This is a genomic window from Pseudomonas gessardii (assembly GCF_001983165.1).
In the GTDB taxonomy this organism is placed as follows: domain Bacteria; phylum Pseudomonadota; class Gammaproteobacteria; order Pseudomonadales; family Pseudomonadaceae; genus Aquipseudomonas; species Aquipseudomonas gessardii.
The window spans coordinates 1-54,457 of sequence record NZ_MNPU01000041.1; the positions used below are offsets into that span (position 1 = coordinate 1).

The 54,457-nt window shown below is 57.7% G+C and carries 48 protein-coding genes and 1 pseudogene; 37 read left to right on the forward strand and 12 right to left on the reverse strand.

All coding sequences use genetic code 11. The annotated features are described in order from the left end of the window. Window positions 1–149 precede the first annotated feature (149 nt). Together tsaC and dprA are read right to left on the reverse strand one after the other, a co-directional pair. A complete protein-coding gene (gene tsaC, locus BLL38_RS22545) occupies window positions 150–707 on the reverse strand; it encodes an L-threonylcarbamoyladenylate synthase type 1 TsaC (RefSeq protein ID WP_076964381.1) in 558 nt (185 codons plus the stop codon). 54 nt (window positions 708–761) lie between these two features. Then, window positions 762–1,856, reverse strand: a complete 1,095-nt coding sequence (dprA, locus tag BLL38_RS22550) for a DNA-processing protein DprA (RefSeq protein ID WP_076964382.1) — start codon at window positions 1,854–1,856, stop codon at window positions 762–764. A 265-nt stretch (window positions 1,857–2,121) separates the two neighbouring features. On the opposite strand from dprA, the gene def reads away from it, so the two are divergent. Genes def through BLL38_RS22575 form a run of 5 tightly spaced genes read left to right on the forward strand, consistent with a single transcriptional unit; the run spans window position 2,122 to window position 6,673 of the window. Beyond that, entirely contained in the window at window positions 2,122–2,628 is a 507-nt protein-coding gene (gene def / locus BLL38_RS22555; RefSeq protein WP_076964383.1) for a peptide deformylase, read from the forward strand. Between the two features lie 57 nt (window positions 2,629–2,685). Continuing rightward, entirely contained in the window at window positions 2,686–3,636 is a 951-nt protein-coding gene (gene fmt, locus BLL38_RS22560) for a methionyl-tRNA formyltransferase (RefSeq protein WP_076964384.1), read from the forward strand. Beyond that, complete coding sequence (gene rsmB / locus BLL38_RS22565; protein ID WP_076964385.1) at window positions 3,636–4,946, forward strand: 16S rRNA (cytosine(967)-C(5))-methyltransferase RsmB; 1,311 nt, start codon at window positions 3,636–3,638, stop codon at window positions 4,944–4,946. The genes fmt and rsmB overlap by 1 nt, the downstream gene beginning before the upstream one ends. Window positions 4,947–4,969: 23 nt before the next feature. Continuing rightward, on the forward strand, window positions 4,970–6,343 hold the full coding sequence (gene trkA / locus BLL38_RS22570) for a Trk system potassium transporter TrkA (protein ID WP_076964386.1): 1,374 nt from the start codon (window positions 4,970–4,972) through the stop codon (window positions 6,341–6,343). A gap of 18 nt (window positions 6,344–6,361) precedes the next feature. Beyond that, entirely contained in the window at window positions 6,362–6,673 is a 312-nt protein-coding gene (locus tag BLL38_RS22575; protein WP_076964387.1) for a hypothetical protein, read from the forward strand. Window positions 6,674–6,802: 129 nt separating this feature from the next. Here the strand turns inward: BLL38_RS22575 and BLL38_RS22580 are convergent, their stop codons facing one another. Beyond that, entirely contained in the window at window positions 6,803–7,690 is an 888-nt protein-coding gene (locus BLL38_RS22580; RefSeq protein ID WP_076964388.1) for a lysophospholipid acyltransferase, read from the reverse strand. Window positions 7,691–7,730: 40 nt separating this feature from the next. Next, window positions 7,731–8,288 (reverse strand): DNA-3-methyladenine glycosylase I, encoded by a 558-nt coding sequence (locus BLL38_RS22585; RefSeq protein ID WP_076964389.1) that lies wholly within the window; start codon window positions 8,286–8,288, stop codon window positions 7,731–7,733. Between the two features lie 81 nt (window positions 8,289–8,369). Between BLL38_RS22585 and glyQ the strand changes: the two genes are divergently transcribed. The 4 genes from glyQ to BLL38_RS22605 all read left to right on the forward strand — a co-directional run bounded on the left by glyQ (window position 8,370) and on the right by BLL38_RS22605 (window position 12,766). Then, window positions 8,370–9,323 (forward strand): glycine--tRNA ligase subunit alpha, encoded by a 954-nt coding sequence (glyQ, locus tag BLL38_RS22590; RefSeq protein ID WP_003213601.1) that lies wholly within the window; start codon window positions 8,370–8,372, stop codon window positions 9,321–9,323. Beyond that, window positions 9,320–11,374, forward strand: coding sequence for a glycine--tRNA ligase subunit beta (gene glyS, locus BLL38_RS22595; RefSeq protein ID WP_076964390.1), 2,055 nt, complete (start codon window positions 9,320–9,322; stop codon window positions 11,372–11,374). The genes glyQ and glyS overlap by 4 nt, the downstream gene beginning before the upstream one ends. After that, the gene (gene gmhB / locus BLL38_RS22600) at window positions 11,374–11,913 is read left to right on the forward strand and encodes a D-glycero-beta-D-manno-heptose 1,7-bisphosphate 7-phosphatase (RefSeq protein ID WP_169865815.1); all 540 of its coding nucleotides are present in this window, start codon (window positions 11,374–11,376) and stop codon (window positions 11,911–11,913) included. The genes glyS and gmhB overlap by 1 nt, the downstream gene beginning before the upstream one ends. A gap of 82 nt (window positions 11,914–11,995) precedes the next feature. Then, window positions 11,996–12,766 (forward strand): lysophospholipid acyltransferase family protein, encoded by a 771-nt coding sequence (locus BLL38_RS22605; protein WP_076964391.1) that lies wholly within the window; start codon window positions 11,996–11,998, stop codon window positions 12,764–12,766. A 169-nt stretch (window positions 12,767–12,935) separates the two neighbouring features. Here BLL38_RS22605 and BLL38_RS22610 read toward each other — a convergent pair whose 3' ends face one another. From BLL38_RS22610 to BLL38_RS22620, 3 genes are all read right to left on the reverse strand, one after another. Continuing rightward, window positions 12,936–15,239 (reverse strand): CHASE2 domain-containing protein, encoded by a 2,304-nt coding sequence (locus BLL38_RS22610; protein ID WP_076964392.1) that lies wholly within the window; start codon window positions 15,237–15,239, stop codon window positions 12,936–12,938. Between the two features lie 6 nt (window positions 15,240–15,245). Further along, window positions 15,246–16,235: a FecR family protein gene (locus BLL38_RS22615; RefSeq protein ID WP_076964393.1), complete on the reverse strand. Its 990-nt coding sequence runs from the start codon at window positions 16,233–16,235 to the stop codon at window positions 15,246–15,248. A 375-nt stretch (window positions 16,236–16,610) separates the two neighbouring features. Beyond that, window positions 16,611–16,871, reverse strand: coding sequence for a hypothetical protein (locus BLL38_RS22620; RefSeq protein ID WP_076964394.1), 261 nt, complete (start codon window positions 16,869–16,871; stop codon window positions 16,611–16,613). Between the two features lie 199 nt (window positions 16,872–17,070). Between BLL38_RS22620 and BLL38_RS22625 the strand changes: the two genes are divergently transcribed. Next, the gene (locus BLL38_RS22625) at window positions 17,071–17,790 is read left to right on the forward strand and encodes a response regulator transcription factor (protein ID WP_076964395.1); all 720 of its coding nucleotides are present in this window, start codon (window positions 17,071–17,073) and stop codon (window positions 17,788–17,790) included. Between the two features lie 98 nt (window positions 17,791–17,888). On the opposite strand, the gene gyrB is transcribed toward BLL38_RS22625, so the two are convergent. From gyrB to dnaA, 4 genes are read right to left on the reverse strand one after another with little or no spacing between them, the layout of a single operon-like run. Further along, on the reverse strand, window positions 17,889–20,306 hold the full coding sequence (gyrB, locus tag BLL38_RS22630) for a DNA topoisomerase (ATP-hydrolyzing) subunit B (RefSeq protein WP_076964396.1): 2,418 nt from the start codon (window positions 20,304–20,306) through the stop codon (window positions 17,889–17,891). Between the two features lie 4 nt (window positions 20,307–20,310). Further along, window positions 20,311–21,414: a DNA replication/repair protein RecF gene (gene recF / locus BLL38_RS22635; protein ID WP_029290195.1), complete on the reverse strand. Its 1,104-nt coding sequence runs from the start codon at window positions 21,412–21,414 to the stop codon at window positions 20,311–20,313. A gap of 20 nt (window positions 21,415–21,434) precedes the next feature. Then, a complete protein-coding gene (dnaN, locus tag BLL38_RS22640; protein ID WP_029290193.1) occupies window positions 21,435–22,538 on the reverse strand; it encodes a DNA polymerase III subunit beta in 1,104 nt (367 codons plus the stop codon). A 39-nt stretch (window positions 22,539–22,577) separates the two neighbouring features. Further along, a complete protein-coding gene (gene dnaA / locus BLL38_RS22645) occupies window positions 22,578–24,098 on the reverse strand; it encodes a chromosomal replication initiator protein DnaA (protein WP_076964397.1) in 1,521 nt (506 codons plus the stop codon). A gap of 585 nt (window positions 24,099–24,683) precedes the next feature. On the opposite strand from dnaA, the gene rpmH reads away from it, so the two are divergent. The 27 genes and pseudogenes from rpmH to BLL38_RS22775 all read left to right on the forward strand — a co-directional run bounded on the left by rpmH (window position 24,684) and on the right by BLL38_RS22775 (window position 53,430). Continuing rightward, window positions 24,684–24,818 (forward strand): 50S ribosomal protein L34, encoded by a 135-nt coding sequence (gene rpmH / locus BLL38_RS22650; protein WP_003213577.1) that lies wholly within the window; start codon window positions 24,684–24,686, stop codon window positions 24,816–24,818. Window positions 24,819–24,834: 16 nt separating this feature from the next. Further along, window positions 24,835–25,239, forward strand: a complete 405-nt coding sequence (gene rnpA, locus BLL38_RS22655; RefSeq protein ID WP_207303162.1) for a ribonuclease P protein component — start codon at window positions 24,835–24,837, stop codon at window positions 25,237–25,239. Continuing rightward, window positions 25,232–25,477, forward strand: a complete 246-nt coding sequence (gene yidD / locus BLL38_RS22660) for a membrane protein insertion efficiency factor YidD (protein ID WP_010465488.1) — start codon at window positions 25,232–25,234, stop codon at window positions 25,475–25,477. Before rnpA ends, yidD begins: the two co-directional genes overlap by 8 nt. 2 nt (window positions 25,478–25,479) lie before the next feature. After that, complete coding sequence (yidC, locus tag BLL38_RS22665) at window positions 25,480–27,162, forward strand: membrane protein insertase YidC (RefSeq protein WP_076964399.1); 1,683 nt, start codon at window positions 25,480–25,482, stop codon at window positions 27,160–27,162. Between the two features lie 79 nt (window positions 27,163–27,241). After that, a complete protein-coding gene (mnmE, locus tag BLL38_RS22670; RefSeq protein WP_076964400.1) occupies window positions 27,242–28,612 on the forward strand; it encodes a tRNA uridine-5-carboxymethylaminomethyl(34) synthesis GTPase MnmE in 1,371 nt (456 codons plus the stop codon). 551 nt (window positions 28,613–29,163) lie between these two features. Then, window positions 29,164–31,056 carry a tRNA uridine-5-carboxymethylaminomethyl(34) synthesis enzyme MnmG gene (gene mnmG / locus BLL38_RS22675; RefSeq protein ID WP_076964410.1) on the forward strand — a complete coding sequence of 631 codons (1,893 nt, stop codon included), beginning with the start codon at window positions 29,164–29,166 and terminating at the stop codon, window positions 31,054–31,056. Then, complete coding sequence (gene rsmG, locus BLL38_RS22680; protein WP_076964401.1) at window positions 31,053–31,697, forward strand: 16S rRNA (guanine(527)-N(7))-methyltransferase RsmG; 645 nt, start codon at window positions 31,053–31,055, stop codon at window positions 31,695–31,697. The genes mnmG and rsmG overlap by 4 nt, the downstream gene beginning before the upstream one ends. An 18-nt stretch (window positions 31,698–31,715) precedes the next feature. Further along, on the forward strand, window positions 31,716–32,513 hold the full coding sequence (locus tag BLL38_RS22685) for a ParA family protein (protein WP_076964402.1): 798 nt from the start codon (window positions 31,716–31,718) through the stop codon (window positions 32,511–32,513). A 9-nt stretch (window positions 32,514–32,522) separates the two neighbouring features. Continuing rightward, window positions 32,523–33,395 carry a ParB/RepB/Spo0J family partition protein gene (locus tag BLL38_RS22690; RefSeq protein ID WP_076964403.1) on the forward strand — a complete coding sequence of 291 codons (873 nt, stop codon included), beginning with the start codon at window positions 32,523–32,525 and terminating at the stop codon, window positions 33,393–33,395. 148 nt (window positions 33,396–33,543) lie between these two features. Then, window positions 33,544–33,951: a F0F1 ATP synthase subunit I gene (locus BLL38_RS22695; protein WP_010565865.1), complete on the forward strand. Its 408-nt coding sequence runs from the start codon at window positions 33,544–33,546 to the stop codon at window positions 33,949–33,951. Between the two features lie 16 nt (window positions 33,952–33,967). Further along, on the forward strand, window positions 33,968–34,837 hold the full coding sequence (atpB, locus tag BLL38_RS22700) for a F0F1 ATP synthase subunit A (protein ID WP_017736231.1): 870 nt from the start codon (window positions 33,968–33,970) through the stop codon (window positions 34,835–34,837). Between the two features lie 133 nt (window positions 34,838–34,970). Next, on the forward strand, window positions 34,971–35,228 hold the full coding sequence (atpE, locus tag BLL38_RS22705) for a F0F1 ATP synthase subunit C (RefSeq protein WP_002555987.1): 258 nt from the start codon (window positions 34,971–34,973) through the stop codon (window positions 35,226–35,228). 56 nt (window positions 35,229–35,284) lie between these two features. Continuing rightward, window positions 35,285–35,755 carry a F0F1 ATP synthase subunit B gene (locus BLL38_RS22710; RefSeq protein ID WP_008439543.1) on the forward strand — a complete coding sequence of 157 codons (471 nt, stop codon included), beginning with the start codon at window positions 35,285–35,287 and terminating at the stop codon, window positions 35,753–35,755. Between the two features lie 12 nt (window positions 35,756–35,767). Beyond that, the gene (locus tag BLL38_RS22715; RefSeq protein WP_057439298.1) at window positions 35,768–36,304 is read left to right on the forward strand and encodes a F0F1 ATP synthase subunit delta; all 537 of its coding nucleotides are present in this window, start codon (window positions 35,768–35,770) and stop codon (window positions 36,302–36,304) included. 21 nt (window positions 36,305–36,325) lie between these two features. Further along, window positions 36,326–37,870, forward strand: a complete 1,545-nt coding sequence (gene atpA, locus BLL38_RS22720; RefSeq protein WP_029290137.1) for a F0F1 ATP synthase subunit alpha — start codon at window positions 36,326–36,328, stop codon at window positions 37,868–37,870. 50 nt (window positions 37,871–37,920) lie between these two features. Continuing rightward, window positions 37,921–38,781, forward strand: coding sequence for a F0F1 ATP synthase subunit gamma (atpG, locus tag BLL38_RS22725; RefSeq protein WP_029290134.1), 861 nt, complete (start codon window positions 37,921–37,923; stop codon window positions 38,779–38,781). Window positions 38,782–38,808: 27 nt separating this feature from the next. Next, the gene (gene atpD / locus BLL38_RS22730) at window positions 38,809–40,185 is read left to right on the forward strand and encodes a F0F1 ATP synthase subunit beta (RefSeq protein WP_015886645.1); all 1,377 of its coding nucleotides are present in this window, start codon (window positions 38,809–38,811) and stop codon (window positions 40,183–40,185) included. A gap of 44 nt (window positions 40,186–40,229) precedes the next feature. Then, window positions 40,230–40,646, forward strand: coding sequence for a F0F1 ATP synthase subunit epsilon (locus BLL38_RS22735; RefSeq protein ID WP_057439300.1), 417 nt, complete (start codon window positions 40,230–40,232; stop codon window positions 40,644–40,646). A gap of 123 nt (window positions 40,647–40,769) precedes the next feature. Continuing rightward, the gene (gene glmU, locus BLL38_RS22740; protein ID WP_076964404.1) at window positions 40,770–42,137 is read left to right on the forward strand and encodes a bifunctional UDP-N-acetylglucosamine diphosphorylase/glucosamine-1-phosphate N-acetyltransferase GlmU; all 1,368 of its coding nucleotides are present in this window, start codon (window positions 40,770–40,772) and stop codon (window positions 42,135–42,137) included. Window positions 42,138–42,365: 228 nt separating this feature from the next. Then, on the forward strand, window positions 42,366–43,133 hold the full coding sequence (locus tag BLL38_RS22745; protein ID WP_076964405.1) for a DeoR/GlpR family DNA-binding transcription regulator: 768 nt from the start codon (window positions 42,366–42,368) through the stop codon (window positions 43,131–43,133). 10 nt (window positions 43,134–43,143) lie between these two features. After that, on the forward strand, window positions 43,144–44,976 hold the full coding sequence (gene glmS / locus BLL38_RS22750; RefSeq protein ID WP_076964406.1) for a glutamine--fructose-6-phosphate transaminase (isomerizing): 1,833 nt from the start codon (window positions 43,144–43,146) through the stop codon (window positions 44,974–44,976). 279 nt (window positions 44,977–45,255) lie between these two features. After that, window positions 45,256–46,113, forward strand: coding sequence for a TnsA endonuclease N-terminal domain-containing protein (locus BLL38_RS22755; protein ID WP_061433812.1), 858 nt, complete (start codon window positions 45,256–45,258; stop codon window positions 46,111–46,113). Continuing rightward, on the forward strand, window positions 46,110–48,278 hold the full coding sequence (locus BLL38_RS22760; RefSeq protein ID WP_038444699.1) for a Mu transposase C-terminal domain-containing protein: 2,169 nt from the start codon (window positions 46,110–46,112) through the stop codon (window positions 48,276–48,278). Before BLL38_RS22755 ends, BLL38_RS22760 begins: the two co-directional genes overlap by 4 nt. Continuing rightward, window positions 48,275–49,744 carry an ATP-binding protein gene (locus BLL38_RS22765; protein WP_032857199.1) on the forward strand — a complete coding sequence of 490 codons (1,470 nt, stop codon included), beginning with the start codon at window positions 48,275–48,277 and terminating at the stop codon, window positions 49,742–49,744. Before BLL38_RS22760 ends, BLL38_RS22765 begins: the two co-directional genes overlap by 4 nt. Window positions 49,745–49,759: 15 nt before the next feature. Further along, a pseudogene (locus BLL38_RS31490) lies at window positions 49,760–50,233 on the forward strand (TniQ family protein); the annotation flags it as partial. A 54-nt stretch (window positions 50,234–50,287) separates the two neighbouring features. Next, on the forward strand, window positions 50,288–51,439 hold the full coding sequence (locus BLL38_RS22770; RefSeq protein WP_227496890.1) for a TnsD family Tn7-like transposition protein: 1,152 nt from the start codon (window positions 50,288–50,290) through the stop codon (window positions 51,437–51,439). Between the two features lie 317 nt (window positions 51,440–51,756). Next, a complete protein-coding gene (locus tag BLL38_RS22775; protein WP_076964407.1) occupies window positions 51,757–53,430 on the forward strand; it encodes a TniQ family protein in 1,674 nt (557 codons plus the stop codon). 386 nt (window positions 53,431–53,816) lie between these two features. Here the strand turns inward: BLL38_RS22775 and BLL38_RS22780 are convergent, their stop codons facing one another. Then, window positions 53,817–54,341: an arsinothricin resistance N-acetyltransferase ArsN1 family A gene (locus BLL38_RS22780; RefSeq protein ID WP_076964408.1), complete on the reverse strand. Its 525-nt coding sequence runs from the start codon at window positions 54,339–54,341 to the stop codon at window positions 53,817–53,819. Window positions 54,342–54,457: the final 116 nt, after the last annotated feature.

Below are 54,457 nucleotides of genomic sequence, written 5' to 3' on the forward strand. Positions count from 1 at the left end.
GGCCAGAGTGGAAAGGTGGATGGCAGCTTTGCTCCCACTCGTGCTTCTAGCACTGCGGACTTACAGCTTGCCATCCACCCCTCTCACCTCAGAGTTTATTCCCAGATCAAGACACAAGCGGGCTTGCTCGCGATGGCCACGCCTCGGTCTCAGGACGGGCGGCGAACCTCGCCCGTCGCCAGATCCCGAATCAAACTAGGGTTCTTGCGCCCACCCAGGCTACCGCCCAGCACCAAATCCACCTGCCCACGGAAATACTGCTCCACCCGGATCCGCGTGCGCGCCGCCGGCCGGCCTTGGGGGTTGGCCGAGGTGGAGATCAACGGGCCCACCAGCGAACACAAGTCCCGCACCAGCGGATGATCGCTGACCCGCAACGCCACGGTGTCGTGCTGACCGGTAATCCATGCAGGCAGCAGGTCCTGATGGGGCACCAGCCAGGTATTGGGCCCCGGCCAGGTACTGGCCATGCGGTCGATCCAGGTGTCGGGGAAATCCTCGAAAAGAAAGTCGAATTGCCGGATATTGTCAGCGATCAGGATCAACCCCTTGTCCACCGAGCGGCCCTTGATCGCCAGCAAGCGCTCCACCGCGTCCTCGTTCCACGGGTCGCAGCCCAGGCCCCACACTGCCTCGGTCGGATAGGCAATCACCGCGCCTGCGCGAATCTCTCGTGCGGCTTCTTGCACACGCCACCTGTTGACCATTACTTACTCTCCAGACCAAAGCTCTGCGCAGTTTACCGATCTTCGTTACAAAACCTAACTGCGCGCAAGCCAGCGGCCATTTTCGCAGATCACCCGGCCCTCCAGCTCCAGTTCGGTAAGGCTCGCCAATACCCGGGACAGGCTCTGCCCGCTGGCGGCGGCCAAGCCTTCACTGGTGTAGGGGGCCGCGTGCAACAGCGCCACCAGCGGGTGGGTCACCGCCACCGGCGCAGGCCGCGCCAACGCCTGCCAGCCGCGCAACCCTTCGAGGATGTGCTCGATGGTTTCCACCAGCACCGCCCCCTCACGGATCAGTTGATGACAGCCCCTGGCCCCCGGATGATGAATCGACCCCGGGATGGCATACACCTCGCGCCCCTGCTCAGCCGCCAGCCGCGCGGTAATCAGCGAGCCGCTGGCGACGCTGGCTTCCACCACCAGCACCCCCAGGGACAGGCCGCTGATAATGCGGTTGCGCCGTGGAAAATTACCGGCCTGGGGCCCGGCGTCCAGTGGAAACTCGGAAACCACTGCGCTGCCCTGGGCAATCATCGCCTCGGCGAGCCGGCGGTGGCGCTGTGGATAAAAATTTTCCAGGCCGGTGCCCAGCACCCCGATAGTCTGCCCCCCGACATCTAATGCCGCCTGGTGCGCCGCCCCATCGATGCCCAGGGCCAGGCCACTGGTGATGACAAAACCGGCGCTTGCCAGGCTGCGGGAAAAGGCCGCCGCCGTATCCATCCCGGGCCGCGAGGCGCGTCGGCTACCGACCATGGCCAACTGCGGTTTTTCCAGGATGGCGGGGGTTCCGGCCACGAATAACAACGGCGGCGCATCGTCCAACTCGGCCAGCAAGGCGGGGTAGTCGGGCTGGTCCCACATCAACAAATGCTGGGCCGGACGCTCTAGCCAGGCTAAGGCGACGCTGGCGCCATCGCGCACTTGCGGGCTGCGCCGGGCCTCGGCACAGGCCGCCGGCAACCCCAGGGAACGCCAGGCGCTGGCCGGGGCGCCGATGGCCTTCGAGGCACAACCAAAGGCCTCGATCAAGGTCTTGAAACGCCTGGGCCCCAGCTCCGGCATGCGATGCAAACGCAGGCGGGCTTCCAGCTCGGCAGGGGAAATATCCGCGGTATGGATTACTGACATGTGATCATCCTTGATCAGGAACAAGCTGTGGATAACTCTGTTGGTAACTTCTGTAGCAGGCTAATTATTGCAACTGGTTATTGCCGCCCAGCCTGGCGGCCTGTTTTGAAGACGAGTAGCGATTTCCTCATGGGGGCAATCTCCTTTATTATGTGGGCTCGCGTGAAATGCCTTGGCCTTCGCGGCCTGCGCGCGTTTCACACCGGCCGTGCGGGGTAGCCCGACGCCGATTTGCCTTTACCTCACATGTGCAGCAATTACGCTTATGGCTATTTTGAACATCCTCGAATTCCCGGACTCGCGCCTGCGCACTATCGCCAAACCAGTGGCGGTAGTGGACGACAAGGTTCGTCAGTTGGTCGATGACATGTTTGAAACAATGTATGAAGCCCCGGGCATTGGCCTCGCCGCGACCCAGGTCAACGTGCACCTGCGTGTGGTGGTCATGGACCTGTCCGAAGACCGCAGCGCACCGATGGTGTACATCAACCCGGAGTTCGAGCCGCTGACCGACGAGATGGGCGAATACCAGGAAGGCTGCCTGTCGGTGCCGGAGTTCTACGAGAACGTCGAACGCCCGCTACGCGTCAAAATCAAGGCCCTGGACCGCGACGGCAAACCCTTCGAGCTGATTGCCGAAGACCTGCTGGCGGTGTGCATCCAGCATGAGTGCGACCACCTCAACGGCAAGCTGTTTGTCGATTACCTGTCCACGCTCAAACGCGACCGGATCAAGAAGAAACTGGAAAAGAAGCATCGCCAGCAAGCTTGATTCCCTTCTTTTGAAGGCTTGCTCCGGCAAGCCTTTTTCTTTTGTGAGACGTTTCCCATGACCGAGCCACTGCGCATCGTTTTTGCCGGCACCCCTGAATTTGCCGCCGAACACCTCAAGGCCCTGCTTGCCAGCCCTTATGAAATCGTCGCGGTGTACACCCAGCCGGATCGCCCGGCCGGCCGTGGGCAAAAACTGATGCCCAGCCCGGTCAAGCAACTGGCGCTGGAAAACGGCATCGCCGTGCTGCAACCGCCGACCCTGCGCAATGCCGAGGCCCAGGCTGAACTGGCCGCCCTGCAGCCGGACCTGCTGGTAGTGGTGGCCTACGGCCTGATCCTCCCGCAAGCCGTACTGGATATCCCGCGCCTGGGCTGCATCAACAGCCACGCTTCGCTGCTGCCGCGCTGGCGCGGTGCGGCGCCGATCCAGCGCGCGGTGCAAGCCGGTGACGCACAAAGCGGCGTGACCGTGATGCGCATGGAAGCCGGCCTGGACACCGGGCCGATGCTGCTCAAGGTCACCACCCCCATCACCGCACAGGACACCGGCGGCAGCCTGCACGACCGCCTGGCCGAAATGGGCCCGCCCGCAGTGGTGCAGGCCATTGCCGGCCTTGCCGCTGGCACCTTGCAGGGTGAAGTACAGGACGACAGCCTCGCCACCTACGCCCACAAGCTGAACAAGGACGAAGCGCGCATCGACTGGAGCCGCCCGGCCGTGGAGCTGGAGCGCCTGGTACGCGCCTTCAACCCGTGGCCGATCTGCCACAGCACCCTGAATGGCGAAGCCTTGAAAATCCTCGCCGCCAGCCTGGCCGACGGCAGCGGCGCGCCTGGTGAAATCATCGGCGCCAGCAAGGAAGGCCTACTGGTGGCCTGCGGCGAACAGGCTTTGTGTCTGACCCGTCTGCAATTGCCCGGCGGCAAGGCGCTGAACTTCAGCGATTTGTTCAACAGCCGTCGTGAGAAATTTGCCCCTGGCATCATCCTTGGAGTGGACGCTTGATGAACCCGCGTTTGGCCGCCGCCAAGGCCCTGGCCGCCGTGCTCAATGGCAAGGCTTCCCTGAACAGCTCGTTGCCGGTGCAATTGGATAAAGTCGACGACCGTGATCGCGGCTTCACCCAGGACCTGGCCTTTGGCACCGCCCGCTGGCAGCCGCGTTTGTCGGCGCTGGCGGCCAAGTTGCTGCAAAAGCCGTTCAAGGCCGCCGATGCCGATGTCGAGGCGCTGCTGCTGGTGGGGTTGTACCAGTTGCTCTACAGCCGCGTGCCGGCCCACGCCGCCATCGGCGAAACCGTGGGCTGCGCCGACAAGCTGAAAAAGCCCTGGGCCAAGGCCTTGCTCAACGCCGTACTGCGCCGCGCCCAGCGCGAAAGCGCGGGGTTGCTGGCCGAGCTGGAACACGACCCGGTCGTGCGCACTGCGCACCCACGCTGGCTGCAAAAATCCCTCAAGGCGTTCTGGCCAGAGCAGTGGGAAGCCATCTGCGCCGCCAACAACGCGCACCCGCCGATGATTCTGCGGGTCAATCGCCGCCATCACCGCCGCGATGCCTACCTCACATTACTGGCAGAGGCCGGTATCAATGCCAGCGCCTGTGTGTACAGCCAGGACGGGATCGTGCTGGAGACCGCAGGCGATGTGCGCAGCCTGCCAGGCTTTGCCGAAGGCTGGATCAGCGTGCAGGACGAAGCCGCGCAACTGGCGGCCGACCTGCTTGACCTGGCGCCGGGCCAACGGGTGCTGGACGCCTGCTGCGCCCCGGGCGGCAAGACCTGCCATATCATGGAAATCGAGCCGGGCCTGGCCGGGGTCGTCGCCGTAGACCTGGAGGCCAAGCGCCTGGTGCGCGTGCGGGAAAACCTCGCGCGCCTGGGCCTGGACGCCGAACTGATCGCCGCCGACGGGCGCGACACTGCCACTTGGTGGGATGGCAAGCCGTTCCAGCGCATCCTGCTGGACGCGCCATGTTCCGCCACCGGCGTGATCCGCCGCCACCCGGATATCAAGCTGACCCGCCAACCCGACGACATCGCCGCCCTGGCCGTGCTGCAAGGCGAGTTGCTGGACGCGCTGTGGCCGACGCTGGAGGTCGGTGGCATCCTGCTCTACGCCACCTGCTCGACCTTGCCCACCGAGAACACCGAGGTGATCGAAGCCTTCCTTGCCCGCACCAGCGGCGCACGGGAGCTGGATATCGCCACGGCGGCCGGGATCAAGCAACCCCATGGCCGCCAGTTGCTCGCACAGGACGGCGGACATGATGGTTTCTACTACGCAAAGCTGATCAAGATTGCCGCTGCACGCGGTTGAATGGTTTTTAAGGGAGTGACCGGATGAAGATCATCATCCTTGGCGCAGGGCAGGTCGGCGGTACGCTGGCCGAGCATTTGGCCAGTGAAGCCAACGACATTACCGTGGTCGACACCGACGCCGAACGCCTGCGCGGCCTGGGCGACCGCCTGGATATCCGCACGGTCCAGGGCCGTGCCTCGTTCCCCACCGTGCTGCGCCAGGCCGGCGCCGACGATGCCGACATGCTGGTGGCCGTGACCAACAGCGACGAGACCAACATGGTCGCCTGCCAGGTCGCCCACACCCTGTTCCACACCCCGACCAAAATCGCCCGGGTGCGTGAAGCGGCCTACCTGACCCGCGCCGGCCTGTTCGACAACGACGCGATTCCGGTGGACGTGCTGATCAGTCCCGAGCAGGTGGTCACCCACTACATCAAGCGCCTGATCGAAATCCCCGGCGCGTTGCAGGTGATCGACTTTGCCGAAGGCAAGGCGCAACTGGTGGCGGTCAAGGCCTACTACGGCGGGCCGCTGGTGGGCCAGCAACTGCGCCAGCTGCGCGAACATATGCCGAATGTGGAAACCCGCGTGGCCGCGATTTTCCGCCGCGACCGGCCGATCCTGCCCCAGGGCGACACAGTGATCGAAGCCGACGACGAAGTCTTCTTCATCGCCGCCAAGGCCAATATCCGTGCGGTGATGAGCGAAATGCGCCGGCTCGACGAGAGCTACAAACGCATCGTCATCGCCGGCGGCGGGCAGATTGGCGAGCGTCTGGCCGAGGCCATCGAAAGCCGCTACCAGGTGAAGATCATCGAGATGAATCCGGCACGCTGCCGGCATTTGTCCGACACCCTCGACAGCACCGTGGTCCTGCAAGGCAGCGCCTCGGACCGCGACCTGCTGATGGAAGAAAACATCGCCGACGCCGATATCTTCCTGGCCCTGACCAACGACGACGAGGCCAATATCATGTCGTCGCTGCTGGCCAAGCGGCTGGGGGCGAAGAAGGTGATGACCATCATCAACAACCCGGCCTATGTGGACCTGATCCAGGGCGGCGATATCGACATTGCCATCAGCCCGCAGTTGGCCACCATCGGCACCTTGCTGACCCATGTGCGCCGCGGCGATATCGTCAGCGTGCACTCATTGCGCCGCGGCGCGGCGGAAGCCATCGAGGCGATTGCCCATGGCGACTCCAAATCCAGCAAGGTGATCGGTCGGGCAATTCGCGATATCGGCTTGCCACCGGGCACCACCATTGGCGCGATCATTCGCGATGAAGAAGTGATCATCGCCCATGACGACACGGTGATTGCCGCCGGGGACCATGTGATTCTGTTCCTGGTGGATAAAAAACATATCCGCGATGTGGAGAAGTTGTTCCACGTGGGGTTGAGCTTTTTCTGATGTGACGGAGAGACCGACATGCTCGAATCCCTGGAAAAAATGCTCGCCAAGGGTGTGGATAACTCGCTGCTGCGCTTTGGCTTGGGCAAGGGTTACCTGGATTTGAAGGACAATGCCAAGGCGGCCGAGCATCTGCACCAGTGTGTGGTGTTTGATCCGAAGTACTCGGCGGCGTGGAAGCTGTTGGGCAAGGCACACGCGGCGCTGGGCGATAAAAATGCAGCACGCCAGGCATGGGAGCAGGGGATTGCAGCGGCCCAGGCCCATGGCGACAAGCAGGCCGAGAAAGAGATGACGGTGTTCCTGAAAAAACTCGATCGCCAGGGTTGAGGCGACCCCTGTGGGAGCTGGCTTGCCTGCGATGCAGGCGACTGAAATCTTTCAGTGACACCGAGGCGATGCCATCGCAGGCAAGCCAGCTCCCACATTTGATCTTCGTTGCTTGTAAAACTGGGGGTATCAGTACCAGCGCGCCTCACCCGGCGGGCGTTTCTTGAAGCGCTTCATGCTCCACATGTACTGGCTGGGGTAGGCGCCGACATAACGCTCCACCACCTTGCTCATCGCCGCGCAGGACGTGGCCGTGTCGGTGCTGTACATGTCCTCAGGCGCCGCCTCCAGGATCACTTTGTAGCCCGAACCGTCCGGCAGCCGCAGGGCATGCAGGAACACCCCCACCGCCTTGCCGCCCGCCAGCATGTTTGGCACGAACTTGCTGGTCAGCGCCTGGGTGGCGAAGAACGGTACGAAGATCCCGGCCGACTCTGCCGGCTCCGGGTCAGCGGGAATCCCCACCTGGCCACCCTTGCGCACTTCCTTGATCACACTGAGGATGCCTTCCTTGGTGGACGCCGCCACCCGGTTGCCCAGTTGCACGCGTTGCTTGCGCAGCAGGTCATCCACCGCCTTGAGCTTGGGCGGGCGGTAGAAAATGATCGGTTTGCACTGGCTGCAATAGAAGTGATTGAGCACTTCCCAGTTGCCCAGGTGGCTGGTGATGCCGACCACGCCTTTGCCCGAGGCCAGGGCTTGCTGCAGCACCTCCAGGCCTTCGACTTCACGCACCAGGTCGATGGAACGCTGGGCCGGCCAGATCCAGGCACAGGCGCTTTCGGTCAGGGACTTGCCGATGTCCATCAGGCTCTGGCCCACCAGGCGCTCGCGCTCGGCCGGGTCCATGTCCGGGAAACACTTGGAGAGGTTGATCCGCACCGTGTCGCGGGAGCGGTTGGGGGTTTTCCACATGATCCAGCCAATCGCCGAACCCACGGCTTGCACGGCGCGCCAGGGCAGCAGGGCAAACAATCGCAGAGCGCCTACCAGCAAGGCGCCTTTTAACTTTTCCACAGGTCACTCCTGATCGTGTGTGGTGCGCAAAGCGGCCATTCTACCCGGCGTTGACCAAGTCCGCGTAACGGTCGCAGTCCTGGGTGTGGTCCATGACCATCCCCGAGGCCTGCATGAACGCGTAGCAGATGGTCGGCCCGACGAAGGTGAAACCGGCTTTCTTGAGGGCTTTGCTCATGGCCGCGGCCTCTGGCGTAATCGCCGGGACCTGGCTGCGATCCTTGAAGTGATTGACCTTGGGCACACCGCCGACAAACGACCAGAGCAGCCCCACCGGGTCCTCCAGCGCCAGCCAGGCCGCGGCATTGCGCCGGGTGGCATTGAGTTTCAAGCGGTTGCGCACAATGCCTGGATCGAGCATCAACTGCTCGATCTCGGCATCGCTCAACTGCGCCAGGCGCTGGGCATCAAAGCCGAACAAGACCTTTCGATAATGTTCGCGTTTGCGTAAAACGGTGATCCAGGACAGGCCCGCCTGGAACCCTTCGAGCAAAAGCAGTTCAAACAAACCCTGCGCATCGTGCAGCGGCGTGCCCCACTCCTGATCGTGATAAGCCATGTACAACGGATCTTCAGAACACCAAAAGCAGCGTGGCATAAGGCTCCAGGGAGTGGTGACAGGGCCGAATCGGGTATACTGCCGCCCTTTAAATCGCAGCCCAAGTAACAGGTGAATTTTGTGAGCCAGCCTACGCCAGCCGTGCGTACCTTCCAAGACTTGATCCTCGCCCTCCAGCAATACTGGGCCGAGCAAGGTTGTGTGGTACTTCAGCCCTACGATATGGAAGTAGGCGCCGGCACTTTCCACACCGCCACATTCCTGCGGGCCATCGGCCCGGAAACCTGGAACGCCGCTTATGTGCAGCCCAGTCGTCGCCCGACTGACGGCCGCTACGGCGAAAACCCCAACCGCCTGCAGCACTACTACCAGTTCCAGGTGGTATTGAAGCCCAACCCGGACAACTTCCAGGAGCTGTACCTGGGCTCACTGAAACATGTCGGCCTGGACCCGCTGGTCCACGATATCCGTTTCGTCGAAGACAACTGGGAATCGCCCACCCTCGGCGCCTGGGGCCTGGGCTGGGAAGTCTGGCTCAACGGCATGGAAGTCACGCAGTTCACTTACTTCCAGCAAGCGGGCGGCATCGAGTGCTACCCGGTGACCGGCGAGATCACCTACGGCCTGGAGCGTCTGGCCATGTACCTGCAGGGCGTGGACTCGGTCTACGACCTGGTGTGGGCAGACGGTCCGTTCGGCAAGGTCACCTATGGCGATGTGTTCCACCAGAACGAAGTGGAGCAGTCGACCTACAACTTTGAACACGCCAACGTCGAGAAGCTGTTCGAGCTGTTCGACTTCTACGAAAGCGAAGCCAAGCGCCTGATCGAACTGGATCAGCCGCTGCCGTTGCCAAGCTACGAAATGGTCCTGAAGGCATCCCACACCTTCAACCTGCTGGACGCCCGCCGTGCCATCTCGGTAACCGCGCGCCAGCAATACATCCTGCGTGTGCGCACCCTGGCGCGTTCCGTCGCCCAAGCCTACCTGCTGGCCCGCGCCAAGCTGGGCTTCCCGATGGCAACCCCGGATTTGCGTGATGAAGTGTTGGCTAAGCTGGAGGCTGCACAATGAGTGCTCAAGATTTCCTGGTTGAACTGGGCACCGAAGAGCTGCCACCCAAGGCCCTGAACACCCTGGCCGATGCCTTTCTGGCCGGTATCGAGAAAGGCCTGCAGACCGCCGGCCTGAAATTTCAAGCCAAGAAGGTCTACGCCGCGCCACGTCGCCTGGCGGTCTTGCTGACCGCGCTAGAAACCCAGCAGCCGGACCGCAATATCAACCTCGACGGCCCGCCACGCCAGGCTGCTTTCGATGCCGAAGGCAGCCCGACCCAGGCCGCCCTGGGTTTTGCCAAGAAGTGTGGCGTCGAGCTGAGCGAGATCGACCAGAGCGGCCCGAAACTGCGTTTCAGCCAGGTCATCAAGGGCAAGCCGACCGCCAGCCTGCTGCCGACCATCGTTGAAGACTCCCTCAACGACCTGCCGATCCCCAAGCGCATGCGCTGGGGTGCGCGCAAGGAAGAATTCGTACGCCCGACCCAATGGTTGGTGATGCTGCTCGGTGATCAAGTCATCGACTGCACTATCCTGGCCCAGAAGGCCGGCCGCGACTCCCGTGGTCACCGCTTCCACCATCCTGAAGCCGTGCGCATCACCTCGCCGGCCAACTACGCCACTGACCTGCGTGCAGCCTATGTGCTGGCCGATGCCAACGAGCGCCGCGAACTGATCAGCAAGCGTACCGAAGAGCTGGCCCGTTTGCAGGAAGGCACCGCCATCGTGCCGCCAAGCCTGCTCGACGAAGTGACCGCGCTGGTGGAATGGCCGGTGCCGCTGGTGTGCTCGTTCGAGGAGCGCTTCCTCGATGTGCCGCAAGAAGCCCTGATCACCACCATGCAGGACAACCAGAAGTATTTCTGCCTGCTGGATGTGGATGGCAAGTTGCTGCCGCGTTTTATCACCGTGGCCAACATCGAGAGCAAGGACCCGCAGCAGATCATCGCCGGTAACGAAAAAGTCGTGCGCCCGCGCCTGACCGACGCCGAGTTTTTCTTCAAGCAAGACAAGAAGCAAAAACTCGAAGACTTCAACCTGCGCCTGCAGAACGTGGTGTTCCAGGAAAAACTGGGCAGCGTCTACGACAAGGCTGTGCGGGTTTCCAAGCTGGCGGCCTACATCGCCCCGCGCATTGGCGGCGATGCGGCCCTGGCCGCCCGCGCGGGCCTGCTGTGCAAGTGCGACCTGGCCACCGAGATGGTCGGCGAGTTCCCGGAAATGCAAGGTGTTGCCGGTTACTACTACGCGCTCAATGACGGCGAGCCTGAAGACGTCGCCCTGGCCTTGAACGAGCAATACATGCCGCGCGGTGCTGGCGCCGAGCTGCCGACCACCCTGACCGGGGCGGCCGTGGCCATCGCTGACAAGCTGGATACCCTGGTCGGTATCTTCGGCATCGGCATGTTGCCGACCGGCAGCAAAGACCCGTATGCCCTGCGCCGTGCGGCCCTGGGCGTGCTGCGTATCCTGATCGACAAGAAGCTGGACCTCGACCTGACCCAGGCCGTGGTGTTCGCGGTGGGTCAGTTCGGTGGCAAGGTCAAGCAAGCCGGTTTGGCCGAGCAAGTGCTGGAGTTCGTGTTCGACCGCCTGCGTGCGCGCTACGAAGACGAAGGCGTGGACGTTTCCGTCTACCTGTCGGTACGTGCCCTGCAACCCGGCTCGGCACTGGACTTCGACCAGCGTGTGCAAGCCGTACAGGCCTTCCGCAAGCTGCCGGAAGCCGACGCCCTGGCCGCCGTGAACAAGCGCGTGTCGAACCTGCTGAGCAAGGCTGAAGGCCTGGGCAATGCGGATGTCGACCCTGGCCTGTTTGCCGATGCCAAGGAGTTCTCGCTGAACTCGGCCATCGCCAAGGCAGAAAACGCAGTGAAGCCGCTGATAGCCGAACGCAACTACGCCGAAGCACTGGCGCGCCTGGCCACCTTGCGTGAGCCGGTGGATGCGTTCTTTGAAGCGGTGATGATCAATGCCGAAGATGCCGGCGTGCGGAAAAACCGCTACGCCATGCTGGCGCGTCTGCGCGGCTTGTTCGTCAACATCGCCGACATTTCGACGCTGAGCTGATCATGTTGAAACTGCTGATTCTCGATCGGGACGGGGTGATCAATTACGACTCCGACGCCTACATCAAGTCGGTGGAGGAGTGGATCCCGCTGCCCGGCTCGATCGAAGCCATCGCGCAGTTGAGCAAGGCCGGCTGGACGGTAGCCATTGCTACCAACCAGTCCGGCCTTGCCCGCGGCTACTATGACATCGCCACCCTGGACGCCATGCATGCGCGCCTGCGCGCATTGGTGGCCGAACAGGGCGGTGAGGTGGGGCTGGTGGTGTACTGCCCCCACGGGCCGGATGAGGGCTGCGATTGCCGCAAACCCAAGCCTGGCATGTTGAAAATCATTTCAGAACATTACAAGGTGCCCCTGGCTGGGATATGGTTCGTCGGGGACAGTCTCGGTGACCTGGAGGCGGCCAAAGCCGTCGACTCTCAGCCAGTTTTGGTAAAGACCGGAAAAGGCGAGAAGACCCAGGCGAAAAACCTGCCGGTCGGCACCTTGATTTTTGACGATCTGGCGGCGGTTGCCGCAGAACTTATCAACAACTAGTCGCCCTCGACTTCCTGACCAGGGATTGTTCGGGAGTGCACTTTTAACAGGCGGGCGTTGTCCCGCAACGGTAAATGCTGCCATGTCGATTTTGCAGGCCATCAGAACCTTCTTCTTTTACCTGCTGCTGGGCACCAGTTCGTTTCTCTGGTGCACCCTGAGCTTTTTTATTGCGCCCTTTTTGCCATTCAAGGCGCGCTATCGCTTTATCAATGTCTATTGGTGCCGCTGCGCGTTGTGGCTGACCAAGGTGTTCCTGGGCATTCGCTTCGAGGTCAAGGGCGCCGAAAACGTCCCGGACCAGCCCTGCGTGATCCTGTCGAACCACCAGAGCACCTGGGAGACGTTCTTCCTTTCCGCGTATTTCTCGCCCCTGAGCCAGGTGCTCAAGCGTGAGTTGCTGTTCGTCCCGTTCTTTGGCTGGGCCATGGCCATGCTGCGCCCGATCGCCATCGACCGCGACAACCCCAAGGCCGCGCTCAAGCATGTGGCGAAGAAGGGTGACGAGTTGCTCAAGGATGGGGTGTGGGTACTGATTTTCCCGGAAGGCACCCGCGTGCCCTTTGGCACTGTCGGCAAGTTCTCCCGGGGCGGTACGGCATTGGCGGTCAACGCCAACCTGCCGGTACTGCCGATTGCCCACAATGCCGGCAAGTTCTGGCCCAAGGAAGGCTGGGCCAAGCGCGAGGGCACCATCACCGTGGTGATCGGCGAGCCGATGTATGCGCAAGGGGAAGGACCGCGTGCAATTGCAGCGCTCAATGACCGCGCTGCGGCCTGGAATGAAGCGCAGCAACGGGCCATGGGTTCACTGCCACCACTGCCGGTTGCAGCAGACCAGGCGGTGATCTGACGTTCTGTGGATAACCTGTGTACGCTTTGTTGGCTAAATGCCGTTTTTTGCTTGTAGGCTGATGATTTGATTACATATTTCTTAAGCTAATAAAACACCGAAAAACGTGCATAAGTTTTTTCGACACATGAAGACCGGCCCTTGCGGCCGGTTTTTTATGCACAGCTGTTTATTCTTCCCACAACGGCAACTGCAGGCTGAAAACCGTGCCTTGCCCGACCACACTCGCACAGTCGATCCGCCCCCCATGGCGGTCTATCACCGCCTTGACCATGGTCAGGCCCAGCCCCAGGCCCTCACTGCCCTTGGCCGATGCAAAACGTCGGTATTGGCCGAACAGTTCCGGCAGCTCCTGGGCTGCAATGCCTGGGCCCTGGTCCTGGATATGACAGGCCAGCCCTTGGTCGTTGCGTTCCAGGCGCACCGTCACCGTGGTCCCGGCGGGGCTGTACTTGATCGCATTCTCCATCAGGTTGAACAAGGCGCGGGTCAGCAACGATTGGTCAGCCAGGACCATTTCCTCACCGGCCTCGTCCAGGTCATGAACCAATTGGATAGGTTTCAATTGGGCCAGCAGCGCCACCTGGTCAAACGCATCGAGCACCAGCATGGCAAACAGGCTGGGCTCGAACTGGTAACCGTCGGACTCGGCCTTGGCCAATTGAACGAACGATTCGGTCAGGTTCAATGCGCGGCGCACTTGCTGTTCGATCTGGGTAAAGACCAGCGAGACATCCGAGACCTCATGGCGCTGTACATCCAGCAAGGCGAGGATTGCCGAGTGGGGCGCCCGCAGGTCATGGGACAGGAACCGCAGCAGGGTTTCACGCTGCTGCTGGGCGTCACGTTCGATACTCAGGTCGGTCAGACTCAACAGCCAACCCAGCGCCACATCACCATCGGCCGGTAACAACGGCGCCCGTTCCAGGCGCAGGCTGCGTTGCTCGGTGTCGCGGAACTCGACGATTTCCAGGGCTGACAGCGGCGTGTGCACCGCGCCTTGCAAGGGTGGATAGCCCAGGGCCGCCAGTTGCTGCAACAGGTTCTCGCCAATCAGTTCGTTGCCAAACACATCACGGGCGATCCGATTGGCCAGCAGGATTTCGCCCATGGGGTCGGTAATCAGCGTAGCCACCGGCAGGCACTCCAGGCCATCGGCCATAAAGCGCCGGGTGTCGCGGGTACGGCTGACGGCTTGCTCCAGGGCCACGATACGGCCCTGCAACACGTCGCCTTTGCTGACGGCGGCACGACGGCGTTCCGGCAGCACCTTGGGTTCGCTGTCGAGGCGTGCCAATTCCCAACCGAAATAGGCCAGGATCACGCTCAGGCGACGCCAGTTCCAAATCAGGTAGCCCAGCAGCATGCCGATCAGCGTGGCCGCTGGCGACCACCAGAGCCCCAGGCGCAACAGGCCCCAGGAAGCGAGGAGGGCGCCCCCCATGCATCCCAGGGTCAGCCATAGCGCATAGCGCGGGCGCAACAGCAGCAGGCCCAACAACAAGGCCACCATCGTGGTGGACAGCAGTGTGGCCAACCAGCCAGGCAACACGGTAATACTGCGCCCTTGCAGCAGGCCATTGAGGATATTGGCCTGGATCTCGACACCCGGCGTGGTCCCCACGCTGGCCGAAAGCGGCGTCACATAGCGATCGCCCATGCCTGGCGCGGTAGCGCCTACCAGGATGATCCGATCACGCAACAATTGGGCGGGGACTTCGCCACGCAGGACGCTGACATACGGCACGCTGGGAAAGCCGTGGTCGGTGGCGATAAATGGAATACGAATGGCATTGTCCCGTTGCCAGTCGCCCACCTCGGCAGACGCTGGCAACCCTGGCATATCGGCGTGCCGGCCGGTCAACTCGAAGGCCAGCCAGGCCAATTGCGGGACCAGTTGCCCGGGCGGTCCCTCACGCAAGTAGAGGCTGCGCACAATACCGTCGCTGTCCGCTTCCACGTTGATATGGCCAACCCCCCTGGCACAATCGCGCAGTGGCGGCACCGGGAGGATTTGCATGACTGGCTGACCCAGGCGCGGTGTACCTTCGCGAATCAACGGCAACAGGACATTGCCGGCATTGCAGATGGCCTGGGCCAGGCGTTGATCGTTGGCAGGCTCGCGCGCCGGTTCGCTGAAGATCACATCGAGCAGGATCCCGGTGGGTTTGCCGGCACTTAACTGATCAATCAGGTCAGCATGCAGGCGGCGCGACCAAGGCCATTGGCCGAGCGCCTTGAGGCTCATGTCATCAATGGTCACCAGCAGAATGCGCGGGTCCACCGGCAACGGCGCCAGGCGCCGCAGGCCGTCATACAACGGGTTGTTGAAGGAAAGCCCAGGGCTCAGGGAAAGCAGGGCTGTCATCGGCAGCAGCAGCAGGCTGATCCACAGCCACTCCCGGACCAGGCCATGGAACAGGCGTTGGGCCTGGGTTGGCTGGCGCTGTTCAGCCCGGCGCCACCACTTCACCGCGTATTACTGCACACGAGTGGCAGGGGGGTAATAGAAGATGTCATAAACGCCTGCCTCTCCTTCCAGTCCTTGTTCATCAAAGGCCGACACGCGCACGTGATAAAACGAGGCCTTGAGTCCAGTGAAGCTCAAGCGCGGCTCACTGGAGAAGTTTTCCTGCTTGATGTTCATAAATGTTGTATCTGTGGCCACTTGCGCACGGTAGCGCCGGGCACCCGGTTGTGGGTGCAAGATCAGGGTCCAGACCGGCGCATCGCCTTTCTGGCCGTCCTGGCCCATCAACCGTGGGGCGGGCAGTAGCTCAACCGTCTTCAACTCGCCCTGTTCCTTGAGCAATACACCTTGTCGGGCGCCGACCTTCAGTTCACCGTCCACCGGGCCTACCTGGGGTGCTTTCTTGACCTGTCGGCCCACAGGTGGCGGTTCGGTACGGCTGACAGCCACTTGGCCGTTGAGCACCTCGACGACCGATTGCTGATCGTCGTTACGCACACGAAAGTGCGTACCGCGTACACCCAGTACGCCCACCGGTGTCACGATCTGAAAGCGGTCATAGTCACTGCTGCGCTTGAGTACGTAGGCTTCGACCTGCCCTTGTTGCAGGATCACCTGCGGGATCGCCTGCTCCTCCACCAGGTGCAGACGCACCTCGGAGCTGGAGGGCAAGACAATGCGCGAACCATCGCCCAGCAACAAGCTGACAAACGCCGAAGGCGAGGTTTTTACACTTTCCTGTTCATCGATCAGCATGCCTTCTTCCAACACACTGGAGCGTCCCTTGGCATCCAGCTTCCAGGCTTCACCGTTAAGGTGCTGGACGACTGCCGGCAGCGGTTGTGCCCGGCACATCAGGTTGTCATCAATATAGGGCGCCCGCGCAGGTGCAGGCTTGGCCAAAAGGTGCGGGCTGTTGATAACCAGGGCCAGGGCCAGGCTTGAGCCCAACAGGGAAGAAAGGCAATAGGGGCGGGGAAAGAGGGTCATGGCACTCATCAAGGTTCTAGTTCTAAAGGTCCGTGGACTGTACGTTCGTTCAGAAAGCGTCTTGCAGCAGCAGGACCTTGAATCTTGCCTACGATACCCGATGACGAATAGAACTCGATAGCCGTAGTAGCAGGGATGAGGCACGATGGGAAAAGATGACACATCCCTGTGTCTGCCAGTTCGACAATGCCGAGCCGGGTGTACATCGAAGAAATACTGTCCATCACATCCCCCCGACAGCAGCCCGTAGCGAACCGCGGACTACAGATGATACGTCCCTGTATCGAGAGCGCTTCCCGCGCACGCCCTCCGTGTGTCACTCAGCGAAAGAGAATTTACCTACAAGAGTGGTGCATAGGGGGGGAGCACAACATTTGTTCAGAATCAGAAGATCCACCGTTGGTCCTGGTCAAGCACGCTACCGTGTTGAAAGGCCTGCGGTGCGTCAACCGTGCTGAGTCCAGCGTAACCAAGGCCATCTACAGCCTCGTTGTACACCGGTACTTCCTCAAGTGGCACACTGCGGGCATCCACTGTTTGCGTGCCTAAACCGGTGGCCACAACCAACATCAACATCTTTCCCCACACATTGACCTTCTGCACGAGACGCATGTGTCCCGACAACGCATAAAACCTGATTGCCATTGATCCTTTTCCTGAGGGGCTTGAGCCGGTATCTTTCCAGTTGGGTACACGATGTCTAACGGCCTTAGGGCTATCTGATATCAGCGTACCGAGAGATTCAGGGGGCTTGAGAAACTGGCCATAATTGTTCAGATTCAACGGTGAACCAGTACGCTCTCTTTAACCGCTGCAATACTCTTCAAGAAGAAAGGACCCTGCCATGCGTGTCGCGATACTGGATGACGAACCTGCTGAATTGCGGCGGGTGGAACAGACTCTGCGACAAATCCCAAGTGCCTCGGAGCAGCCATGGACGCTGCATTGCTTCGAGCGCGGTGAAGACCTGCTGCGCCAGTTGCGCCGAGAAACCTTCGACCTCTTGGTGCTCGATTGGCAACTGCCAGACCTGAGTGGTCTCGCGATCCTGCGCTGGACCCGTGAACACATGGAGGCGCCGCCTCCCGTCATCATGCTCACCAGCCGCGATGGCGAGAGCGATATTGTCCAGGCGTTGAACAGCGGGGCGGATGACTATGTCAGCAAGCCATTTCGGCCCAATGAGTTGAAGGCGCGGGTTAGTGCGGTGTTGCGCCGTCATGGCCTGCAGAAGTCTGCAGCCACTGAAGTGCTGATCTTCAATGACCTGACCTTCGACGATGCCGAACTGACCGTTACCCGCGCCGGCAGCCCCATCAACCTGACCGAGCGCGAATACCGTCTGGCACGCTGCCTGTTTGCCAATCTGGCTCGCCCACTGTCACGGGAGTATCTCTACGAACGTTTCTGGACCCATGAAGAGATGGTGTCGTCGCGGCCGTTGGATACCCATATCTATCGGCTGCGCAACAAGCTGGGACTGACCCCAGAGCGGGGTTGGCAGTTGCTGACGATCTATGGATATGGCTATCGGTTAGAGAGCGTGAGCGCGGCGACTGCATAAGCCGATGTTCCACGTGGAGCATTTTGGACGCGCCCGGAATCTGGGCAATAAAAAAGGCCAACGTAAACGTTGGCCTTTTTTATTGCGCAATCGCGTTATCAGAAGTCCAGGTTGGACACTGCCAAGGCATTGCTCTCGATGAAGTCACGACGTGGCTCAACCGCATCACCCATCAGGGTGTTGAAGATCTGGTCCGCGCCAATGGCGTCTTCGATGGTCACGCGCAGCATACGACGCTGGGCTGGGTCCATGGTGGTTTCCCACAGTTGATCCGGGTTCATCTCGCCCAGACCTTTGTAACGCTGGATGGTGTGGCGCTTGGTGCTTTCGGCCATCAACCAGTCCAGGGCTTCCTTGAACTCCTTGACCTGCTTCTTGCGCTCGCCACGCTGAATATAAGCGCCGTCGTCCAGCAGGGTGCTCAGTTGCGCGCCCAAGGTAACCACGGTCTTGTAATCATTGCTGCCGAAGAAGTCGCGGTTGAAGGTGACGTAGTTCGACAGGCCGTGAGAGATCAGTTCGACCTCTGGCAGCCAGACGTTACGTTCACGGTCTTCGCGCAGGCTGGCTTTGTACACCAGGCCGGACTTCTCGACCGTGCGCAGGCGCACTTCGTACTGGGCCAGCCAATCCTGCATCGCAGCGTGGTCACCCAGCTGCTCCAGGCTCACGGCTGGCAGGTAGATGAAGTGCTCGGTCAGCTCCTGAGGGTACAGGCGCGACAAACGCTTGAGGGTCTTCATCACCATGCGGAAGTCGTTTACCAGGCGCTCCAGCGCCTCACCGGAGATACCCGGGGCTTCGTCGTTCAAGTGCAGGCTGGCATCTTCCAGGGCCGACTGCGTCATGTACTCTTCCATGGCGTCGTCGTCTTTGATGTATTGCTCTTGCTTGCCCTTTTTCACTTTGTACAACGGCGGCTGGGCGATGTAGATGTAGCCACGCTCGATCAGCTCCGGCAACTGACGGAAGAAGAAGGTCAGCAGCAGGGTACGGATGTGCGAACCGTCGACGTCAGCATCGGTCATGATGATGATGTTGTGATAGCGCAACTTATCAATGTTGTACTCATCGCGACCAATGCCACAGCCCAGGGCGGTGATCAAGGTGCCGACTTCCTGGGAGGAAATCATCTTGTCGAAACGGGCTTTCTCAACGTTGAGGATCTTACCCTTCAACGGCAGGATCGCCTGGGTGCGGCGGTTACGCCCCTGCTTGGCGGAGCCGCCAGCAGAGTCACCTTCCACCAGGTACAGTTCGGAGAGGGCAGGGTCCTTCTCCTGGCAGTCCGCCAACTTGCCTGGCAGGCCAGCGATATCCAGTGCACCTTTACGACGGGTCATTTCACGGGCTTTACGCGCAGCTTCACGAGCCCGCGCCGCGTCGATCATCTTGCCGACAACCAGCTTGGCTTCGTTGGGGTTTTCCAACAGGAAGTCGGAGAAGTACTTGCCCATTTCCTGTTCGACAGCGGTCTTCACTTCAGAAGAAACCAGCTTGTCCTTGGTCTGGGAGCTGAACTTTGGGTCTGGCACCTTGACCGAAATAATCGCAGTCAGGCCTTCGCGGGCATCGTCACCGGTGGTGGCGACTTTGTGCTTCTTCGCCAGGCCTTCGGCTTCGATGTAGGTGTTCAGGTTACGCGTCAGTGCGGAACGGAAACCCACCAGGTGAGTACCGCCGTCGCGCTGGGGAATGTTGTTGGTGAAGCACAACAGGTTCTCGTTGAAGCTGTCGTTCCACTGCAGGGCGATTTCCACGCCGATGCCGTCTTCACGCTGGATATTGAAGTGGAACACCTGGTTGACCGCAGTCTTGTTGGTGTTCAGGTATTCAACGAACGCACGCAGGCCACCTTCGTATTTGAACAGCTCTTCCTTGCCGCTGCGCTCGTCCTTGAGGACGATACCCACACCGGAGTTGAGGAAGGACAGCTCACGAATCCGCTTGGCCAGGATGTCCCAGCTGAAGTGGATATTCTTGAAGGTGTCAGCCGAAGGCTTGAAGTGAATCTGGGTACCCGTGGTTTCGCTTTCACCGACGATCGCCATCGGTGCCTGAGGCACGCCATGCACATAGGTCTGTTCCCAGATCTTGCCGCTGCGGCGAACGGTCAGGATCAGTTCTTCTGACAGAGCGTTGACCACCGACACACCTACACCGTGCAAACCGCCGGATACTTTATAGGAGTTGTCGTCGAACTTACCGCCAGCGTGGAGCACGGTCATGATGACCTCTGCCGCCGATACGCCTTCTTCTTTATGCACATCTACCGGAATGCCACGACCGTTGTCGCGCACGGTGATGGATTCATCCGGGTGGATGATGATGCTGATGTCGTCGCAATGGCCGGCGAGCGCTTCGTCGATGGAGTTGTCGACCACCTCGAACACCATGTGGTGCAGACCGCTACCATCATCGGTGTCGCCAATGTACATACCGGGACGTTTGCGTACGGCATCCAAACCTTTCAGCACTTTAATGCTGGTCGAGTCGTACGTGTTTTCTTCGCTCATGCCTTCACTCCCGATGGTCGTGGGTCTGGGTGATACGGCCTTGTTCCACGTGGAACAAAGCGACTGGCGTTTCCGTCTGCCAGCCTTCCCTCAATAATTCGTGGTCTACACAGGTAATAAACACCTGGCAGCGTAAGTCTTCCAACAAGCGGCATAGCGCGCGGCGGTGTTGCTCATCCAATTCGGAGGGCAAGTCATCCACCAGATAAATACACTGACCGCGCCGGGCTTGGCTAACCAAATGCCCCTGGGCGATACGCAGCGCGCAGACCACCAACTTCTGCTGGCCACGGGACAAGATATCCGCGGCGTTATGTGCACCTAATCTAAGGCGCAAATCAGCGCGTTGCGGTCCTGCCTGGGTGTGGCCAATTTGCTGATCCCGTTGCAAAGAGGTGGCGAGTACTGCACTCAAGTCACGCTCTTTGTCCCAACCACGGTAGTAACTCAGCGTCAGCCCCTCGAGTTCCAGCAACTCACTCAAGGTCTGCTCAAAGACTGGTTTCAAGGCTTTGATGTAGGTGCGGCGGTATTCATCAATTTCGTCGCTGGCCAGGCACAGTTCACGGTCCCAGGCCGCTTGCGAAGCGGCGTCAAGTGTACCATGCCGCAGCCATGAGTTCCGCTGCCGCAGGGCCTTCTGCAGGCGCTGCCATGTGGCCATGAACCGCGGTTCCACGTGGAACACTCCCCAATCGAGGAACTGTCTGCGGATTTTGGGTGCGCCTTCCAGCAAGCGGAAGCTGTCAGGGTTGATCAATTGCAGGGGCAGGATTTCCGCCAACTGCGCGGCACTGCGCGCATTCTGCCCATCAATACGGATCTGGAACTCCCCCTGGCGATCACGGGATATCCCCAGGCTGCTGTGCCCGCCTTGCGCCAGTTCAACCTGGCCAAATACGGTGCACGCCAATTGCTCGTACTGAATTACCGGTAACAGGCGGGCGCTGCGAAAAGAACGAGCCAGGCCCAGCAAGTGAATGGCTTCCAGCACGCTGGTTTTGCCACTGCCGTTGGCGCCGTGGAGGATATTGATGCGGGGGGAGGGGGAGAAGGTCACCGGGTGCAGATTGCGCACCGCGGTGACCGAGACGCGACTGAGGGACATCTAGCTTCTGCTGAGCATGATTACAGGCGCATCGGCATAACAACGTAAGCCGAGTCGTCGTTATCGGATTCTTGCACCAGGGCGCTGCTGTTGGAGTCTGACAGGATCAGACGCACCTGCTCGGTGGTCATCACCCCCAGCACGTCCAGCAGGTAGCTCACGTTGAAGCCGATTTCCAACGAACCACCGTTGTAATCAACGCTGATTTCTTCTTCAGCTTCTTCCTGCTCCGGGTTATTGGCCTGGATTTTCAGTTGACCGTTGGCCAATTGCAGGCGAATGCCGCGATATTTTTCGTTGGACAGGATCGCCGTACGGCTGAAGGCTTCACGCAAGGCCTGACGATCACCGATCACCAGTTTGTCGCCACCCTTGGGCAGCACGCGCTCATAGTCCGGGAACTTGCCATCTACCAGCTTGGACGTGAAGGTGAACTCGCCTGTGGTGGCCCGGATGTGATGCTGGCCCAAAACAATGCTGACGTTACCGTCCGGCTCGGTGAGCAGGCGCGCCAGTTCGAGGATACCTTTGCGCGGCACGATCACCTGGTGACGATCCGGCTGGCCGATATCAGCCTTCATCGAGCACATTGCCAGGCGGTGACCGTCGGTGGCCACGGCACGGATAATGCCTTCGGAGACTTCCAGCAGCATACCGTTGAGGTAGTAACGCACGTCCTGCTGGGCCATGGCGAAGCTGGTGCGCTCGATCAAACGGCGCAGGCGGCTTTGCTCCAGGCTGCAGGTCAGCGAACCCGGGCCTTCTTCCACAGTCGGGAAGTCGTTGGCCGGCAAGGTCGACAGGGTGAAACGACTGCGCCCGGCCTTGACCACCAACTTCTGCTCATCGACCTTGATGTCGATCAGCGCGTCGTTGGGCAGGCTTTTGCAGATATCCATCAGCTTGCGCGCAGGCACGGTGATCTCGCCGGGCTCGGCGGGTTCTTCCAGCTGTACACGTCCAACCAGTTCGACTTCCAGGTCGGTACCGGTCAACGACAGCTGCTGGCCTTCGACAACCAACAATACGTTGGAAAGTACCGGCAAGGTCTGTCGGCGCTCGACGACGCCTGCGACCAGTTGCAGGGGTTTCAACAGGGCTTCGCGTTGAATGGTGAAATGCATGGTCTAGTCCCTTGCCTTAATAAGCTGCGCTGGTGTTCATCAAGTTGTCAGTGTACGCAGCAGGTTCTTGTAGTCCTCGCGAATATCCGCGTCGGATTCCTTAAGTTCATTGATCTTGCGGCACGCGTGCAAGACCGTGGTGTGGTCGCGACCACCAAACACATCGCCAATTTCCGGCAGGCTATGGTTGGTCAGCTCTTTGGAGAGCGCCATGGCCACCTGACGGGGACGCGCTACCGAGCGCGAGCGGCGCTTGGATAGCAGGTCGGAAATCTTGATCTTGTAGTACTCGGCCACGGTGCGTTGAATGTTATCCACACTGACCAGTTTGTCTTGCAACGCCAACAGGTCTTTGAGGGATTCGCGAATCAACTCGATGGTAATGTCGCGGCCCATGAAGTGCGAGTGAGCGATGACCCGCTTAAGCGCGCCTTCCAGTTCACGCACATTGGAGCGAATGCGCTGGGCAATGAAGAACGCCGCGTCGTGAGGCAGGTCGACTTTCGCCTGGTCGGCCTTCTTCATCAGGATCGCGACCCGGGTTTCCAGTTCCGGCGGCTCTACCGCAACGGTCAGGCCCCAGCCGAAGCGCGATTTCAGGCGTTCTTCCAGGCCTTCGATTTCCTTCGGGTAACGGTCGCTGGTGAGGATGACCTGCTGGCCACCTTCAAGCAGGGCGTTGAACGTGTGGAAAAACTCTTCCTGGGAACGTTCCTTGCGCGCGAAGAATTGAATGTCATCGATCAGCAGCGCATCAACGGAGCGATAGAAGCGCTTGAATTCGTTGATCGCATTGAGTTGCAACGCCTTGACCATGTCGGCCACGAAGCGCTCCGAGTGCAGGTACACGACCTTGGCATTCGGGTTCTTCTTTAATAGGTGGTTACCTACGGCGTGCATCAAGTGCGTCTTACCCAAGCCAACGCCGCCATACAGGAAGAGCGGGTTGTAACCGTGCTTGGGATTATCAGCCACCTGCCAGGCCGCGGCGCGGGCCAGTTGGTTGGATTTACCTTCGACGAAGTTCTCAAAGGTAAAGGTGCGGTTCAGGTAGCTGGTGTGCTTGAGTGCGCCTTCGACCTGGACCGTGCGCTGTTCGGCGCGCACCGGTGCCTGCTGCGAGCTGGCGCCCGCCATTGGGTCGAAGCTGTCGCGGGACGGCTCTTCACTGACCGGCGCATTTTTTTGCGCCATGGATTTGCTCGGCGCTGGCTGCGCCAGCGCCGGTGCGTGGTTGACCGGTGCGGCAGCGGCCTGGGCGTGCGATGCAGCAGCCGCCAGCGGCGCATTAGGCGCAGCGCGCGGCGCGGAGCTGCGTTTGCTGCCTATTAATAAGGAGAGCGCCGGAGCCATCCCATTGCCATGTTCGTCGAACAATTCGAGAACGCGGCTCAGGTACTTCTCGTTGACCCAGTCGAGTACAAAACGATTGGGTGCGTAGACACGCAACTCGTCGCCTTCGGCTTCGACCTGTAGCGGACGGATCCAGGTGTTGAATTGCTGGGCAGGCAGCTCATCGCGCAAAAGCTCCACGCACTGCTGCCAAAGTTCCACTGACACGGATATCCCCTAAGTTGAAAGCCGGTGAGGCAAAAACAGCCGCCATTGTAGCGGCGAGCGGCCCACTTATCCACATGTAGGTTTCTCACAGCCCGCCAAGAATCAATGCCTTAACCGTAAAAAAGGCGACAAATGGTCTGTGCATAAGCTCTGTGGATAAGCGCCCCTAAGCTCGTTGTACAAGTGGGGTCGAAAGTCTGTGGGTAACTAGCCTGTGGATAAGTAGCCATTCCACACACAGCTTATCCGATAGCACAGCACAGGCAGAGCACCGTTTCTCCCCCGTGTTGTCATTCTCTGTACAGCACGTGGAATATGGCCTTAAGGCAGTTATCCACAGATGATCGCGTCCCTAGCTTTTATAAGCTTTACAGAAAAGCTTTAAATAACTTCCTTCTTTATTTTTATATCTATGGCATTGCTCGTCAAAGTCGAACCGCCTGGAATCGGTCCCGATGCCTTCAGATATCTAATTGAAGGAATAGCTGGTTGGAAATTGACCTAGAGGCTTGCTTTCTCTAGAATCCCCGGTCTCTTAAAACGGGGGCCATTCCGGCCCGTTGTGGACGAACCAGGTAACACGCCATGAAACGTACTTTCCAACCAAGCACCATCAAACGCGCCCGTACCCACGGTTTCCGTGCTCGCATGGCTACCAAGAACGGCCGTGCTGTCCTGTCGCGTCGCCGCGCCAAAGGTCGTGCGCGTCTGGCAGTTTGATAATCCGGTACTGGTGGTGAGTCAGGACTTCAGTCGGGAAAAGCGTCTGCTAACCCCCCGGCATTTCAAGGCAGTCTTTGACTCCCCCACCGGCAAGGTTCCGGGGAAAAGTCTCCTGCTCCTTGCGCGTAACAACGATCTGGATCACCCCCGTCTCGGGTTGGTGATCGGCAAGAAGAGCGTAAAGCTCTCCGTTGAGCGCAATCGCCTCAAGCGTCTGATGCGCGAATCGTTTCGCCTCCACCAGGACACTCTGGTTGGTTGGGATATTGTTATCGTCGCGCGCAAAGGCTTGGGGGACGTAGAAAACCCCGAATTGATTCAGCATTTCGGCAAGCTCTGGAAACGTTTGGCTCGCACCAGCAAGCCGACCCCAGCAGTCAGCCCCGAAACTGTAGGGGTAGACAGCACTGATGCGTAAACTGGCCCTCGTTCCGATCCAGTTTTACCGCTATGCCATTAGTCCGCTGATGGCCAGCCACTGTCGTTTCTACCCCAGTTGTTCCTGCTACGCGTATGAAGCCATAGAAAATCATGGCCTTCTGCGCGGTGGCTGGCTGACCTTTCGTCGTTTAGGTCGCTGTCATCCGTGGAATCCCGGTGGTTATGACCCGGTTCCGCCTATCCCTACCTCCCGTTCTTCTTCGATGGCCGAGTAATCATGGATATTAAACGCACGATCCTGATCGTCGCCCTGGCAATCGTGTCCTACGTTATGGTTCTGAAATGGAACCAGGACTATGGCCAGGCTGCCCTGCCGACTCAGAATGTTGCTACCAATCAGTCTGCTCCTGCTATTGCAGATGCACCGTTGGGTAACAATGCTTCCGCCAGTGCCGATGTACCCAGCGCGAATGCCGATACCAGCACCCCTGTAGATAACGCGGTCATCACCAATAAAGACCTCATCCACGTCAAGACGGATGTGCTGGACCTGGCGATCGATCCACAGGGCGGCGATATCGCCCAGTTGAAATTGCCACTGTATCCACGTCGCCAAGACCACCCGGATGTTCCTTTCCAGTTGTTCGATAACGGTGGCGAGCGTGTTTATCTGGCGCAAAGCGGCCTGACTGGCACTGATGGTCCTGATGCTCGTGCTACCGGTCGTCCGGTTTATTCGACCGAACAGAAGACTTATCAACTGGCTGATGGCCAGAACCAGTTGAACGTCGACCTGAAATTCAGTCACGACGGCATCAATTACATCAAGCGCTTCAGCTTCACCCGCGGTTTGTACGATCTGAAAGTCACGTACCTGATCGACAACACCAGCGAAAAGGCCTGGACCGGCAACCTGTTTGCCCAGCTCAAGCGTGATGGCAGTTCCGATCCGTCTTCCAGCACTGCCACCGGCACCGCGACTTACCTGGGCGCCGCCCTGTGGACAAGTAGCGAGCCGTACAAAAAAGTGTCGATGAAAGATATCGACAAGGCCGCGCTGAAAGAAACAGTGCAAGGTGGTTGGGTAGCCTGGCTGCAACACTACTTTGTAACCGCGTGGATCCCGAACAAGGGCGAAGCCAACCTGGTCCAGACCCGCAAGGACAACCAGGGCAACTACATCATTGGTTTCACTGGCCCGGCGTTGACCGTTGCGCCAGGCGCCAAGGCTGAAACCAGTGCCACCTTGTATGCCGGTCCGAAAAGCCAGGCCGTACTCAAGGAGTTATCCCCAGGTCTGGAACTGACTGTGGATTACGGCATCCTGTGGTTCATTGCCCAGCCAATCTTCTGGTTGCTGCAACATATCCACAGCATCGTCGGTAACTGGGGCTGGTCGATCATCTTCCTGACCATGCTGATCAAAGGGATTTTCTTCCCGCTGTCGGCCGCCAGCTACAAGTCGATGGCCCGTATGCGCGCCGTTGCGCCGAAACTGGCTGCACTCAAAGAGCAACATGGCGACGACCGGCAGAAAATGTCGCAAGCCATGATGGAGCTGTACAAGAAAGAGAAGATCAACCCGCTGGGTGGATGCTTGCCGATTCTGGTACAGATGCCGGTGTTCCTGTCGCTGTACTGGGTACTCCTGGAAAGCGTGGAAATGCGCCAGGCGCCGTTCATGCTGTGGATAACTGACCTGTCGATCAAGGACCCGTTCTTTATCCTGCCGATCATCATGGGCGCAACCATGTTCATCCAGCAGCGCCTGAACCCGACTCCTCCGGATCCGATGCAGGCCAAGGTAATGAAAATGATGCCTATCATCTTCACCTTCTTCTTCCTGTGGTTCCCGGCTGGTCTGGTTCTGTACTGGGTGGTCAACAACGTGTTGTCGATCTCTCAACAGTGGTACATCACACGTAAGATCGAAGCGGCTGCCAAAAAAGCCGAGGCGTAACTTACTCTGTGGATAACCACTCAAGACGCCCCCTCGTGGGGCGTTTTGCATTCTGTCACTTTTGTCTGGGAAACCGCTGATGAGCGCTCCTCGTGAAACCATCGCCGCCGTCGCCACCGCTCAAGGCCGGGGCGGTGTCGGTATCGTTCGTATTTCCGGGCCGCTTGCCGGCATGGCCGCCCAAGCGATCAGTGGGCGTGAGCTCAAGCCCCGGTATGCGCATTACGGGCCTTTTTTCGGCGAGGAGCTTGAGGTACTGGATGAGGGCCTGGCCCTGTATTTCCCGGGCCCGAACTCATTCACCGGTGAAGATGTGCTGGAACTGCAGGGCCATGGCGGGCCTATCGTCCTGGATATGCTGCTGCAGCGCTGCCTGCAACTGGGTTGCCGCCTTGCCCGGCCGGGTGAATTCAGCGAGCGCGCATTTCTCAACGACAAGCTCGACCTGGCCCAGGCCGAAGCCATCGCTGACCTGATCGAGGCCAGTTCTGCACAGGCGGCGCGCAATGCCTTGCGTTCGTTGCAGGGGGCGTTTTCCCTGCGTGTGCATAACCTCACCGAGCAATTGATCAGTTTGCGCATCTATGTCGAGGCGGCGATTGATTTCCCGGAAGAAGAAATCGACTTTCTTGCCGATGGCCATGTCCTGGCCATGCTCGATAAGGTGCGGGACGAGTTATCCACAGTTTTGAAGGAGGCCGGGCAGGGCGCATTGCTGCGTGATGGCATGACCGTGGTGATTGCCGGCCGGCCCAACGCCGGCAAGTCCAGCTTGCTCAACGCCCTGGCGGGGCGTGAAGCGGCGATTGTCACCGAGATTGCCGGCACCACCCGGGATATCCTGCGCGAACATATCCACATTGATGGCATGCCGCTGCATGTGGTCGATACCGCGGGGTTGCGTGATACCGATGACCAGGTGGAAAAGATTGGTGTGGAGCGGGCGCTCAAGGCTATCAGTGAGGCTGATCGTGTCTTGCTGGTGGTAGACGCGACGGCGCCTGAGGCCCTGGATCCTTTTGCCCTGTGGCCGGAGTTTCTTGAGCAGCGGCCAGACCCGGCCAAGGTCACGCTGATTCGCAACAAGGCAGACCTGACCGGTGAAGCCATCGCCCTGGAAGTCAGTGACGATGGCCATGTCACCATCAGCCTCAGCGCCAAGTCTGCCGGCGATGGCCTGGAGCTGCTGCGCGACCATCTCAAGGCCTGCATGGGCTACGAACAGACCTCGGAAAGCAGCTTCAGTGCTCGCCGTCGCCACCTTGAGGCACTGCGCCATGCCAGTGCCGCCCTTGAGCACGGCCGTGCGCAGTTGACCCTGGCAGGGGCAGGAGAGCTTCTGGCCGAGGATTTGCGCCAGGCACAGCAGCTTCTGGGGGAGATTACCGGGGCATTCAGTTCCGATGATCTGCTGGGTAGGATCTTTTCCAGTTTCTGTATCGGTAAATAACCCTTCGTTGTTCACAGACAGGCCATTGGTGCCTGTCTGTTTTGTCCGTTTCAGGACACTCCCACGTATTTTCTAACAATAACCTCGCCCCGAGGTGGCCTTGCCGTGGGCGAATTTTGCCGGGGTTGATGCGTTTCTGTGGATTAAGCCCTGTGAATAACCGCCCCTGTGCCCAGTTGATAACAGGGCTTGAAACCTGAGTAAAAACCCCTCTGTGGATAACCACCTGTTTAATCCACAGGCTTAAAGCACTTATCCAAGGGCCTCCCGACCACCTAACCACAGACTTTTGATTCTCTGTACATAAAGTAAATAAAGGCCTGTAGCAATCTATCCACAGAAAGTAGGCTCAGTAGAAATAAACATAAAAACAAAGATTTAATAAATTTCTCTCTTTTAATTTCTATTGTCTGTGATTCATCCACAGCTGGTTAAATTTTGTGCAAAGGGTTCTTTAGGAAGGGCTAAGTCCCTATACTTGCCGCCATAGCTCCAAAACCCTTTCAACAAACAATTCCTGATTACCTACATAAGCAGGCACGAGGTGCGTGGTGGATTTCCCTTCCCGTTTTGAAGTGATCGTCATCGGCGGCGGTCATGCCGGTACCGAGGCAGCACTGGCGTCAGCCCGCATGGGGGTCAAAACCCTGTTGCTGACGCACAACGTGGAAACCCTCGGTGCCATGAGTTGCAACCCCGCCATCGGTGGGATCGGCAAGAGCCATCTGGTCAAGGAAATCGACGCCCTTGGCGGTGTGATGGCCATGGCTACCGACAAGGGTGGTATTCAATTTCGCGTGCTCAACAGCCGCAAAGGCCCGGCCGTGCGGGCTACCCGGGCACAAGCCGACCGCATTTTGTACAAGGCAGCGGTACGCGAAACCCTGGAAAACCAACCCAACCTGTGGATATTTCAACAGGCAGCGGATGACCTGATCGTCGAACAGGACCAGGTGCGTGGTGTGGTCACGCAAATGGGCCTGCGTTTCTTCGCAGAATCCGTGGTGTTGACCACCGGTACCTTCCTCGGTGGACTTATCCACATCGGGATGCAGAACTATTCCGGTGGTCGCGCCGGTGATCCGCCGTCGATTGCCCTGGCTCATCGCCTGCGCGAGCTGCCGCTGCGTGTCGGCCGCCTGAAAACCGGGACCCCACCGCGTATCGACGGGCGTTCTGTGGATTTCTCGGTGATGACCGAGCAAGCCGGGGATACGCCGATCCCGGTAATGTCGTTCATGGGTTCCAAGGAGCAACACCCCAAGCAGGTGAGTTGCTGGATTACCCACACCAATGCGCGTACCCACGAAATCATCGCCGCCAACCTCGATCGTTCGCCGATGTATTCCGGGGTAATCGAGGGCATCGGCCCGCGTTATTGCCCGTCGATCGAAGACAAGATCCACCGCTTTGCCGACAAGGAAAGCCACCAGGTCTTTATCGAGCCGGAAGGTTTGACGACCCACGAGCTGTACCCGAACGGGATTTCCACTTCCCTGCCGTTCGATGTGCAAATCCAGATCGTGCAGTCGATTCGCGGCATGGAAAACGCGCATATCGTGCGCCCTGGCTACGCCATCGAGTACGACTACTTCGACCCACGGGACTTGAAATACAGCCTGGAAACCAAAGTGATCGGCGGTCTGTTTTTCGCTGGGCAAATCAACGGCACCACCGGTTACGAAGAAGCCGGCGCCCAGGGTTTGCTGGCCGGGACCAACGCCGCATTGCGCGCCCAGGGCAAAGACAGCTGGTGCCCGCGTCGCGATGAAGCGTATATCGGGGTGTTGGTTGATGACCTGATTACCCTGGGTACCCAGGAACCGTACCGGATGTTCACTTCCCGGGCCGAATATCGACTGATTCTGCGCGAAGACAACGCCGACCTGCGTCTGACCGAAAAAGGTCGCGAACTGGGCCTGGTCGATGACGCACGTTGGGAAGCATTCTGCAAAAAACGCGAAAGCATCGAACTGGAAGAGCAGCGCCTGAAAAGTACCTGGGTACGCCCGGGCACCGAGCAGGGCGATGCCATTGCCGAAAAGTTCGGTACGCCGCTGACCCACGAGTACAACCTGTTGAACCTGCTGTCCCGCCCGGAAATCGACTACGCTGGTCTGGTCTCGGTAACCGGCGGCGGCGCAGAAGATCCACAGGTGGCCGAGCAGGTCGAAATCAAGACCAAATATGCCGGTTACATTGACCGCCAGCAGGACGAGATCGCTCGACTGCGCGCCAGTGAAGACACCAAGCTGCCGGCGGATATCGATTACACCGGGATTTCCGGGCTGTCGAAAGAGATTCAAAGCAAGCTGGGGATAACTCGTCCCGAGACCCTGGGGCAGGCTTCCCGTATCCCGGGCGTCACCCCGGCAGCCATTTCGCTGTTGATGATTCATTTGAAAAAACGCGGCGCGGGCCGTCAGTTGGAGCAAAGCGCTTGAGTTCGTTGGTCACCTCGCAACACGCCGAAGAGTTATCCACAGGGGCACGCCAGTTGGGCGTGGACCTGACCGCAGCCCAGCACGAATTGCTGCTGGGCTACCTGGCCCTGTTGATCAAATGGAACAAGGCCTACAACCTCACGGCGGTGCGCGATCCCGATGAAATGGTCTCGCGCCACCTGCTCGACAGCTTGAGCGTGATGCCATTTATCGAAAATGGCCGCTGGCTGGACGTCGGCAGTGGCGGTGGTATGCCTGGCATCCCGCTGGCCATCCTGTTTCCCGAGTCGCAAGTGACCTGCCTGGACAGCAACGGCAAAAAAACCCGCTTCCTGACCCAGGTCAAACTCGAACTCAAGCTGGACAACCTGCAAGTTATCCACAGCCGCGTCGAAGCCTTCACGCCTGAACGGCCCTTCAACGGAATTGTTTCCAGGGCCTTCAGCAGCATGGAGAACTTCAGCAACTGGACCCGCCACCTGGGCGACCTGAACACCCGTTGGCTGGCAATGAAGGGCGTTCATCCAAGCGACGAGCTGTTAGCATTGCCGGCAGACTTCCACCTCGATAGCGAACACGCCTTGGCCGTACCCGGTTGCCAAGGCCAACGCCATCTGCTGATACTGCGCCGCACGGCATGATTGGGAACACAAGCAAGAATGGCTAAGGTATTCGCGATAGCGAACCAGAAAGGTGGCGTGGGCAAAACCACCACCTGCATCAACCTCGCAGCATCCCTGGTCGCTACCAAGCGTCGGGTGCTGTTGATCGATCTCGATCCACAGGGCAACGCCACCATGGGTAGCGGTGTGGATAAACACGGCCTGGAAAACTCGGTCTACGACTTGCTGATAGGCGAGTGCGACCTGGCCCAGGCCATGCACTATTCCGAACACGGCGGTTATCAACTGCTGCCGGCCAACCGCGATTTGACCGCGGCGGAAGTGGTGCTGCTGGAAATGCAGATGAAAGAAAGCCGTCTGCGCAGCGCCCTGGCGCCGATCCGCGAGAATTACGATTACATTCTGATCGACTGCCCGCCGTCGCTGTCGATGCTGACGCTCAACGCGTTGGTCGCCGCCGATGGGGTGATTATCCCCATGCAGTGCGAGTACTTCGCCCTCGAAGGCTTGAGCGACCTTGTGGATAACATCAAGCGTATCGCCGAGTTGCTCAACCCGAACCTGAAAATCGAAGGCCTGCTGCGGACCATGTATGACCCGCGCCTGAGCCTGATGAACGATGTGTCGGCGCAGCTCAAGGAACACTTTGGCGAGCAGCTCTACGACACCGTGATCCCGCGTAACATCCGCCTGGCCGAAGCGCCAAGCTATGGCATGCCCGCGCTGGCGTACGACAAGTCATCGCGCGGTGCCATTGCCTACCTGGCGCTGGCCGGCGAGATGGTTCGTCGCCAACGCCGTCATTCACGCACCGCTGCAGCCCAGCCAACTTAAGGAATCCCCATGGCCGTCAAGAAACGAGGTCTCGGACGTGGACTGGATGCACTGCTGAGTGGTCCGACTGTCACTTCGCTGGAAGAACAGGCGGTGCAGGCCGACTCCCGTGAGCTGCAACACTTGCCCCTGGACCTGATCCAGCGTGGCAAGTACCAGCCGCGCCGGGACATGGACCCGCATGCGCTGGAGGAGTTGGCGAACTCGATCAAGGCCCAGGGCGTGATGCAGCCGATTGTCGTACGCCCCATTGGTGGCGGCCGGTTTGAAATCATCGCCGGCGAACGCCGCTGGCGCGCCAGCCAGCAGGCTGGCCAGGAAACCATCCCGGCGATGGTGCGCGATGTGCCGGATGAAACGGCCATCGCCATGGCGCTGATCGAGAATATCCAGCGCGAAGACCTCAATCCCATCGAGGAAGCCATTGCCCTGCAGCGCTTGCAGCAGGAATTCAAGCTGACCCAGCAAGAAGTGGCCGACGCGGTGGGCAAATCCCGTGTCACGGTTTCCAACCTGCTGCGCCTGATCGCGCTGCCGGAAGTGATCAAGACCATGCTGTCCCACGGCGACCTGGAAATGGGTCATGCCCGTGCTTTGCTCGGTTTGCCGGAAAATCAACAGGTTGAAGGGGCGCGACACGTTGTCGCACGAGGTCTCACCGTTCGTCAGACCGAGGCCCTGGTGCGCCAGTGGCTCAGTGGTAAACCTGCGCCGGTCGAAACCACCAAGACTGATCCGGATATTGCGCGCCTGGAGCAGCGCCTGGCCGAGCGGCTGGGCTCTGCGGTACAGATTCGCCACGGCAAGAAGGGCAAAGGGCAATTGGTTATCGGATATAACTCCCTCGATGAGCTTCAGGGCGTTCTTTCCCATATCCGCTGAAACATTTGCTTATGTAGCGCGCAGTCGGAAATCACTACCTGGCAGTTGAATAGGGGCTGAACCGCCCCTATACTCTGCGCGCATTTTGTCGGCACAAATTATGCCAAGTTATTGATTTCCGGCAGCCGACCATTGAGGAGCAAGAGTGATGGAAACCCGCACGCCAAACACGTTGCCGTTCCATCGCTTGGCTGTTTTTCCGGTTTTATTGGCCCAATTTGTCATTTTGCTGATCGCTGCATTGGCGCTTTGGTACTGGCATGGGGTCGTAGCCGGATATTCAGGACTCTGCGGAGGCCTGATAGCCTTGCTGCCCAATATGTATTTTGCTCACAGGGCCTTTCGGTTTTCCGGCGCCCGGGCAGCCCAGGCTATCGTCCGGTCCTTTTATGCCGGCGAGGCAGGGAAACTGATTTTGACGGCAGTGCTGTTTGCACTGACCTTTGCAGGTGTGAAGCCATTGGCGCCGCTGGCTGTATTTGGCGTCTTCGTGTTGACCCAACTGGTCAGCTGGTTCGCTCCCCTGCTAATGAAAACAAGACTTTCGAAACCTTAGGGCGTTTGAGGCAACCATGGCAGAAACAACCGCTTCGGGCTATATCCAGCACCACTTGCAGAACCTGACCTTCGGTCAGCTTCCCAACGGCGGCTGGGGCTTTGCCCACTCCGCAGCAGAGGCCAAAGAAATGGGCTTCTGGGCTTTCCACCTGGATACTCTGGGCTGGTCGGTCGCATTGGGTCTGATCTTCGTCCTGATTTTCCGCATGGCGGCCAAGAAGGCGACTTCCGGTCAGCCAGGTGCCTTGCAGAACTTCGTTGAAGTATTGGTCGAATTCGTCGATGGCAGCGTGAAAGACAGCTTCCATGGCCGTAGCCCGGTAATTGCACCGCTGGCACTGACCATCTTCGTCTGGGTGTTCCTGATGAACGCCGTCGACCTGATTCCGGTGGACTGGATTCCTCAGTTGGCCATGGCGATCTCCGGCGACCCGCACATCCCGTTCCGCGCGGTATCGACCACTGACCCGAACGCGACCCTGGGCATGGCCCTGTCGGTGTTCGCGCTGATCATTTTCTACAGCATCAAGATCAAGGGCATCGGCGGCTTCATCGGCGAACTGACCCTGCATCCGTTCGGCAGCAAGAACATCTTCGTTCAAGCCCTGCTGATCCCGGTGAACTTCCTGCTGGAATTCGTCACCCTGATCGCCAAGCCAATTTCCCTGGCCCTGCGACTGTTCGGCAACATGTATGCCGGCGAGCTGGTGTTCATCCTGATCGCTGTGATGTTCGGCAGCGGCCTGCTCTGGCTTAGCGGCCTGGGCATTGTTCTGCAGTGGGCGTGGGCTGTGTTCCACATCCTGATCATCACCCTGCAGGCGTTTATCTTCATGATGCTGACCATCGTCTACCTGTCGATGGCGCACGAAGAGAACCATTAAGACCAGTCTCGACTAGTCTGATGTCCTTCCCGGTGAAACGGGAAGGTGGCCCCCAAGGGCTATGAAACGATTTGTTTTACCGCTTTAAAATCTAAAAAACCTAAACCATACGACGTAAAAGTCGGGAGGAAAGATGGAAACTGTAGTTGGTCTAACCGCTATCGCTGTTGCACTGTTGATCGGCCTGGGCGCCCTGGGTACTGCCATTGGTTTCGGCCTGTTGGGCGGCAAGTTCCTGGAAGGCGCAGCGCGTCAGCCAGAAATGGTTCCAATGCTGCAAGTTAAAATGTTCATCGTTGCCGGCCTGCTCGACGCCGTGACCATGATCGGTGTTGGTATCGCTCTGTTCTTCACCTTCGCGAACCCCTTCGTTGGTCAACTCGCCGGTTAATCACTCGTTTTTTCGAGTGATTGGTGTGTTGTGCAACGAACGAGCGAGGTATTGGCGTGAACATTAATGCAACCATTATTGGTCAGTCCTTAGCGTTCTTGATTTTTGTTGTTTTCTGCATGAAGTTCGTATGGCCTCCGGTCATCGCGGCTTTGCACGAACGTCAGAAGAAGATCGCGGATGGACTGGACGCTGCCGCACGAGCAGCTCGCGACCTGGAGTTGGCCCAAGATAAAGCGGGTCAGCAACTGCGCGAAGCGAAGGCTCAGGCAGCTGAAATCATTGAGCAAGCCAAGAAACGCGGTAACCAGATTGTTGAAGAGGCTGTTGAAAAAGCCCGTATCGACGCTGACCGTGTGAAGGTTCAGGCTCAGGCCGAGATCGAACAGGAACTCAATGGTGTCAAAGATGCGCTGCGTGCCCAACTGGGTGCTCTGGCCGTCGGCGGTGCTGAGAAGATCCTGGGTGCCACAATCGATCAAAACGCGCACGCGGAGCTGGTAAACAAACTGGCTGCTGAAATTTAAGCGAGGGCGATCATGGCAGAATTGACCACGTTGGCCCGACCTTACGCTAAGGCAGCCTTCGAGCACGCCCAGGCCCACCAGCAGCTGGCCTCTTGGTCAGCCATGCTCGGCCTGGCTGCAGCAGTGTCGCAAGACGACACCATGCAGCGCGTGCTCAAGGCCCCGCGACTGACGAGCGCAGACAAGGCCGCCACGTTTATTGACGTGTGCGGCGACAAGTTTGATGTGAAAGTGCAGAACTTCATCCACGTCGTTGCCGAAAACGACCGTCTCCCGCTTTTGCCGGAGATTGCCGCTCTGTTCGACCTGTACAAGGCCGAGCAAGAGAAGTCGGTAGACGTTGAAGTGACCAGTGCTTTTGCATTGAACCAAGAACAGCAAGACAAACTCGCCAAGGTTCTCAGTGCACGACTCGACCGGGAAGTGCGCCTGCAAGTTGCGGAAGACCCATCCCTTATTGGGGGTGTTGTCATTCGCGCCGGCGACCTGGTTATCGATGGCTCGATTCGCGGCAAACTCGCGAATCTTGCCGAAGCATTGAAATCTTGAGTTTGAAGGGGCAGCAGAGCAATGCAGCAACTCAATCCTTCCGAAATAAGTGAAATTATCAAGGGCCGCATCGACAAGCTCGATGTGACCTCCCAAGCCCGTAACGAAGGCACTGTCGTCAGCGTATCTGACGGCATCGTGCGGATTCACGGTCTGGCCGACGTAATGTACGGCGAGATGATCGAGTTTCCGGGCGGCGTCTACGGTATGGCCCTTAACCTGGAGCAAGACTCCGTAGGTGCCGTTGTATTGGGCGCGTACACCAGTCTGGCTGAAGGCATGAGCGCCAAGTGCACAGGCCGCATCCTCGAAGTTCCGGTGGGTAAGGAACTGCTGGGCCGCGTTGTCGACGCACTGGGTAACCCTGTTGACGGTAAAGGTCCACTGGGCAACACCGAGACCGACGCGGTCGAGAAAGTTGCTCCAGGCGTGATCTGGCGTAAGTCGGTAGACCAGCCTGTACAGACTGGCTACAAGGCTGTCGATGCCATGATCCCAGTCGGCCGTGGCCAGCGTGAGCTGATCATCGGTGACCGTCAGATCGGTAAGACCGCTCTGGCGATCGACGCGATCATCAACCAGAAAGACAGCGGCATTTTCTGCGTCTACGTCGCGATCGGTCAGAAACAATCGACCATCGCCAACGTGGTTCGCAAGCTGGAAGAAAACGGCGCCCTGGCCAACACGATCATCGTGGCGGCCAGTGCTTCGGAATCTCCTGCGCTGCAATTCCTGGCACCGTACTCCGGTTGCACCATGGGTGAATTCTTCCGCGACCGCGGTGAAGACGCGCTGATCGTTTATGACGATCTGTCCAAGCAAGCAGTGGCTTACCGCCAGATTTCCCTGCTGCTGCGCCGTCCACCAGGCCGTGAAGCCTACCCAGGCGACGTGTTCTATCTCCACTCCCGTCTGCTGGAGCGCGCATCCCGCGTTTCCGAAGAGTACGTAGAGAAGTTCACCAACGGCGCAGTAACCGGCAAAACCGGTTCCCTGACCGCACTGCCGATCATCGAAACCCAGGCTGGCGACGTTTCTGCGTTCGTTCCGACCAACGTGATTTCCATCACCGACGGTCAGATCTTCCTGGAATCGGCCATGTTCAACTCCGGGATCCGTCCTGCTGTGAACGCCGGTGTTTCGGTATCCCGTGTGGGTGGTGCCGCTCAGACCAAGATCATCAAGAAGCTTTCCGGTGGTATCCGTACCGCTCTGGCTCAGTACCGTGAACTGGCGGCATTCGCCCAGTTCGCTTCTGACCTGGACGAAGCGACCCGTAAGCAACTTGAGCATGGTCAGCGCGTTACCGAGCTGATGAAGCAGAAGCAATACGCGCCAATGTCGATCGCTGACATGTCGCTGTCGCTGTATGCCGCTGAGCGTGGGTTCCTGACTGACGTCGAAATCGCCAAGGTCGGCAGCTTTGAACAAGCGCTGATTGCTTACTTCAACCGAGATCATGCCGATTTGATGGCCAAGATCAACGTGAAGGGTGACTTCAATGACGAAATCGACGCTGGCCTGAAGGCCGGTATCGAGAAGTTCAAGGCCACCCAAACCTGGTAAGCCGCAGCGGGAGCCGCAAGGCTCCCGCTTGCTAACCTGATAGGTGTTACATGGCAGGCGCAAAAGAGATTCGCAGTAAGATTGCGAGCATCAAAAGCACGCAAAAAATTACCAGCGCCATGGAGAAAGTGGCGGTCAGCAAAATGCGCAAGGCACAAATGCGCATGTCGGCTAGCCGTCCTTATGCGGAGCGTATCCGCCAGGTAATTGGGCATCTGGCCAACGCCAACCCGGAATACCGCCACCCGTTCATGATCGAACGCGCCGTCAAGCGTGTAGGTTATGTGGTAGTGAGCAGTGACCGTGGTTTGTGCGGTGGTTTGAATACCAACCTGTTCAAGGCCCTGGTCAAGGACATGGCGGTAAACCGCGAAAACGGCGTCGAGATTGATCTGTGTGTTGTTGGTAGCAAGGGTGCGGCCTTTTTCCGCAACTTCGGCGGTAACGTCGTTGCAGCTATCAGCCACCTGGGTGAAGAGCCGTCGATCAATGACTTGATCGGCAGTGTGAAGGTGATGCTGGATGCGTACCTGGAAGGCCGGATTGACCGCCTGTCTGTGGTATCCAACAAGTTCATCAACACCATGACCCAGCAGCCAACCGTGGAGCAATTGATTCCACTGGTGGCGACCCCGGATCAGGAACTCAAGCACCACTGGGACTACCTCTACGAACCAGACGCCAAAGAGCTGCTAGACGGCTTGATGGTGCGCTACGTGGAGTCGCAGGTGTACCAGGCGGTGGTCGAGAACAACGCAGCTGAACAAGCGGCGCGGATGATCGCGATGAAAAACGCTACCGACAACGCCGGTGATCTGATCAGCGATTTGCAGCTGATCTACAACAAGGCGCGTCAGGCTGCGATCACCCAAGAGATCTCGGAAATCGTCGGCGGCGCTGCCGCGGTTTAACGGTTCAAATATTCAGAGGATCCAGCTATGAGTAGCGGACGTATCGTTCAAATCATCGGCGCCGTTATCGACGTGGAATTCCCACGCGACAGCGTACCGAGCATCTACAACGCGCTGAAAGTACAAGGCGCGGAAACTACTCTGGAAGTTCAGCAGCAGCTGGGCGACGGCGTAGTTCGTACCATTGCGATGGGTTCCACCGAAGGCTTGAAGCGCGGTCTGGACGTTGTCGACACTGGCGCTGCCATTTCCGTACCGGTCGGTAAAGCGACCCTGGGCCGGATCATGGACGTACTGGGCAACCCGATTGACGAAGCTGGCCCGATCGATACCGAAGAGCGCTGGGGCATTCACCGTCCAGCACCTTCGTTCGCCGAGCAAGCGGGCGGCAACGACCTGCTGGAAACCGGCATCAAGGTTATCGACCTGGTTTGCCCGTTCGCCAAGGGCGGTAAAGTCGGTCTGTTCGGTGGTGCCGGTGTAGGCAAGACCGTAAACATGATGGAACTGATCCGTAACATCGCCATCGAGCACAGCGGTTATTCCGTGTTCGCCGGTGTGGGTGAGCGTACCCGTGAGGGTAACGACTTCTACCACGAGATGAAGGACTCCAACGTTCTGGACAAAGTGGCACTGGTCTACGGTCAGATGAACGAGCCGCCGGGTAACCGTCTGCGCGTCGCACTGACTGGCCTGACCATGGCCGAGAAGTTCCGTGACGAAGGTAACGACGTTCTGCTGTTCGTCGACAACATCTACCGTTACACCTTGGCCGGTACTGAAGTATCCGCACTGCTGGGCCGTATGCCTTCGGCAGTAGGTTACCAGCCGACCCTGGCTGAAGAGATGGGCGTTCTGCAAGAACGTATCACTTCGACCAAGGAAGGTTCGATCACGTCGATCCAAGCGGTATACGTACCTGCGGATGACTTGACCGACCCGTCGCCTGCGACCACCTTCGCCCACTTGGACGCCACCGTCGTACTGTCCCGTGACATCGCTTCCCTGGGTATCTACCCAGCGGTCGATCCACTGGACTCGACTTCGCGCCAGCTGGACCCGAACGTGATCGGCCAGGAGCACTACGACACCGCTCGCGGCGTTCAGTACGTGCTGCAGCGCTACAAAGAGCTGAAGGACATCATTGCGATCCTGGGTATGGACGAGCTGTCGGAAACCGACAAGCAGTTGGTATCCCGCGCTCGTAAGATCCAGCGCTTCTTGTCGCAGCCGTTCTTCGTGGCTGAAGTCTTCACCGGTGCCTCGGGTAAATACGTTTCCCTGAAAGACACCATTGCTGGCTTCAAAGGCATCCTCAACGGTGACTACGACCACCTGCCAGAACAAGCGTTCTACATGGTCGGCGGCATCGAAGAAGCGATCGAGAAAGCCAAGAAACTGTAATCCAGGCGCCCGGCAACGGGCGCTCATCAGGTTGAGGCAATCAGATGGCTATGACAGTCCATTGCGATATCGTCAGCGCGGAAGGGGAAATCTTCTCCGGTCTGGTAGAGATGGTAATTGCACACGGCGAGTTGGGTGACCTGGGTATTGCCTTGGGCCACGCACCGCTGATCACCAGCTTGAAGCCCGGTCCGATTACTCTGACCAAGCAGGGCGGGGAAAAGGAGGTGTTCTACATCTCTGGCGGTTTCCTCGAAGTTCAGCCGAACATGGTCAAGGTTCTTGCCGACACCGTGCAACGTGCTGGCGACCTGGATGAAGCCTCCGCTCAGGAAGCCGTCAAGGCTGCCGAGAAGGCTCTGCACGAAAAAGGTGCGGACTTCGACTACAGCGCTGCTGCTGTACGTCTGGCCGAGGCTGCAGCCCAGCTGCGCACGCTCCAGCAGATCCGCAAGAAGTAAGCGGCCAAGCCGTCATGCTTCATGCGCGATTGATTAAAAAGGGTAGCCTCGGCTACCCTTTTTCTTTTTTTGCAAAACACTTCTTTGGTCTGAAGCCGGACCGCCCAGGATTGGTAGCCATTCATGTCTCTTGAAATCGTCATTCTCGCCGCTGGCCAGGGCACTCGCATGCGTTCTGCCCTGCCCAAGGTACTGCACCCGGTTGCGGGTAACTCCATGCTGGGCCATGTTATCCACAGCGCCCGGCAACTGGACCCACAGCGTATCCACGTAGTGATTGGCCATGGTGCCGATGCGGTGCGTGAGCGTCTGGCAGCCGCTGACTTGAATTTCGTATTGCAGGACAAGCAACTGGGTACCGGTCATGCCACCGCGCAAGCTGTGCCGTTCATCAAGGCCGACACCGTGCTGATCCTCTACGGGGATGTGCCGCTGATCGAAGTGCAAACCCTGCAGCGCCTGCTCAAGCACGTAGTGCCGGGCCAGATGGGCCTGCTCACCGTTGAACTGGACGACCCCACCGGTTATGGCCGCATCGTGCGCGATGCCGACGGCAAGGTCGCCGCCATCGTCGAGCATAAAGATGCCAGCGAGGCCCAGCGGGCGATAACCGAAGGCAATACCGGGATTCTCGCGGTGCCGGCGGCTCACCTGGCAGACTGGATGAGTCGCTTGTCGAATAACAATGTCCAGGGCGAGTACTACCTCACCGACGTCATCGAGATGGCCGTCAGCGACGGCCTGCTGGTCGCCACCGAGCAGCCCCACGACCCGATGGAAGTGCAGGGCGCCAACGACCGCAAGCAACTGTCGGAACTGGAGCGTCACTACCAGCTACGCGAAGGCCGCCGCCTGATGGCGCAGGGCGTGACACTGCGTGACCCGGCGCGTTTCGACGTACGCGGTGAGGTTACCGTGGGCCGCGACGTGCTGATCGATATCAACGTGATTCTCGAAGGCCGCGTAATTATCGAAGACGACGTGGTGATTGGCCCGAACTGCGTGATCAAGGACAGCACCCTGCGCAAAGGCGTGGTGGTCAAGGCCAACAGTCACTTAGAGGGCGCTGTGATGGGCGAGGGCAGCGATGCCGGGCCGTTCGCACGGTTGCGTCCTGGAAGCGTGCTTGAGGCCAAGGCCCATGTGGGTAACTTTGTTGAGCTGAAAAATGCCCACCTGGGCGAGGGCGCCAAGGCTGGTCACCTGACTTACCTGGGCGATGCCGTTATCGGTGCGCGCACCAACATCGGCGCCGGTACCATCACCTGCAACTACGATGGCGCCAACAAGCACCAGACCGTGCTGGGTGAAGATGTATTCATCGGCTCCAACAACTCGCTGGTTGCCCCAGTGAAAGTGGGCGATGGTGCCAGCACGGCTGCTGGCTCCACCATCAATCAGGATGTGGATAACTTGCAGCTGGGTGTGGCCCGGGCCCGCCAACGCAACATCGACGGCTGGAAACGCCCGGTCAAAATCAAAAAGACCTGAGTTATCCACAACCTCCCAGGCACCACCCATCCATGTGGGAGCTGGCTTGCCTGCGATAGCGATATTTCAGTCACGTTTTCATCGACTGATACACCGCTATCGCAGGCAATCCAGCTCCCACATTTTTTGATCGGGGCCTTAACAAAATTTCATTCGGCCGCTTGACGACTTCCCGCCAATAGGTTTTGATTACCTTCGTTATCTTTCGGAACGAAACTTATCATCACCATGTCGAAACGAAATACACCACAACGACGCCACAACATCCTCACCTTGCTCACCGAGCAGGGTGAAGTGAGCGTGGATGAATTGGCCAAGCGTTTCGAGACCTCCGAAGTGACCATCCGCAAGGACCTCGCCGCCCTGGAAAGCAACGGCTTGCTGCTGCGCCGCTACGGTGGCGCAATCACCATGCCCCAGGAGCTGGTGGGCGATCCTGCCCAGCCCATTTCCGTGCACAAGCGCGCCATTGCCCGGGCGGCGGTCAAACGCCTGCGTGAACATGCACGGATCATCATCGACAGCGGCAGCACCACCGCCGCGATGATCCCCGAACTGGGCCATCAGCCCGGCCTGGTGGTGATGACCAACTCCCTGCATGTGGCCAGTGCCCTGAGTGAACTGGAGCATGAGCCGGTGCTGTTGATGACCGGGGGCACCTGGGACCCGCATTCGGACTCGTTCCAGGGGCAGGTGGCCGAACAGGTGCTGCGCTCTTATGACTTCGACCAACTGTTCATCGGCGCCGACGGCATCGACCTGCAGCGCGGCACCACCACCTTCAATGAATTGCTGGGCCTGAGCCGCGTGATGGCCGAAGTTGCCCGTGAAGTGGTGGTGATGGTCGAGTCCGACAAGATTGGCCGCAAGATCCCCAACCTGGAACTGCCCTGGAGCAGCGTCCATACCCTTATTACTGATGATCGCCTGCCGCTTGAGGCCCGCGACCAGATTCAAGCCCGCGGCATTACGCTGATTTGCGCGGCAGTCATCTAGGAGAGAAACCATGTGTGGAATTGTAGGCGCAGTCGCTGAACGAAACGTTACCGCCATTTTGCTCGAAGGCCTAAAGCGCCTGGAATACCGTGGCTACGACAGTGCCGGCGTGGCGGTCTTCAGCAACGCGGGCAAGCTTGAGCGCATGCGTCGCCCAGGCAAGGTCAGCGAATTGGAACAGGCCCTGGCCGGTGAGCCCCTGGCGGGCCGCCTGGGCATCGCCCACACCCGCTGGGCGACCCACGGGGCACCGTGCGAGCGCAATGCCCACCCACACTTCTCCGGTGATATTGCGGTGGTGCACAACGGCATCATCGAAAACCACGAAGTGCTGCGCGAACAACTCAAGGGCCTGGGCTACGTCTTTACCTCGGACACCGACACTGAAGTTATCGCCCACCTGCTCAACCACAAGCTCAAGGACCACAGCGACCTGACCACCGCCCTCAAGGCCACGGTCAAGGAGCTGCATGGTGCCTACGGCCTGGCGGTGATCAGCGCCAGCCAACCGGACCGCGTGGTTGCCGCCCGCAGTGGCAGCCCGCTGGTGATCGGCCTGGGCCTGGGGGAAAACTTCCTCGCCTCCGACCAACTGGCCCTGCGCCAGGTCACCGACCGCTTCATGTACCTGGAAGAAGGCGATATCGCCGATATCCGCCGTGAAAGCGTGGCGATCTGGGACGTCAACGGCAACTCCGTCGAGCGCGAAGCGGTGCAGTACCGCGATGGTGCCGAAGCCGCCGACAAGGGCGAGTTCCGCCACTTCATGCTCAAGGAAATCCACGAGCAACCGGCCGTGGTACAGCGCACCCTGGAAGGTCGCCTTGGCGACAAGCAAGTACTGGTTAATGCGTTCGGTCCGCAAGCCGCCGAGCTGTTCGCCAAAGTGCGCAATGTGCAGATCGTCGCCTGTGGCACCAGCTACCACGCCGGCATGGTCGCGCGTTACTGGCTCGAAGAACTGGCCGGCATCCCGTGCCAGGTCGAAGTGGCCAGCGAGTTCCGCTACCGCAAGGTGGTAGTGCAGCCCGACACCCTGTTCGTCACCATCTCCCAGTCCGGCGAGACTGCCGACACCCTGGCTGCCCTGCGCAATGCCAAAGAATTGGGCTACCTGGCGAGCCTGGCGATCTGCAACGTGAGCATCAGCTCCCTGGTGCGTGAGTCCGACCTGACCCTGCTGACCCAGGCCGGTCGCGAAATCGGCGTAGCCTCCACCAAGGCCTTCACCACCCAATTGGTGGGGCTGCTGCTGCTGACCCTGTCCCTGGGCCAGGTGCGCGGCACATTGGCCGCAGGCGTGGAGGCCACCCTGGTCGAAGAACTGCGCCGCCTGCCCACCCGCCTGGGCGAAGCCCTGGCCATGGACAGCACCGTAGAGAAAGTCGCCGAGCTGTTTGCCGACAAGAACCACACCCTGTTCCTCGGCCGTGGCGCGCAATACCCAGTGGCGATGGAAGGCTCCCTGAAACTCAAGGAAATCTCCTATATCCACGCCGAAGCCTACCCGGCCGGTGAACTCAAGCACGGTCCATTGGCCTTGGTGGACGACGACATGCCCGTGGTCACCGTGGCGCCGAACAACGAACTGCTGGAGAAGCTCAAGTCCAACCTGCAGGAAGTACGTGCCCGTGGCGGCCAACTGATCGTGTTCGCCGACGAAAAGGCCGCCATGACCAACGGCGAAGGCACCCACGTCATCAACATGCCGCACATCCACGACACCCTGTCGCCGATCCTCTACACCATCCCGCTGCAGTTGCTGTCGTATTACGTGGCCGTGCTCAAGGGCACCGACGTTGACCAGCCGCGTAATTTGGCCAAGTCGGTGACGGTTGAGTAACGTCTACCGGTCATGAGAAAGGGCTGGCTTCTAACAATAAAGATTGACACTTAACAATAAAGATTGACACGCCGTAACATAGATTGACACAAGGCCGAAACCCCCGTATTTACGGGGGTTTCCATTTTTTGGCTGAGCCATCGGTCTAGATTCTCCGCTTCGCCACGCTCCGGGAGTAGGCTAAAGAGGGCTGTACCATGAACAGGTGGTGGGCGATTTTTTCCTATAACTATTTTTCAGGGCGAGGAGAGGCGGTCCCGGCGGACGAAGGAGGTAGCATTGCGCGGTCGTAGGTTTTCGTCTGAGACAGATATTCAGCGGCATATTTCGAATGGATTCGGTAGCGGAGCTGGTGCCAGTTATCTGCCGTGGCTGCGCGTCCAAGACGTGCCTTCCAGAGGACGCTCCCACAAGATCCAAGGTGTGAAGATCGATCGTCTCCACCACCTCTTTTCTGACCTCGAACGCGCTTATTTTTTGGTATGTGAATTTTCGGAAAATGTTGTGGATATACGCGAACAGTATCCACTGCTACCGCGAGAAAGTGCTCAAGCAATCGCGAGCTCTATGGGAGTGCGATACCCGAAGTATCCGAAGACAGTGCTTCCTTACGTTATGACCACGGATTTTTTATTAACGATAAAAAAGCCCGATGGCAGCTTTAAATCCGTAGCCAGAACAATCAAATACCGCAGTGACCTCGAAGGCAAAAAAGCCAGGAGGACGTTGGAAAAATTTGAGATCGAAAAGCGTTTCTGGACTGGCCAACACGTTGATTGGGCCATTGTCACCGAAGAAATGTTCAGCCCCGATTTGATCAAAAATTTAGGCTTACTCAGGAAGTTCGCTCAACTGCCGCGCGCCTTGGCAGAGCCATCATTACACACAGATTTTCTGGGGCACTTAGCGAGCTGTCGTCCCTACCCGTGGAGTACTGCTGAATCTCTGCGAAAGATTGCCGCACGTTTATTTATCTCCTATCAAGACTCTCGGGCTTTATATCATCACCTGATATGGGCTAAGTCGATCAAGGTAGATTTGGTTGGTACTCCCATTCAAATGACTGCACCACTACCAACATTTGAAATCATTGAGAAACCAATGAAAATTTCACTGACGGCGGAGGGCCTATCATGAAAGTCCAAGTCAATGATTGTTTCGAACCGCTTACTGAGTTTTCCGTCGTGCCGGGCTTCGTTAGGGTCTTGTACCTCAATGAGCGATACGATGCGGTCGTTTTGATCCAATTAACGGATCCGCCCCGCCAACCGATTGGTTTAGGCCTGGAGGAGCTTCGCGGATCCGTCATTGCAGGTGATACGAAGCTAGCCAAGGTCGTTACGCCTGAGTTTCTCTTAGTGTTAGAGGATGACTTGGATGAGAAAAAGAAGCGGGAAAGGGATGAAAAGTGGAACATCATCGCACCCCTGATCGACTCAGGTTATCCAGGTCAGATATTCGCTCCTGGTGAGATGGGTCAAATGGTCGGCGCTAGAGCTGTTGAGCTCGGTATACAGCGCAAGAGCATCTATCGGCTTCTGTACCGTTACTGGATCAACGGCCAAGTTCGAAATGCGCTCTTGAAAAACTATGCGGGCGTCGGAGTTCCTGAGCGCAAGTATGATCCCGCAAAGCCCCCGGGTAGGAAGCCAAGGTATCAAGGTATTGCCGTTTCACCGACCAAGGTTATCGATGCAGTGGATAAGCGCTGTATCCGTATCGGCTACTCGTTATTTGTCGGGGATAAGACTTCTACGATAACCAACGCCTATGTTGAGATGCTCAGGAGGTTCTATACCGCGAAAGACCTGTCGAAAAATCCAGAATCAGGCGGTCGTTTGCTACCCGAATCGGAAATTCCTTCCTTTAGACAGTTCGATTATTGGGGAAAGCAATATTTCGACGAGGTTGAAACTGAACGTGGCCGTAAGGGAATGCGTAAGTGGCTAAAAGATTGCCGCCCCCTTTCTGGAACCGTCCGTGACTGGCTTCGTGGCCCCTGCCATCAGTTTGAGATCGATGCCACCATTGCGGACATTTATCTCGTGAACGGATACTCCAGGCGAATGCTCATTGGACGGCCGGTTGTGTACGTCGTCATTGATAGCTTTTCCGGCATGATCGTCGGTCTCTATATCGGATTAGAGGGCCCGAGTTGGAACGGAGCCAGGCAAGCGCTTTTCAACGCTTTCACTTCGAAGGTTGAGTTTTGCGCTACCAATGGGGTCACAATCGATTCAGAGGAATGGGCCTGTCATCACCTCCCACATCACATCTACGCTGATCGAGGCGAGATGTTGGGGAAAGCAGCTGAGGGTCTTGCCACTGGCCTGAATATCGAGCTGGGAATCGCTCCGCCTTACCGCCCTGACTGGAAGTCGATGGTTGAGAGCCGGTTCGGTATCCTGAACAACCTGACAGGCATCAGGTGGCTTCCTGGTGGTGTAGCTGCTAGGGAGAAGGAACGTGGCGAGCGAGATTACCGACTCGATGCAACGCTGAGCATTAAAGAGTTCACCAAGATTATCATCCAGTGTGTCCTTCACTATAACCGCTTCAACAGGCAGCCCGACAGGCTCACTCAAGAGATGATGAACGACGGTGTCGATCCGACGCCGTCAGGTATCTGGACTTGGGCATTAGAAAATGGTCATGTCGAACCAAACAATCATCCCGACGAGATGGTCTATCTCCATTTGCTTCCGCGTGAGCAAGCGACGGTGCAAAAGGGTGGTGTGCTATTCCGAGGGATGCACTATGTCTGTGATGTAGCGATCGAGAACAACTGGTTTGCGAAGGCCCGTAGCCGCGGGGTTTGGTCGATAGAGTGTTGGTATGACCCAAATTCCTCAGCACATATTTGGATTCGGGGAGACAACAAACAGTTCATCCGTTGCGATTTGCGTAAGTCTGATAGCAAGTATGCTGGTTATCGATCCGATGAGATTTTCGATCTGCTCGAAGCTTACCGCCAGACTCCACCGACTCATAAACGTGCTGAGCTGGAGAGTCGGATTTCGTTGCTGGAGGAAGTTAATAAAGTCGTCAGCGGTGCGATCGCTGAGCGAAATGATGAGCCAGCGCCTGCGACCAAAGCTGAGATGATTGGAAATATTCGTGAGAATCGCGCCGTTGAGCGCCTCAAGGAGCGTGAGACCGCCCATGTGCCAGAGGGTGTGAGGATTGAATCGCCTGTGCTCAAGACAGAGATCTCCCAAGATCGCTCAGAAAACTTTGCCGGCCCTCGCAGCGCTCAGGTTATCGATATGCTCAAACGCCTCCGCCCAGGACAAAACTCATGAAAGGCGCCCAAGTTTTCGCAAGCTACACGAAGCAGGCGATAGCGGACTACGCGGGAAATCCACTCATCGAAGCGCTGCCACCGATCTTCTCAGAAGAGGTGGCAATGCAACTAATCTCGAACTTCCCCCGTCCTGTTGATCCAGAAGAGCTGACCCTCGACCGATCGACTCGGGTTCACTGCATCGACCGCTTGAGAACGGTGGTCCAGCCTTTGTTGGTCCACATGGATCTGGAGTCCGTATTTTCATTGCTGGTACGACGTGGGTACGTCGGACGCAACCCGACCTCTCCAGACACTGTCAGACATCTTCACTCACTTTCGGGCGCACAGCGCTACCACGATGGATTCAAGTCCACTGCCGAAACGTTCAGTCTGGTTGGCCTTAGTGGCATTGGAAAGTCCACCGCACTCGAAGCCATTTTGAGTCTCTACCCTCAAACGATTCGCCACGAGCGTTATGAAGGAAAGCAGTTCGTTCATACCCAGATCACCTGGCTCAAGCTTGACTGCCCCCGAGATGGTTCGCTGGCAGGCTTCTGTCAGCAATTTTTCTATGCGGTCGGGCGAGCTTTAGGTGATGAGGATTACTACAAGCGGTATAGGGCTCGGAACATCAATGACTCGTTGCAACAAATGGAACAGGTTGCGAGTACATTTTTCATCGGAGCTTTGCTGATCGACGAACTTCAGAACCTGCACCTCGCGAAAACTGGGGGCAAGGACAACATGCTGAATTTCTTCCTCCATCTAGTGAACAACATCGGAATTCCTGTGGTGTTCATCGGGACAAATTCGATGATCAGCCTATTTTCGGACGTCATGCGCAACGCAAGGCGTTGCTGCGGCGTCGGGGTACTCGAATTTAAACGTTTTGAGAAGGACGATGACGAGTGGCGCATGCTTGTTGAAAACCTCTGGAGCTATCAGTGGTACCAGCAGCCGGTCGAACTGACAGAGGATGTGTTTGATGCGCTGTATGAGCATACACAAGGGGTCACCGACTTTTTGGTGAAGCTTTTGGTGCTCAGTCAAAGGTATGCGATCCAGAGTGGTTCGGAATGCGTTACCGCCGAGACAATTGCGTTGGTGAGCAACACCAAGATGCAGATATTGAAGCCAGCTTTGTCCGCTCTGCGAAGCCGAGATCCGAAACGGATGCGGCAGTTCGATGATTTGCTTCCGATTGAAGACCAACTAAGCGACATGATGGCGTTCGATGGTGTGGCTCGGCCGGAGCGACTGGCATTGCTGCGCAGTGTCATCAGTCGCAGCGACAATAGTGCTACCAAACCTAATGTGGCGGCCGTTAACCAAGTCAAATCGCAGTCACCTGCGGCGGTGGCGGTTGAGACCTCAGAGGCACAGGCGCTAAGTGAAAGTGAAGACTCCATTGAGGCGTTGAAGAGCGCCGGTTGGATAAGCAGTGATCTCTTTGAGTTTTCTCCGTTGTATCGGAAGGGGTGAATTAAGGGTGACGAAATGGGGCTCAAATTCCATTTCTTTCCGGCCGTTTTCCACGATGAGACGCTTCACAGCGTTCTCTCAAGATACGCCCGGCTCTGTGGCGTACGTAGTTGCGCAGCAGTTTTCGATGGAGCGCAGTCCGCGAAATGCTTTTCGCAGAACGTTGCTTTTCCATGTCGACTAGCTGAGCTTGTCGAGGCGCTGCCGTGTGATACAGGCTTATCGCTAGCCGCTGTCATAAAGCGCCATACGCAACTGCCCTACTACGAACCTTTTTTGACCCCGCAACAGGTGGGCGACGCCAATATCTTGATGGCGGGAAACGGCAAGGGGTTGATGCTAAGGTTGGGGTTAATCGCGAGCCGACTCCAGTTTGCTTCGAGAGTGCGATTTTGCTTCGACTGTGTCGAACAGGACATGGCCTGTGTGGGAGCAGCGTACTGGCACCGTGTGCATCAGCTTCCAGGCGTTTTGATCTGTCCCCACCATGGAACTCCGTTGAGGCTCCTTGATTACCGCTGGTTGAGCAGAAACTCTCGAAGAATGCATTTACCGGACGATGAGGACGTTCAGTCTCACTCCATTTCGCTAGAGATCCCTCAAAATCTACAAAGTGCTCTGCACGAAATAGCGCAGCGTTCGATGCAGGTGCTTGAGACCGATGTTCCGCCATTATGTCCTGATGCGATTCGCTCGGTGTTTCTGGATAGCGCTATTGCCTTGAAAATGGCTTCCGATACTGGTCGGCTGCACTTAGGCATTTTGGCGCGACACATGTCTGCATTCTTTGAGGGGCTCCCCTCCTCAGGGGAGTACTCGATACTGAGCAAGTCGTCTGCGGATATACCGGCGGCCTGGATTGTGAAGCTTTTACGTAAGCCGAGGGGCACCCATCATCCACTGAAATTCATCCTGCTGGCCTGTGCGCTCAAGGTCGACATGGAAAGGATACTGCGGCCAAACGGTCCTATTACCGAGTCGCTTAGTCGAACTGCCAATACCGAAACTCCCTGTGGACGAGCTGCCAACAGATCTCCAACCAATCGCTCAAGCACCAATGAGTATATGAGTGAGGCATCTGAAACGATCTGGACGCTGGCGCTCTCGGGGGCTAACGCTAAAACCATAGCGTCAGAAACAAGGAGCTCGGTTACATGCGTCTATCGAATGATACGCGCGATTTCGAATGGACCTGACCTATGGAAAGAGGCGAGGCTTTCGAAACTTCTGGTTGATAGGAGGAACCGATTTGACGGGGAATACAGAGCTCGCCTAGCTCATGAGTGTCGAGATTATGTGTGGCTTCATCGAAACGATCGGCAATGGCTGTCCGAGCTGACACAAGAGCCAGGTAAAGCCCACAGACCGCGCGGACAGCAGGCAGAAAGATTCAAAGACCTCGACCTTGCCAACGAAGTGGTTCAATGCGCTGAAATGTTACGAGCGCTTCCAGGTAAACCTGTCCGCATCTCACGGACAAAAATAGGCAGAGAGCTTCATGTGTTATCTAGGTTTGAAAAGCAGCTCAACAAGCTGCCGCACTGTGCGGCTGCACTGGCAGCCGAATGCGAAACCCTTGATGCATTCCATCGGCGGCGCCTGAGCTGGGCCGAGCGGAAGCTAAAACTTGACGGCAAGCCAATCACTCAATCAGCGCTGTATCGAACAGCGTGTCTCAGAAAACTCCAAATATGAGTGAATGCACCCTGATCCGCGTATGAATATTGCTCTGTAACGCCGTCGGCACAAGCCTCTATATATATGAGCTGTGCGTGGATTCGATGTGTGAATTTTGACGAGGCGTGCAGTGAAAGTATTTATATGTGTGGTGTATTGTATTTTGACTCTGGCGTAAAAACTGCTGTTTTCTAATAAAATAATTGCTGGCTGTTCGCTACTGTATGGCGTTCATTTTTAAAAATCCTTACCCGGGTACACGGTGATATGTGATAAAAGAACACCATCCACAGGACTCGCGTCCTACCAGAACCCACGTTAGAAGTCGGCTACTCATGTCCAGTATTCTGTTTTTCCCAATGTCTATGCCAGACGAGACACTATTATCTCGTATTACGAGATACCATTTTTTGTCCGGAAACAAAACCGAGGCAGAAACCTTTCGTGATCTTTTTGGCGTTGCGCCATTTCAGCTATCTATCATACCGAAGCAATTAGAAAACCTTGCTTCTCGATTGCCGGGAGTTAAAGAAAGCAACTTGGCTGAGTTGCTTGAGATTAACACTACGTTCCCAGCCTACAAACCTTTTATAGGATTATCAAAAGAACCCTCTAAGGAGTTTGACAAGGTTTTATCTGATGTCGCTCGAGTGCCTAGGAGAGAAGGTACGAGGAATAGCAGAGCTAAAATTTGCTTGGCCTGTGTGCAGGCCGACCTCATAGAGTGTGGCTACGCATATTGGCACCGAGCTCATCATGTACCGGGCGTTACAGCGTGCTGGCGACATGGTGAAGAACTTCTTCAATCTTGCCCTAATTGCTCTCATCCTTTTTATCGTAAAAACCGATTGTTACCGGGGTTGACCGATGATTGTGCTTGCGGGTGGAACGCTGTTAAACCTGCGAACCGCTCACTCGCCTCAAATGAAGAGCGCGAGTTTGCAGTTTTTGTAAATGATATTCTGCAACGCAATCTGCCATCGATAGATTATACGGTTTTGGCTGCTTGTTATCGGCGTCAAGCAAAGAAGCAAGGGTTTGTTCATGGGAACCTAATTGGCACAGCTAAATTATTTAGCAGTATTCGTGATAAGTTCAGCGATAAAATTATTTCAAAAATTGATTTGGCATACGCAGCTGGAATTCGAAGTCAATGGATTAGGCTATCGACAACAAGAGGTCAAATTGATATGCCGTTGGCAAGGCATCTTTTAATATCTCTCCATCTTTTTGGATGTGCAGAAAAGTTTGAGAAATGCTTGGCAGAAGAGTCTCTACTTGCTAGCTCGGCAAACCCGACGGTCCGTCTTAAAGAGAAAACTTTGCCAGAACATAAGAAAAAGGCTTATCGAGAAAAAATCTCAATGCTACTTGAAGTGAAGCCAGGCATTGGTATGGACTATCTTTGGGTAAGTGCTTATCAAGTAACCCGTTGGCTCAACGAAAACGATAAGGACTGGTTGTTGAGTAAAATTACAGGGAACGTAATGCAGAAGAGTAGTGCCGAGCCGGCGGTGAACGATGAGGACGAAAAATACGCAACTATTCTTATAGAGGGCGTTGAGAACTTGTACCGCATCACCCAAAAACAGGTGCGAGTAAATATCAGTAACATGCTTGCACTTTTGCCGCGAAAAGTAAGTAGGCAGCGTGCGACTCGTAAGTCTTTCCCGTTGTTGTCAGCTCAACTTGAACTTCAATTTGAGTCTCTTTGGCATTTTAGGTTGCGGAGATTTATATGGACGATGTCGGAGATCGCGAGGCTTAAGTTACCGCCAAACAACTCCAGCTTGAGATTATTGACAACAGTACCTCATGTGGCCTGCCAGGCTCTCATAAATCACTTCGAGTGGAATTTAGACAGCATGGTTAAGGACGGCATTAAGGTTGAGGTTATGCTTAGAAATACCGGCGTCTCGCGGCAATGGGAAGGGCCACTAGGTTATGATATTCCCATGGGTGGCAATGCATACATGGAGATGATCGCGTCCAATTCAAAGCCCCAGTAGATATTTTTATGGCGTGGCGCAGTTGCTCTGGATCCGGTGATTTCTGTGGCTTATTGCTGGGCGTTGGATGTCATTGTTAATACCGACGCCTATTGCGTATTGATCGGGCATTGGATGTGCACCGATAGCAGCGGTTTACGCATATACGGGATTTATGCCGCATACGTCGATTTCGCGTATTCAATGTCCGCAGACATCGGTATCTATCTCAACGTCGATTCAAGCATGAGCAGGGGAATTACGTCGCTAGCGCAATCCACTCCAGTGGGCTGCGTAATTACATAGGCTTGACCACCTATTTGCATTCGACTTGACCAGTTAGGCCGTGATTGATTGTTTCGCTGTACGTAGCCTGACTGACAAGATTTTAAGTGTGATAGAGAACCCTAACAGCCGCTTAATCCATTTGATTCAGTCTTGGTTGCAGCCATTGGTGTTAGCCACGGCATTTGATTCGTAGGAATGAGTCGCTCGACAATTGCGCAGTCGATCCAACGACCGTCAAGGCATGCATGTTTCTCGTAAACCCCGACTTGGCGGAATCCGCAAGCTTCGCACAGGGCGAGACTGGCGCGGTTAGATGTGAACACGCGAGAAAGGACTTTCCAAAATCCACGAGCTTCTGCCTCTTTAAGCAGCGCCTGAAGGAGATTCTTACCCAGCCCTTGGCCTCGCACCTCACGGCTCATGTAAATCGAAAAGTCAGCGATGCCGTCATAGCACGCGCGATTGCGGTAGTCACTAAGGCTCGCCCATCCGATGACCTTATCGTGCTCATCAAGCATCACCAGAACGGGATAACGATCATGAGCCTCAAGTCGCTCTAGCATGTCATCAGGGTTACGCGGAGTGGTCTCGAACGTGGAACTTCGTTCCGCAATCCCTTGGTTATAAATAGTGGGCGGTTGCAGGAGCTGAGTGCAACACGGTTATTGAATTGACGCAGGAGCATCATATTGCATAGCCAAGGCTTTCTGCATCACTTCGCTCATGACTTCGATAGGACATTTGAAATCGAAGCGCTTAC

Excerpts from the sequence above, each read along its gene's own strand:
- BLL38_RS22715 (WP_057439298.1), top strand. The coding sequence starts at position 35,768 with ATGGCAGAATTGACCACGTTGGCCCGACCTTACGCTAAGGCAGCCTTC.
- atpB (WP_017736231.1), top strand. The coding sequence starts at position 33,968 with ATGGCAGAAACAACCGCTTCGGGCTATATCCAGCACCACTTGCAGAAC.
- atpD (WP_015886645.1), top strand. The coding sequence starts at position 38,809 with ATGAGTAGCGGACGTATCGTTCAAATCATCGGCGCCGTTATCGACGTG.
- atpE (WP_002555987.1), top strand. The coding sequence starts at position 34,971 with ATGGAAACTGTAGTTGGTCTAACCGCTATCGCTGTTGCACTGTTGATC.
- BLL38_RS22735 (WP_057439300.1), top strand. The coding sequence starts at position 40,230 with ATGGCTATGACAGTCCATTGCGATATCGTCAGCGCGGAAGGGGAAATC.
- BLL38_RS22615 (WP_076964393.1), bottom strand. The coding sequence starts at position 16,235 with ATGAGTGCCATGACCCTCTTTCCCCGCCCCTATTGCCTTTCTTCCCTG.
- BLL38_RS22690 (WP_076964403.1), top strand. The coding sequence starts at position 32,523 with ATGGCCGTCAAGAAACGAGGTCTCGGACGTGGACTGGATGCACTGCTG.
- gyrB (WP_076964396.1), bottom strand. The coding sequence starts at position 20,306 with ATGAGCGAAGAAAACACGTACGACTCGACCAGCATTAAAGTGCTGAAA.
- BLL38_RS22585 (WP_076964389.1), bottom strand. The coding sequence starts at position 8,288 with ATGCCACGCTGCTTTTGGTGTTCTGAAGATCCGTTGTACATGGCTTAT.
- BLL38_RS22685 (WP_076964402.1), top strand. The coding sequence starts at position 31,716 with ATGGCTAAGGTATTCGCGATAGCGAACCAGAAAGGTGGCGTGGGCAAA.
- BLL38_RS22620 (WP_076964394.1), bottom strand. The coding sequence starts at position 16,871 with ATGGCAATCAGGTTTTATGCGTTGTCGGGACACATGCGTCTCGTGCAG.
- glmS (WP_076964406.1), top strand. The coding sequence starts at position 43,144 with ATGTGTGGAATTGTAGGCGCAGTCGCTGAACGAAACGTTACCGCCATT.
- atpG (WP_029290134.1), top strand. The coding sequence starts at position 37,921 with ATGGCAGGCGCAAAAGAGATTCGCAGTAAGATTGCGAGCATCAAAAGC.
- mnmE (WP_076964400.1), top strand. The coding sequence starts at position 27,242 with ATGAGCGCTCCTCGTGAAACCATCGCCGCCGTCGCCACCGCTCAAGGC.
- BLL38_RS22695 (WP_010565865.1), top strand. The coding sequence starts at position 33,544 with ATGGAAACCCGCACGCCAAACACGTTGCCGTTCCATCGCTTGGCTGTT.
- BLL38_RS22770 (WP_227496890.1), top strand. The coding sequence starts at position 50,288 with ATGCATTTACCGGACGATGAGGACGTTCAGTCTCACTCCATTTCGCTA.
- BLL38_RS22625 (WP_076964395.1), top strand. The coding sequence starts at position 17,071 with ATGCGTGTCGCGATACTGGATGACGAACCTGCTGAATTGCGGCGGGTG.
- BLL38_RS22605 (WP_076964391.1), top strand. The coding sequence starts at position 11,996 with ATGTCGATTTTGCAGGCCATCAGAACCTTCTTCTTTTACCTGCTGCTG.
- glmU (WP_076964404.1), top strand. The coding sequence starts at position 40,770 with ATGTCTCTTGAAATCGTCATTCTCGCCGCTGGCCAGGGCACTCGCATG.
- rpmH (WP_003213577.1), top strand. The coding sequence starts at position 24,684 with ATGAAACGTACTTTCCAACCAAGCACCATCAAACGCGCCCGTACCCAC.
- glyS (WP_076964390.1), top strand. The coding sequence starts at position 9,320 with ATGAGTGCTCAAGATTTCCTGGTTGAACTGGGCACCGAAGAGCTGCCA.
- rsmB (WP_076964385.1), top strand. The coding sequence starts at position 3,636 with ATGAACCCGCGTTTGGCCGCCGCCAAGGCCCTGGCCGCCGTGCTCAAT.
- BLL38_RS22765 (WP_032857199.1), top strand. The coding sequence starts at position 48,275 with ATGAAAGGCGCCCAAGTTTTCGCAAGCTACACGAAGCAGGCGATAGCG.
- trkA (WP_076964386.1), top strand. The coding sequence starts at position 4,970 with ATGAAGATCATCATCCTTGGCGCAGGGCAGGTCGGCGGTACGCTGGCC.
- fmt (WP_076964384.1), top strand. The coding sequence starts at position 2,686 with ATGACCGAGCCACTGCGCATCGTTTTTGCCGGCACCCCTGAATTTGCC.
- recF (WP_029290195.1), bottom strand. The coding sequence starts at position 21,414 with ATGTCCCTCAGTCGCGTCTCGGTCACCGCGGTGCGCAATCTGCACCCG.
- def (WP_076964383.1), top strand. The coding sequence starts at position 2,122 with ATGGCTATTTTGAACATCCTCGAATTCCCGGACTCGCGCCTGCGCACT.
- yidD (WP_010465488.1), top strand. The coding sequence starts at position 25,232 with ATGCGTAAACTGGCCCTCGTTCCGATCCAGTTTTACCGCTATGCCATT.
- dnaN (WP_029290193.1), bottom strand. The coding sequence starts at position 22,538 with ATGCATTTCACCATTCAACGCGAAGCCCTGTTGAAACCCCTGCAACTG.
- BLL38_RS22575 (WP_076964387.1), top strand. The coding sequence starts at position 6,362 with ATGCTCGAATCCCTGGAAAAAATGCTCGCCAAGGGTGTGGATAACTCG.
- yidC (WP_076964399.1), top strand. The coding sequence starts at position 25,480 with ATGGATATTAAACGCACGATCCTGATCGTCGCCCTGGCAATCGTGTCC.
- atpA (WP_029290137.1), top strand. The coding sequence starts at position 36,326 with ATGCAGCAACTCAATCCTTCCGAAATAAGTGAAATTATCAAGGGCCGC.
- dprA (WP_076964382.1), bottom strand. The coding sequence starts at position 1,856 with ATGTCAGTAATCCATACCGCGGATATTTCCCCTGCCGAGCTGGAAGCC.
- BLL38_RS22775 (WP_076964407.1), top strand. The coding sequence starts at position 51,757 with ATGTCCAGTATTCTGTTTTTCCCAATGTCTATGCCAGACGAGACACTA.
- BLL38_RS22745 (WP_076964405.1), top strand. The coding sequence starts at position 42,366 with ATGTCGAAACGAAATACACCACAACGACGCCACAACATCCTCACCTTG.
- BLL38_RS22760 (WP_038444699.1), top strand. The coding sequence starts at position 46,110 with ATGAAAGTCCAAGTCAATGATTGTTTCGAACCGCTTACTGAGTTTTCC.
- tsaC (WP_076964381.1), bottom strand. The coding sequence starts at position 707 with ATGGTCAACAGGTGGCGTGTGCAAGAAGCCGCACGAGAGATTCGCGCA.